The sequence below is a fragment of the Bacillus sp. A260 genome, from assembly GCF_009861435.1.
GTDB classification, from domain to species: domain Bacteria; phylum Bacillota; class Bacilli; order Bacillales; family Bacillaceae_G; genus Bacillus_A; species Bacillus_A cereus.
On sequence record NZ_CP046398.1, the window covers coordinates 3266324 to 3323994 of the forward strand.

Consider the following 57671-nt stretch of genomic DNA (forward strand, 5'->3'; position numbering starts at 1 on the left):
TCTACCGCAACAATTGATAACTCTGGAACAAACGCGTCACATTCTCTAATACGTTTTACAAGTTCATGTTCTGTTTTATCACTAAATTCTTCCTTTAAAAATGCTTCTTTTACGACTTCTTCTGTTTTTCTATAATCATTTTTTTGTTCTTGTCTAATCGTTACCATTTTAACTTATCCTCTATTCTTTCTTATTTCTTTTTGAATTTTACGCAGTGCTTTTTTCGATCCGCGCTCAATATCGTGTTGCATTTTTCTTTCTTTATAATCAACAAATAGTGTATTTAAATCGTATCCTTCTGGATATAACTCCTTCGCTGCTACTTCTAAAGTAATACGTTTTACATTTACTTCAACGAATTCACCGTTATAATATACAACAACGTTATAAAAATTATCTTTTTCCTTATAGATGATACCAAAATCATCATGATCCAATAAATTAACACGATCGCCGATTTTGTACTCATAATGAGATTCTCTTTTTTCTTGTACGAATTTCGGTTTTCTAATTTTACTTTCATTCACTTTTTCTAAAGCGTACTCTTTATTTCCCATGTACTCTTTCGCCCTTTTCAGTACATGTTCTTTTACGTTCATTTTATTCGCAATCCAAAGTGCATTACTTTCTCCTGATTTTCCGATAACTAATTTATAAAGCGGCTCTAACGTTTCACTATTAAACTGCATCGCTGCATTCATAAAGTCATCATGCATTTCTGAGAATCGTTTAATTTCTCCGTAATGCGTACTCGCAACGGTAATACATCCCGCAAAGTACAACTCTTCTAAAATAGAAATTGCAAGTGCTGCACCTTCATTTGGCTCTGTACCGCTCCCTATTTCATCAAATAAAAGTAACGTATTATTATTTGACATCCTCATAATCTCAGAAAGATTTTTCATATGAGATGAAAATGTACTTAGTGCGTTTTCGATACTTTGATTATCACCAATATCTACAAATACATTTTCAAAAATAGCGATTTCTGTCCCTTTATCTCCTGCAATATGAAGACCTGACATTGTAGCTAATGTTAACAATCCAATCGTTTTTAACACAATTGTCTTTCCGCCCGCATTCGGCCCTGTAATAATTAAACTACGATACTCTTGACCAATTTTAAAATTCAAGGGTACAACTTGCCCTGTTAAAAGCGGATGCTTACAATTCACTAAATGAATGTAGCCATGATCATTTAACTTCGGTTCTATTCCATCAATCGATTTACTAAACTTCGCTTTCGCAAATACCATATCATACTGACTAATTAGCTCCATGTTAATCTTTATACTATAAATATTTTCTAATACCATCCCTGATAAAGTCGCTAAAATTTGATATTCTTCAACCGCTTCTTCTGCTTTCAAACCTGCTAGTTCTGCATTCAATTTCGTAACCGTATGCGGTTCTATAAATACAGTAGAACCTTTTGCCGAGGCTTCAATAATACTTCCAGCAACTTGATTTTTATAGGAAGATTTAATTGGAATCGTATAACGGTCATCCTTTTTACTAATAAAGAATTCCTGAATGAATTTCTTATTTGCACTACTATTTAAAAACTTCGTTAAACGTTCTTTTATTTTCCCATCTACAGAATCGATATTATTTCGAATTCGTTTTAACTCTTTACTTGCAGCTGCATCAATACTATTTCCTTTAATTGAAAAGTTAATTTCCTCTTCAATACTTTTATATTCAGTCATTGAATTTGCATAAGAAGCTAATACTGGTGCAAAAAATTCTTTATCTAACATAAACTTTTTAATCTTTCTACATCCACGTAAAAAGTCTGAAACACTCACTAATTCTTCTGGATCTAAAATCATACCTTTTTCTAATTTTTGAATTGTACTAGCAATATTAGAAATGCCGAAGAAAGGAACATGCCCTTCTGCATCTAATATAGCTCGTGCTTCTGTCGTTTCATTCAACCGATTTCTCACTACTTTTATACTCGTACTCGGCTCTAATTTGTTTAATAATTCCTTACCTAATCCACTTACACAATAAGATTTCACTATATCCTTTAATTCGTTATATTGTAACTTTTCAAAAGTCATCGTATTCATTTTGTTTCTCCTCACTATGATTGATTTTTATCATAAATGAAGATACCTACTCATTAGATTCCAATGAATCATATATAAAATTCCATAATTATACAATAAAAACATATACAAAAAAGCTGCGGGGATACCGCAGCTTTTACATTTACAAGGCATGTGTAATAACGTATGAGGAAATAAGCCATAAAAAATAGATGGCAGTCCCTTATTACACGCTTTATAAAGTATTGTAGGTATCTTCATAGGTTTTGAAATAAATGCATGACAAAATTAGGGGTATGATGTACATAAAAATCCCCTGGTCTTATCCGATTTATTTCATTAAATTTTTCCTATTTAATACCTACCGCACTCACAAAAAGCACCTCTCATTAATTTATATTATAGTCATTGAAATCTAATTTATTGAAATCATCATACTATATGTTACGTGAGAAGTAAAGGTGTCATACTTTAGTAGTACGTAACTATAAATTTCAATATTGCTTAAATTAGGTCTATATTCGCTGAAGAGAAATTATAAGAAGCGCCTCCGCTATTGCGAATGTCATTTACTTCCCCAAATACATTTAATAATTATGACAAGCAATGATAGGAGGTTTACTATATGAATGAAGAGTATAGTATTTTACACGGACCTGCTCTGGAACCAAATTTAATCGGTCCCACACTACCATCAATTCCACCATTTACATTCCCCACCGGACCTACTGGAATCACAGGACCTACCGGCGCGACAGGTTTTACCGGAATTGGAATAACTGGTCCTACCGGGGTTACAGGTCCTACCGGGGTTACAGGTCCTACCGGAATCGGAATAACTGGTCCTACTGGGGCTACAGGTCCTACCGGAATCGGAATAACTGGTCCTACTGGGGTTACAGGTCCTACCGGAATCGGAATAACTGGTCCTACTGGGGTTACAGGTCCTACCGGAATCGGAATAACTGGTCCTACTGGCGCAACCGGTTTAGGGATTCTTCCCATATTTGGAACAATAACTTCTGAAGTAGGAATCGGTTTTTCAGCAGTAGTTAATACAAATATTAATTTTACCATTCCAGGACCTGCTAGTGGAACTACCCTAAATCCATTAAATAATTCTATTACAATTGATACCACTGGCGTGTACTCTGTATCCTTTTCAATTGTATTTGTAATACAAGCTATATCGTCTAGTATATTAAATCTTACAATAAACGATTCCATTCAATTCGCAATTGAAACGCGAGTTGGTGGTGCTTCTGGGGTGAGAGCTACATCCGCCAGAACTGATTTACTACCTTTAAATCAAGGGGATGTTCTTCGAGTACGAATAAGAGAAGCCACGGGTGACATTATATATTCCAATGCCTCTCTTGTTGTTATAAAGGTCGACTAGCTCTTTTATTACAATAAAGATTTATGAAAAATAAAGTGAAACTTTAATAAGCCCTCACCAATCGGGCTTCCCACAAATAGCGGGATAAATATGCACAATATAAAAAGAAGAGGAAAACTTATATTTCAGTCTACCTCTTCTTTTTCATCACCAAATTATTGTTGAACATATATGGAAACTGATCCTCCACTTACTTGGAACTGCCCCCATCCGTCCTTATTAATTGTTACAGTATTTGTTTGATTACCCGTAATATCGTACCATACTTCCCCTGCGTTATTCTTTCCAACATCCATCCACTTCGCCCCTCCTGGTCCATCAGAGATTAATGTTGCTAAACCAGAATTAGCATGTACACTATCACCTTCTCTTGTCCAGCCAATCACATCCGGATGATCAAAATAATCACGCTGCGTACCATATGCAAAGTTTTTTCGTGCCGTCAAAATCGGATCAATTTTGTCCTTTAACGCTGGAATTTCATAGTTACTATTTCCTTTTGTACCATAGTAATCACCATAGAAAACAGAAGGATACCCCTCTGCACGCGTTAAAATAAATGCATATGCCAGCGGTTTGAACCAAGGGCTCACTACAGATTCCAATGACTGACCAGGCTGTGAATCATGATTTTCAACTAGAGTAACCGCAAGTGTAGGATGATTCGCAACTACCGTTCCTTTTAAAATATTTCTCATATCATAATTTCCATTTCCTGTTGAAGCATAATGAAAATTATAATGAAGTGGTGCATCGAACACAGATTGATTATAATTAACCTTCGCTAAATAATTATTTAAAGTCTGGATATCATTTTGCCAATATTCAGCTACTGTAAACATTTCTTTCCCTGTTTGCTGTCTAACATGATTTACCCAATCGCGCAAATATTCATGATCAATATGTTTAACAGCATCTAAACGAAAACCATCTAAATTTAATTCATTCGCATACCACGTTCCCCATTTTTTCATTTCATTCGCAACATCTGGATGATCAAAATCAAGATCCGCATACATCAAATAATCATAATTCCCATTCTCGCTAGACACTTCCCAGTCCCATGCTTTACCTATGCCCCTAAATTTATAAATTCGGTTTAATTTCCTTCCTTCATCCCAATCCGTTCCGTCAAAATGATACCATTTCCATTTGAAATTAGAATAAGAATCTCCACGTCCTGGAAAGTTAAATCCCGTCCACGCACTAATTTCATAATCACCTGATACTTCAACATTTCGATTGCTCGGGTCTACCTCAACTGCTGTTACAGTTTCTGTATAATCAGCCCCACCTTTATGATTCATAACTACATCACCGTATACATCGATGTTTTTCTTATGTAAAGCGTCAATTGCAGATTTCAATTGTGCTTTCGTCCCATATTTCGTCCGCACTGTGCCCTTTTGATTGAATTCCCCCAGATCATATAAATCATATGCTCCATATCCTACGTCATTTTGCGTAGTTCCTTTATATGCAGGTGGTATCCAAACAGATGTAATTCCTTTTTCCGCTAAATTTTCAACATCAGTACGCAAACGATTCCAATGATTCCCATCATTCGGAGCATACCACTCAAAATATTGCATTAACGTTCCATTGTTAACTGTGTCTGCATATGCCTTACTCCCCTCATATATACTAGGTAAAAACATAACAACTGACAATCCGACTATTGTTATTCTTTTAAACATCTGTACACCATCCCCTTCCGAGAAAGCGTTTGCATAGTTTATCAGAATTATTATAATATTCGTCCCACCGTTAGTAAAGTAGCAATCTCTCACTCTCCCATATTATTTTTAATCTAATTTCAAATATTCAACGTAGTTTTAATTTCACATCCTATTCAAGATTGTTTACAATTTACCTATAAAAGCATAACGGAGGGATTTCTATGACAGACTTTCAAAAACAATTTTTCGCACGATTACATATAGAAGAAAAAGACACAGTTTCATTTGAAGATTTATCTAACATTATGTACGCAATGGCACAAACTGTTCCTTTTGAAAACTTAAATATTCTCGAAAAGAATTTTAAAGAAATATCAAAAGAAAATTTGAAAGAGAAAATTTTAGTAAATAACCGTGGCGGTCTTTGTTATGAACTCAATCCTACTATGTATTACTTCCTGAAAGATTCTGGATTCGATGTTCATCTCGTTTCAGGAACAGTTTATAACGCTGCAAACTCCATATGGGCTGTTGATTCTGGCCATATCGCAACCGTTTTAACACATCATAATGAACTTTATTTAATTGAAGTAGGATTCGGATCATACTTACCTCTTGCCCCTGTCCCTTTCTCAGGTGAAGTCATTCACTCTGCTACAGGAGATTATCGTATTCGTAAAGAAATGACCGAAAAGGGAAACTACATTTTAGAGATGCGGAAAAACAATGAGTTCTTGGATCAATCTGCTGCTGATGATTGGACGTTAGGCTATGCATTTTATATAGAAGAAGTGGATGAAGAAAAAGCAAATACAGCACAAAAAATTATCGTTGAACATGAAGGATCACCCTTTAATAAAGTACCTCTTATTGTAAAACTAACTGAAGATGGGCATGCCTCTTTAACGAAAGATAGCCTTACAGTAGCGAAAAATGGTAAAAAAACGAAAGAAACCGTTACAGACATGCAATATACAAACCTTTTACATTCAAAATTCGGAATTACACTATAAGTATGTAAGCCTTGTTATTTTAGCAAGGCTTTTCAATTTTCAGCAGGGATTTTTTGCAATTTGTTGTATTTCATAGTTATATAGAAATATAACTACATGTTTAGAAAGGAAATGATTATGACAGAACTTAAAGATCGATTACAAGTAGCTGATATAGAAAAATGGGATTTAACAGACATTTACCATACAATTGAAGATTGGGAAAGTGATTTTCATAAAATTGAAGTATTAACGAAGGAATTACACGAGTTTAATGGCAATATTCACGATGGCAATAGTTTATTAGCTTATTTAACGAAGATTGAAGAAATTTCTAGCATAATATCTTTAATGTTCGCTTATGCACGATTACAATCTGACCTTGATACACGCAATACTGACGCGCAATCTCTTGTCGATAAAGTATCACAATTACACGTGAAAGTAAGTGCAGCTAAATCTTTCTTTTCCCCCTTCTTACTTAGCATAGACGAAAGCACATTACATTCTTACATAGAAGAAACAGAAGGCTTACAATATTATAAAGAAGACTTGTTTGAATTATACCGTTATAAAAAACACGTATTGAATAAGGACCAAGAAGCAATTTTATCACAAATGGGTGAAGCTCTTTCTTCTCCACAGCACACATTTGGTATGTTAAACAATGCAGATATATTATTTGGTGAAGTGACGACTGACGATGGAGAAAAAGTGAACTTAACACGCGGAATGTATGCAAAGTTAATAGAAGATACGAATCGTGAAAAGCGTAAAGAAGCTTATAAAGCATATTACAAACCATATGTTCAGTTAAAGAATTCCATCGCATCTACTTTATCCGCTGCTATTAAAAATAATGTTACTGTTTCGAAGCTAAGAAACTATCCATCAGCGCTAGAGAAATCATTATTTGGCGATATGGTTCCGAAAGAAGTATATGAAAACCTAATTGATACAACGAAAAAAAACATTCAAACATTACATACATACAATGAAATTCGAAAAGAAAAATTAAACGTAGATGAACTAAGACAATACGACTTAGGCGTCGATTTAGTAGAAGGTGCAAAACAAGACATTCCATATAGTGAAGCATTTGACATTATGATTGCATCACTAGCTCCTTTAGGAGAAGAATATATTGAAACATTAAAAAGTTTTAAAGATAAAAGATATATAGACGTAAGGGAAACACCAGGAAAACGTTCTGGTGCTTATAACTTTGGTGTATATGGTGTTCACCCTTTCATTCTTTTAAATCATCACGATGATTTAAACAGCCTGTTCACTCTTACTCATGAATGCGGACACGGTATGCATACGCACTATTCACATGGATACCAACCAAGAATTTCTGCACATTATTCTATCTTTGTCGCAGAAGTCGCTTCAACAGTAAATGAAGTGTTATTAATTCACTATTTATTAAAAGAAGCAAAAGAAACGAACGTACGTAACCATTTAGTTAACCATTTTATTGAGAAATTTAAAGGTACTTTCTTTACACAAATTATGTTTGCAGAATTTGAAAAAATCACACATGAAATGGCTGAACAAGGTAAACCATTAAATGCACAAGTATTCAGTGAAATTTATGAAAAGCTATTTAAAGAATATAACGGTGATTCACTTGTATTTGATGAAGAAGTAAAATACGGATGGGCTAGAATCCCTCATTTCTATCGCCCGTTTTACGTATACAAATATGCAACTGGATTCGCATCTGCCATTCAAATCGCTGATAAACTATTAAGCGGTGATCCGAATGCTCAGAAAAATTATATTGAATTCCTTAAAGGTGGAAGTTCAGACTACCCATTAAACTTATTGAAAAAAGCTGGCGTCGATTTAACAACGCCAGAACCGATTGAAAGTGCATTGAAACAATTCACTCAACTTGTTGAGGAGTTTTCAACATTATAAAAAGCATGCAGAGTATATGCTCTGCATGCTTTTTATTTGAATTACTCTATTCTATATGCTGCTGCGTCACACAATGAATCATACCACCGTATGCATACAATTCGTTAACATATATACCGACAATTCTTCTCCCTGGAAATTGACCTTCAATGATTTGAAGCCCTAATTTATCATGTTCATCACCGTATATAGGTACCAATACAACTTCATTACCAATGTAAAAATTTAAGTACGATCCTTTACAATCTGCTTCTTTTACCAATTTTCTTGTTACTGGTACTGGAATGAGCTGAAATGGCTTGCCATCTATATTTCTTGCTTGTCGCAATTCTTGATAATGCTTTTCGTACGCCTCCAAAAGATATGACTCTCCTTCACCGAAAGGATCATATTCATACAATATCGTATTTTCATTTACAAACCGTGCCGCGCCATCAATATGATAATCCGTATCTTCATCATAATTATCTTCTCCGCGTATACCAGTTATCCATATAAAATTCGTTACTCCTAAATATTTCGTTAATTCCATTTCAATTTCTTTCTGACTTAGTGTGGGATTTCGATTTTCATTTATAATAGACGTTTTCGCCGCCATTAAGGTCGCGTTTCCGTTTATCTCAATTCCCCCGCCCTCTAGACAGACACTAGATTCAACTTTTGGAATGCGATACATTTCACTTATTTTATTCGGAATATTAGCGTCTTTTTCGTACGGATATTTATTTCCCCAACCATTAAATATCCAGTGCGTTAGGCAGCGATTCCCTTCCTTATCCGTTACAAAGATTGGTCCGTTATCTCTTATCCAAATATCATCAGTTTCTTGAATTAAGAAATCAATTTTATCCATATTTACATTAGCTTCCATTAACTTCGATTGGACATGTATTTTCTCTTCTTCATCACATACAACAATATGGACATTTTCTCCATAGTGAAGCTCCTTTGCCATCGATATCCAAATATCATCTAACTTAGCTCTATAACCTTCACCTCTATGTGCTTTATCATGTGGCCATTGGAGCCATGTACCTTCATGTTTCTCCCATTCCGCAGGCATATAAAACAAACTATTTTCTATATTTCTCATACGTGTTCACCCCTTATATGAATGTACGTACAGTCTATACTTTGACATCGTGTTAAGGTCAACAGGAATATCTTCATTTACTTGTAGCAACTTTATAAGGTGACTCTTTATTTCGCCTTTTTATTATGATAAATTGCTTTCGTACGTAGAATAAGGATTGACATAATGTTAATGTCAATCCTTATTCTCATTCTATTTTCGTAACTAAAAAACAAATTTGTGTCACATACTCTTCTGCTAAACAATCACATTCAGGTCCCTTTATATAAACCTCATATGGCGAATTAATTATCACATACCCATTTCTTTCAATCCATTCTTCTAACGCTATATAAGCGTAACCTATATAGTCGTAACTTCCATAATGCATAGTAGTAACGATATGATGTGGACTTAGTTGTTTCATTTCATACTCTTGTGCTACGTCTTCATCATTCCCCTGCATAACCGGGATTCTTAATTCAATATCACTGTTACTTGGAATATATTCTTCATCATAAAAGACTGCAGATGGTGAACCGACTATTTGAAAATTATTTTTTTGTACCTCTTCATATAAGTCATAAAAATAATCATCCATATCATCTATATCTATTTTTACTCTTTGAGTAATTATCGTTACTTCATTCCTCATTCCCATTAATATATCGTAATTTCTATGACGAGCAATATTTAGACTACTATTCACCTTTACCATTTCATTCATTTCTGAAATAACCTGTAAATTTTGCTTCACTTCATGAGACAACTCGATAATTTGTGATTGTATATGTTGAACAAACGAATCTTGATCTGATGACTGCAAAACAATTTTAATTTTTGGAAGAGGAAATTTATACTCCCTTAACTTTTTGATTTTCAACGCTACTTCCAGCTGCTCTTGTTCATAATATCTATACCCATTAACCGGATTCACATATGCCGGTTTTAATATCTCCTCTTTGTCATAATGTCTTAACATCCGCGTACTCATTTTACAAATCCGAGAAAACTCAGCGATGGTATACATATCAATACTCCTTGAATAGATTTTCTTTTCATTACTTATTTATTAAAACCAATCAAAAATCTTCTTCATTGAAAAATCTTCATTCTGATTTTTTAATCTTCTCATTTTTGAAGGTAACAAATGGCTTGGACAATACCACGTTAAACAATTCATTGCGCCTCCCATTGTTGATATTTCTCCTACATGAATTTGAATAACTTGCTTCTCCGTATACTGTTGAATATATCGTAAAACTTCCTCATCTTTAGCTAGTCCAAACTTAGGAACATAAAGAGCATCACATGATTCTAACATATTTATATACAACCCTTTTGCTGATGCTATCTCTTGATCATATTGTCCTTTCTCTGTATATGATGAAGGAACAACTATAAATTCAGCTTCTGGCATTTGTTCTTGAATAATCTCTTGAACACTATATCTAAATTCATGATCCCCTAAAAAATCACTAATAAACATTGTATGTTCATCAATAAATTTAACCATTCCGTCTGCGTGTGCTAGTACATCCCCTTCTTCAGCAGGAATAATAATAACTCGGCTCACATCTAAATCCCATTCTAACTGCTCAATAATTTCCTCTTCTGTCCAATCATCGTTATCATCAAATATACGTTCTGTTAATATTACGGTATCTTTTTTATTCCAAATAAGATTACCACCATCTAATATTAATGGGGATTTCACATATTCAAAGTCATTCTTTTTCAACCATTTATTAAACTGTTGATCTAAATATCGCCCTTGATCATCTGGCAAATAATTTGGTCGATATTTAAATTTAACTAGATGATTTGTGACAACCGGTGCAACATCTCTTAGCCAAATATCATCATACTCAAAACAGCTCGTATGAAAGTCTTGTTCTTCAACAGATAAAGATATAAGTTGATCCGCAATTGATTTCTTTTTATTTAAACATTCATTAAAGTAAATCAAGTCTTCATAAAATGGTTGATAATATTCATTCGATTCGTCTGGTATTGCAGTAAAAATAATCCCATTATGTTTTTGTTCCATATTATTTACCTCGCTTTTTAATAGTAGTTACATAACTGATTTCACAAAGCCAACTATTCCTCAATTCATTTCTCTTTTCATTACAACTCATGAACCGCGTATATTTCATGAATGGATTATAGCATGGAGAAATATTATATATTTATATAAAAAATATAAAGCTGACGTTAAGCCTTAAATTGACTCTTGACAAGTTTTTTAAATAACCTATTTTAAAACAACAATAAATGATTAAATGATTTTTGTATCAAGATTCAAACCCATTACTTCTAATAGATCGTTTTGATTATATAAATTCACTAAATGCGCTTCTACTCCTATACAAATTCCTTCTAGCGGAAGATCATTTGGATCCTGACCAAAGGGATCTTCAATTTCAACCCCTATTGCTTCAATACCTATGAATGCAAAACTTATAAACGTAGTCGCAAGTACTGTAAACCATCCGAGACTATCAACAAGACCAATCGGTAAAGTCGCACAAAATATAATCAATAAAATTTTTATATGAGCAAAATATGCAAAAGGAATAGGTGTTGTTTTGATACGATCACATCCACCCACAGATGTAAGTAACGTATTCAAATCCATTTCCATACTAATTATCGCATTTGGATGAATTTGCCCCGTTTTCAAACCTTTTGATAGTATAGTTTTCAACATAAAAACTATACTAATCGGTAAATGATTGGACTCAACCAAAAGTGCTTTTTCCTTCTCAGAACAGACAGCGAGCAATGATTTCACTTCAGATAGATTTTTTTCCTCTCTCAAGTGTCCTTTCGCTAACTTTGGAAATGCAATTAATAAATGTAAAAATTTTATTTTTTCCTGCTCCATACTCTTCCCTTTAGAATCCCAATGACATAAAAAACTAATTGCTAAATTTCTAGTACAAGCACCAATCGTGCCAAAGAGCTTTCTACCTTCCCAGTACCGATCATAGGCAGTATTCGTACGAAACACTAATAGTAATCCTAAAGCTCCTCCGACGATTACCCAAGGAGTCTGATTTATATTTATTTCTGTATAGTAATAATTAATCACAGCTACTATCGTTGAAATACACGTATATAATACGATTTGCGGGAAAATATCTCTTATAATTGTCCCTTTTAATGTAAATATTTGATGTAAACTATTTTGATTATTGTAATGAACCATATTTACAAAAACCTCTTTCTCTATTAACCTTTTATTCTTTTAAATCATGAAAGTATACAATTAAATAATAGAATCATAAACCCTATCATTATGAGGCTGGTTAAGATTATTTCTTTCAATACCGTTACTCCTTTTTTCAAAAAGATAAAATATCTTATTTAATTCAACAACAAATGTTCACTATTCTAAATCTCGACGCATCATTTTAGAATTCGCAATGAACAACGCACTAATTAATACAAAGATTGCACAGGCATATAACAATAAATCTAACGGACTATCGTGATCTATAATAATAAGACGAACAATAGCTGTTATACCTATATATATAAAATATCGTAATGGAAAATGAAAATTCATTTGAAAATACTTTATAATCATTACGATGAATTCGAAGTACAGAAAGAATACGACGATACTATCAATTAAATGATAACTAGATTCATTACCATCCAATTTCAGTTCTTGTATAAACTGAATGACTTCTTTCATAAGAAATACACTTAGAACAACCCCTAAGCAAATTAAAGCTACATTTAAAATGTACTGTAAAACGATAGGGAAATACGAAAACACTATTTTAAAATTCTTTAACACAAACATTTTTCTCCTTTACCATATAAAACGAAAAGCGAACATACACTACAATTCAATTATCATTATATTTAATTTTTATTTTTACAAATAATAAGGAACGACAAAATAGGTAAAGATAAGATTTCACCTATTTTGTCTATATAGCAGCACAACGAAATTACAATTAATTACTTCAATGCAATTGGTTGTTGTTGTGTCACACAATGTATCATACCGCCGTTTTTATACAACTCCCTCACATCAATACCGACTACTTTACGATCTGGGTATAACTTCTGAATCGTATCGTTTGCGATTTTATCATTCGGATCATTATAATTAGGCACTAATACAACTGTATTCCCAATATAATAATTGATATACGATCCCTTATAATCGAGAGTTTTTCCATTCTCTAAAGCAACCTTTTCTTTACTAAGCGGCAAGTATTCATACTTATATTTCTGTCCTGAAGCATTTTTGGCATCTAACAATGTATCCATATCTTTATTAGATAAACCCCATTCAGCTAGGTCATCTTCTTTCATCGTTACAATGGTAGATTTATTATGGAATTTAGCAAATCCATCAATATGAAAGTCCGTAATATCTAAATTAGGTACTCCGTCTAACCAAATAAAGTTTGATACCCCAAGGTCACTTATATATTTTTCAATTTCCTTTTCTGATAAATCAGGATTTCTATTTTTATTCGTTACCGCACTTCGAGTTAATAAAGCAGTCCCATTGCTGTCTAATTCAATTGCGCCGCCTTCAAGGACAAATTTCCCCCAATCAATTCTTTCAATTCCTGATTGTTTACTAACATTCTTACGTATTTGAGCATCATTTTTATAAGGTGTCTTCTTCCCCCAACCATTAAATACTGGATCTAATATTTTGAGATTTTTGTTGCTGTCATAAACAAAAATTGGTCCACTATCCCTTGCCCATACATCATCAGTAGGCGCGATAAAGAAATCAATCTTCTCCATATTTAACCCTTCATCTGTTAAAAGCTTATTGATTCTCTCCTTTTCTTCCTGGTCATATGCAACAATGTGAACTTTCTCACCCTCAGTTAAAGCACTTGCCATCTTAACCCAAATAGGTTCAACTTCCTGCTTATACTCTTCACCATATGTGTATTCATGTGGCCATTGCAGCCATGTACCTTCATGTTTATCTTTTTCATCTGGCATCGTATATTTCCCAGCATTTTTCTGTACCTCTACTTTTTCTCCTTCTTTCCCTTTAACATTTTCATTGTTACCCTCAAAAGAGCATCCACTAATAATCGTTGTAGATAATGTAGCTATTAAACAAAACTTTATTGCTTTTTTCATTTTTCCAACCTCCTGTTCTTGTCTCCAATACTGTAAAGCTTCACATAGTGTGAAGCTCAAGCTTTTTTATCAATGTAAAAATTACCAATTGTTCTTTGCATTACTTATCATTTAACTACCTATTTAGATTTATTCAAATGCCAATCACCTTTTTTACCTATTTATCCCGCCATTTGTGGGCAGTAAGACCCCCACCTCAAAATTCAGCGAAAGCAAAGAAGTTAGGTGGGGCCCTGCTGATTAAAGTTTCACTTTATTCAGTAAGTAAAACTTTACAAAATAAAAAAATCGGTATTGATAATTACATATCAATACCGATTTTTTTATAATTACTTTCCTTCTATTAAATCATTCGCCATTTTCCTAAATTCTTGATTAAATGCGTCATTCATACCATTTTGGACGTTAGAAAATAATATGACAAACGTTCGTTTATCCCAGTTAAAATTATTAAAAGTGTTCCAGCCAGCTAATACACCGTGGTTATGATAATAATCTGGGTAAATATAGAAACTAAATCCATATTTTCTTGCAGGTGATGCAGAAAACATATCTGATACACTTTGTTTAGAAAGTAGTTTACCATCCATAATAGCTTCATCTAATTTTTTCATATCTTCAACAGTCGTATACATTTCACCACAACCATACAGCCAGTTCATTTTTAAGCGCGGCGTGGCTATTAACTTATTATCTTTTTTCGTATACCCTTCTGCTAAGAAAATATCTTCTGGAAGTGTTGCGCCCATTCCAGATTCATTCATTTCAACGGGAGTCAAAATATTTTCTTTCACATATTCAGCAAGTGGTTTATTCGATATTTTTTCTACAATATATGCAAGCACCATATAATTATAATCTGTATATTTCCATCCTGTCCCTGCTGGAAATTGTAACGTTTGTGCCCCAATCCACGTTACTAATTTTAACCGTGATGCTGCGTCAACACTACCTTGTCCCTGTTCTGGTAATCCAGACGTATGTGTTAACAAGTTTCGTAACGTAATGTTTTTATCTGCCGGAAACGATGGGATATATTTATTTACATTGTCTTCAATGTTCAACTTCCCTTTTTCTTTTAGTTGCATAATAGATATTGCAACAACTGTTTTCGTAATAGAGCCAATGCGATATTTCGTTCTTGGCGTTGTTAATACTTGATCTTTCACATTCGCATAACCGTAGCCTTTTCGTAAAATTACATGACCTTTACTTGCTACAAGAACACTCCCATTAAACCCTTTATCTTTTAAGTACTGATCTAGTTTTCCAGCTGCAATTTCATAACGCTTTTTCTCATTCGCATCAATTTCCTGCTTAACATCTTTTTGCTTACTATTTACATTAGAAAATGCCTTTGCATCATATTTTTTTCCTTTATTTGCATGTATTAGTGTAACAATACTTCCACAAAAAACTGCAAAAATAAAGAAAACGATTAACCATTTCTTTAACATACTAGGAACCCTCTTTTATCTAGTTTCACTTAACGTACATCCATTCTATTTTATATCTTTTAATTATCAAGTATATTATAATATTATTTAATATTCACTCTGTTAAAACTAGATTCCTTTTTCTCATTTTCAATTTTGACTACTCTCTATTGTATTTCTTTCTTGCAAAATTTCCAACATACAATCGGATGCATTACACTATAATTTCAAATTCTTTTGTAACATTTGTTACATACTAAAAAGAATGGAGATGTACTATGAAAAACACCGATAAACGCAATCGTTTAGATGATAAGATGTTTCATTATCGGATAACAAAAAATAACATGGTATTAATTGAATATTACGGAAAACAGATTATGGTATTAAAAGGAAATGATGCTGAAAAATTTTTAAATAAAATAAATCATGCAAATAACGATAAAGAAAAACAGCTAATTATGGCTAAAATTACAGGTAATTTCAAAAGAGGTAATAAACGAAATTGAAAACGAATCTCATTTACATTTTGATTATACAACAAATAAAAAAAGAAATGTCGCTCATTCAACATTTCTTTAGACTTTCTTCATAAAAAATTTACATTGCTAACATTCCTTCATTTTCTATACTTCCTATATAAGCTAACCGCTGAAATAGTTAGTAATACAACTATGCATAACCACGCATACGTATATCCCTTCTTATCTACAATATAACCAAATAAAGCAGGCGCAGCAATAATGGCAATTTGATTTAATGTAAGTGCAAAACTCACTGTCATCCCTACCGATTCTTCACTTGCTGATTCCGCAACTTCAGTTATGAAAAGGCTAAACCATCCAATTGCAAAGAACCCTAACAATGCACTTACACCATACAATACATTCGTTATTGTATGTATGCTCATTACTAATATTAGAATGAAGAAAATAGAAATACAAACAGTTATAAATAAGAGGGTACGCCTATTCTCCTTATAAAATAAATCACTAGTAGCTGCTAATATAACCCTACCAACCATTCCAGAAAAGAACATAACGGAAAATACTTTTCCAGCTAAAATTGGCGTGATTGATTGTTCCAATACTAAAAATTTTATAAAGTGTGCAACTAACACCATTTGCAATGAAATCATACAAATGCCAGTTATATAAATTGCATACAACTCTTTTTTACACATCACTTCTTTTAACTGCATCCAAAAAGAAAGTTTACTACGTTCTTGTTTAACTTTCTCTTGAATATATGGTTCCTTATAAAATATAAAAAATAAAAACCCTCCAATTATACAAATGCATGCAATGCTATTTACCGCATAGGCCATATTATATTTTATTGTAAGAAACGGGATCAATACTCCCGCTAATGTACCACCAATCGGTATACCGGCTTGTCTAATCCCCATCGCTAACCCGCGATTTTCTTTTGAGAACCACTTCATTATCACCTTACTTCCTCCTGGCTGCGAAACACTATAAAACGTTCCTACTAATAAAAGCACAAAGAGTAACCCATTAAATCCATTGACCATATTAGTCAGTAAAAACGAACCTCCTAGTAAAAATGAACTTATCGAAATTAACAACTTTTCATTGTATTGATCAAGTAGCCGCCCGACAAAAAGCATACAAAATAGCGGTCCTATATTTACAACACTTACTAACAATCCAATCTCCGTATTCGTAAGTGCATATTCTTCTTTCCAAAATAAAGCAAACGCTCCAACACCATACGTTATAAGTGTCGCTGTTGTTTGAGCAACCGTCGCAAAAATTAACATAACCCACTTATAAGTACTATTCACCCTTTCTTCCATTAACACAATAATCCCTCCATCCCCTTCCATTGTATGAAAGTTCTGATATCATATAAAATAAAGATTTATCATGTAATTCATCAAAAAAAATGATACCTTTTCTGGAGGGATGATACTTGGATATAAAAGATTTAACTGTATTTTACGAAGTTGCGAAAGAAAAAAACATATCTCACGCAGCTAAAAATTTAAACTATGTACAGTCTGGCGTAACAATGCGTATGAAACAACTAGAAAACGAATTAGGTGTGCCTTTATTTTACCGAAACGGAAAAGGTGTAACTTTAACTTCTAACGGTGAGATTTTATTAACATACGCCAAACAAATTATCTACTTAATGGATCAATCTGTTAAAGCAGTTCAAAGTAATGGGATCGAACCAAGAAGCACTTTAAAAATTGGATGTACAGAATCTACAACCGCTGTAAGACTTCCATCTATATTAACGGCCTATTATGAGAAATACTCAAAAGTCGAATTGATTTTAGAATCAAATACGACGGAACAATTGATTAGGCTTGTACTAGAACGAAAACTGGACGGAGCGTTTATAGCTGGCTCTACTCAGCATGCTGAACTTCATACAAATATATTTCGTGAAGAAGAATTAGTTCTCATTAGCAAAAAGCCTTTATCTTCCTTTAAAGACATAGGAGACATGAATTTACTTGCATTTAGTCATGGGTGCTATTATAGAAATTTATTACAAGATTGGCTTCAAGAAGAAGGAATTTCACCTAAGCGAGTATTAGAGTTTGGAACAATTGAAGCGATTCTCGCATGTGTAAAATCAGGTATGGGCATAGCAATTATGATGAAGTCTATTTTAAGTGGTCATAAACATGACATATCATTCAATCCTTTACCAAATAGCTTCAAAAAAGTTCCTACTACTTTTATTACTAGAAAAGATATATATCACTCTGCTGCATTACAAAAATTTATGGAGATGACTCACAATGCGTGAAAAGAAAATACGTGGTATGAACCGAAAAACAAACACTATGATAAAGCGAATTGAGGAACATACAAAAACGTTCCCTTCTACTTTCTATAACAATGAATATTGGAATATGCTATTGCCAGTTTCGCAAGCTTTTATTGACTCTCGTAAAACACCTAGAAAAGTAAAACGGTTATGTATTCAAACCTTATTAAATCAAGCAAATCATTTAATAAATATGAAACCGAGCGATACACATACATATCGAGTTGTTGTTTTGATTTCTATAAATAATTTGTGGGATTCGCAAATCATTATATTTAAAAATGAGGACTACTTTCATAATTTCTTTAATAGAGATAGTGAATTTCAAAAATGGATTCTTCTTTCAAATGAAATTGATTTTTGGGAGACATGGGAAATGTCAGTTTGTCATTCCTTCAAAACGCTTCATTTTCAAGAAATTATTTATGATGCAGATGAATGCTATGAAAAAGAGATTACGTTTATCGGGGAGTTAGATTAAAAAGGGTATACCTAAAACACTGGTATACCCTTTTTCACTTATTTTCCCTTCAATACACTATGTAATCGATCCGGATAATTTGTAAACATTCCTGTAGCACCCCATTTGATTAACAGTCTCATATCTGGTTTCTCATTAATTGTATAAGGGTGAATTAACAGTCCATTTTTCCTAGCCATTTTCATATAGGACTCATCAATAATTAGTTCCCCGTTATCATTACGTAAGTTTGGTCCAATACCAGCTGCATACTTTTTAATTTCTTGAAAATCATCATTTGTTACACTTTTCGGTTCCTGTGTAATGCCAGACCATTCAACAATTTCATTGTTTTCATTTGGATAATACCAAAGCAATTGAACTAATGGAATATTTTCATTCATACTATGAATCTTTTTCAAACTATCTTTACTAAATGATTGAATCATAACACGGCTAGAAGACATGTTTTGACCTACTAAATTATATTTTTGTAACAACGCCAACAATTTCTCTTCCATTCCTGGATACACATCTGGTGATTTTGTTTCAATATAATACTTCATACTTCTTCCATACTTTTGGAAGATTTCTTCAAGAGTTGGAACCTTTTGCCCAACATACTCTTGCTTAGCCTTTTCTGGATACGCTTTATTAAACCATGATCCAGCATCTAAACTCTTTATTTCACTTAACGTTTTATCGCGTACTTCGCCTGTTCCATTTGTAGTGCGATCAACTGCTGTATCATGCATTGCAATTAATTGGCCATCCTTTGTTAATTGAATGTCTAACTCTAAATAATCCGCTTTCATTTTTTTCACTAAATCATAAGAAGCAAAAGTATGCTCAGGTGCATGTCCACTTGCTCCGCGATGTGCAATATTTAAAAACTTATTCGTATTCCATTCATGCTTTCCTTCTGCTTTCGCATGAACAGCTCCCCCAGCAAAGATGCTCCCCGTCATAAAGAAAATAACTAAAACGCTAATAATCTTTCTCATCCTTCTAACCCTTCCTACGTTGCAAATTTCAACAAGCTAATGAGATTTACACGAAATAGAAGACACACTTTCAATATTTTTATAAACCTATATTAAAATTCCAATCTTACAAATATACTTTCTCTATATTATTAATATAGAAAACTAGTATTATCCTATTTAATTCCTATAGCCCTCCTTTTCACATGTAACTCCCTATTTTGTACGGTTCATTCAATAAAAAAAGCCATAAATTATTTAGGCTACACTCCTGTGTCCCTAAATAAATTTATGGCTTTTCTCAAATATCTCCGGCCTCTATTAACTTGTCGAATTTAATCATATCAAACCTATTGAAATTTGTGAATATTTTTTTCAGTAGAGTGAAGCACATAAAACAATATTTCTGTAGTTACTTAAAAATCACATAATAAATTTCTCATTACCTCTTCCAATACTATATCTGGATTTACTACCGTTTTTTCCGAACGCCATCCGATAAAGCCATCTGGTCTAATTAATACAGCACCTCCATTCTCTATACCATATAATTTGCTAAAAATATCTTCTGGAACAACAAAGTCTCCACTTAAGCCAACACGATACCCTTTTATATTTATTCCTAATTTAGCTGAAACAGCATGTGCTGCCTCAGCCCAAGAACTATTTTCTACTCCTGTAAGTAATACAAAACTGTTACCGAATAAGTCTAATGTAGAAACTTTCTTCCCTTCATACGTTCCCCATAAATGTGGCGCGCGCGTTCCAGGTCTTCCGTTCAACTCTATGCTATCCATTCTATGCGGAGTGACTGAATCATCTATAATTGCCTCTGAACAATACTGATATCCAACTGTAACAGCTAAACCATCCATATTATTCAAACTGCCTTCCTCTCTATTCGCAGCACGAAACAGTAAACTACTTGCATAAGCTGTCGTTAATTTTGCAACAGAGTGTCTCTCTTCATGATATGTTTCTAACAATTTTGGTTTTGCCTTCCCTTTTATAACAGCCGCTAATTTCCAAGCTAAGTTATGCGCATCTTGTATTCCTGTATTTGAACCAAATCCGCCTGTTGGCGGCATAATATGTGCTGAATCTCCAACTAGAAAGACTCGATTTCCTTGAAATTTCATTGCTGTACTTTCGGCCGCTTCCCACGGTAAAACACTTAATATTTCTGACTCAACATTTGTACTTCCAATTGCTATTTCAATAATTTGTTTACAACGTTCCATCGTGAAATCCTCTGGTCCCTCTCCTTTTAATGGAGCGTAGGCTACATGGTAAATCCATTTTTTTACGTTATCTACTGGGATCAGTGCACCAAGAACCTCTGGATGAAGTACCATAGAAAAACCGAATGCGTCTCCTTGTATAAACTCACTTAAGTCTGCTTCAAAATAAATATTCATATAATAGCCACCAATGGTTCCACGCCCCTCAGTTTTAATCCCTAACTGCTCACGTATTTTACTTTTCGCTCCATCTGCTGCAATTACATAGTCACAATGTATGACACTTTCTTTTTCTGTTTCACGATTTCGAATCTTTGCTTTTACCCCGTTTTCATTTTGTTCAAATGAAACTAATTCATGATAAAAAGATAGTTGCCCGCCTAATGTTTTCGCTTCTTGTAACATCATCTCTTCTAAAATAATTTGATAAAATGCAGTTTGTTTTGATGGACTAATCTTTTCTATTTTTTGAAGTAACTCTTCATCGTTTCTGTATTGCGTCGCTCTCATTTGTTCCAATTCTTCTTTATTCGCCTCAGCTATTGTATGAACCGCTATTCTTCCTCGGCAGTTCTCTAATGCTTTACCTGCCAATTTAATTCTTTTTTCCAAGCCTAATTCTCGAAATAACTCCATTGTACGTAAAGTAAGACCGCCTGCTTTCGGATGAATGGCAGTAGACGGATGCCTTTCAATAAGTAAGTACTCAATGTTATGTTTTGCAAGAAATAACGCAGACGCTAACCCAGATAATCCCCCTCCAACAATTAAAACTGGTACATAATTCGATTTCATATATTTCCCCTCCAAATCATTGTTCTGAGCTCAGTGACATAAATATAATCAAAAAAAACATTAAAATATAGACTTATATTTCATTTTGAATTATCATGTAGATAGATTACGCCCCAAAATTCCTTTTACCTTTTCATACATCTATAATCCACCTGAATTGTGTCTGTATGAAAGTGTAAAACAAAAGAACGTACTTTACGTTGAACCATGTTCTATCGTAAAATTCAAAAATAATACAAACATTATAAGCGGTCGTAACCTTATGGATTATACAAGGTTACGACCGCTTATTTTATTGTTACATCATTTTTTGTTTTTAAAACCTCATCTATTGTGTTATGTAGTCCTTCCAATCCCTTTTCTATCTCCCTATAATTTTCAATAATAAAAAATTCATTCGTCTCGATTTTCTTTCTCAATATTGCACCTCATACAACAATCATGTAGCATTACCGTATCGAAGTAATGGTTCATCATCTTAAACCTTTCGACTAATTACCTGGAGGCAAAGTGATTGAAATGAATAAACAAGAACAATTAAATATTATAAAGAAAGATTTTATTGATTCTCAAAAAGTATTATTGGCAATTGGTGATGAAACGCGTCAAGCTATTTTATTAGTGCTAATGGAAACGGAATGTCAAACAGGATTACGTGTAGGAGAAATCACGAAGCAAACACACCTTTCCCGTCCAGCAGTATCACATCACCTTAAGATTTTACGAGAAGCTGGCATTATTTTAATGAGAAAAGAAGGTACAAAGAATTTTTATTATATTGATATACGTACAAAATTAGGTTTATTAAAAAATCTTGTATTAGATATTGAGAAGCTATTGCAAAACTTTTATTAAAACTTGGAGGTATAAGAAATGAAAGCAATGATAATTGATAGATATGGAAAAGTCCCAATGCGTATGGCAGAGGTACCTACTCCTGAAATTAATGAGTATGAAGTGCTCGCAGAAATTCATGCAGCTAGTATTAACCCAATTGATTTTAAAATACGCGACGGAAAAGTAAAAATGTTACTGAAATATGAAATGCCTCTAATCCTTGGGAATGACTTTTCCGGTGTCATCACGAAGGTTGGATCAAAAGTGACTCGTTTTAAAGTCGGTGATGAAATATATGCTCGTCCAAGAAAAAATAAGATTGGTACTTTCGCGGAGTATATAGCCATTCATGAAGATGATATTGCTTTAAAACCAAAAAATCTAAGTTTTGAGGAAGCGGCTTCGATTCCACTCGTTGGCTTAACTTCCTATCAAGCTTTACATGACATCATGCAATTACAAAAAGGACAAAAGATTTTAATTCACGCTGGATCCGGTGGTGTTGGTACTTTCGCTATTCAGCTAGCAAAAATAATGGGTGCTACTGTTACAACGACTGCTAGTGAAGCTGGTGCAAATTTAGTAACGTCTCTTGGCGCAGATGGAATTATTAATTACAAAACAGAAAAATTTGAAGATATACTAAAAAATTATGATGCGGTATTTGATACAATCGGCGGTGCAACACTTGAAAAATCATTCAATATTATAAAAAGCGGAGGAAACATTGTTTCCGTTTCAGGTATGCCGAATGCTCGCTTCGGTAAAGAATTTGGTTCAGGATTCTTTAAAACTCTCTTATTTTCATTAGCCAGTAAAAAACTTACTGCACTTGAAAAAAAGCATAATGCTCAATATTCATTTTTATTTATGAAGCCAAGCGGGGATCACTTACGTACTATTGCAAACTATATTGAAGCCGGAAAAATTAAACCGGTAATCGATCGAGTTTTCCCTTTTGAAGATGCGCAAAAAGCAATGGAATATTCAGAGTCTGGAAGAGCAAAAGGAAAAATAATTGTAAAAATTAAATAATAATAAAACCTCCATTTTCTTAAAATGGAGGTTTTAAATTTGCTGTTAAATAGACATAGTGCAATGAAGTCCTTACAATAGATTGCAAGGGGAAATATTATATTATACTTTTAGTTAACTTTACAAAGAATACATACGTACAAATACATAACTTAAAATACAAAAAGGAGGAGATACAATGACTAAAAATAATGAAACAGGTTGGAATTTAGATAATAGTTATACGACTTTACCACAATCATTTTATACAGAAATCCCCCCTACTCCCGTAAGCTCACCGGAGTTAGTTAAACTAAACCATTCATTAGCGATATCTCTTGGCTTGACCCCTGAAGAACTGAAAAAGGAAGCTGAAATTGCTATTTTCGCTGGTAATGCACTCCCAGAAGGAGCTCATCCATTAGCTCAAGCATATGCTGGCCATCAATTCGGACATTTTAATATGTTAGGCGACGGTCGTGCTCTTTTAATTGGCGAACAAATTACTCCTTCAGGTGAGCGTTTCGATATTCAACTGAAAGGTTCTGGCCCTACTCCCTATTCACGCCGAGGAGATGGCCGTGCTGCACTCGGTCCGATGCTACGTGAATATATTATTAGCGAAGCAATGTATGCACTCGATATTCCAACTACCCGCAGTTTAGCAGTTGTCACAACCGGTGAACCAACCTATCGTGAAACAAAGTTACCTGGAGCAATTTTAACTAGAGTAGCTAGTAGCCATATTCGCGTCGGTACATTTCAATATGCTGCAGCTCGTGGTTCAATAGAGGACCTGAAATCACTAGCTGACTATACGATAAAAAGGCATTACCCAGAAATTGAATCTCATGAAAACCAATATACTGCATTACTACAAGAAGTCATTAAAAGACAAGCCAGTCTTATCGCAAAATGGCAACTTGTTGGATTTATTCACGGCGTAATGAACACTGACAATATAACGATCAGTGGCGAAACAATTGATTACGGTCCTTGTGCATTTATGGACAATTACGACCAAGGAACTGTATTTAGCTCTATTGACACACAAGGTCGTTATGCATATGGAAATCAACCATATATGGCCGCATGGGATCTCGCACGACTAGCTGAATCTTTAATACCAATTCTGCACGAAGATGAAGAAGAAGCATTAAAAATCGCTCAAGACGAAATTTCGAAATTTAGCGTACAGTATGAAAAACAGTGGTTCCTTGGAATGAAAAAGAAATTAGGACTATTTAGCAACGAAGAACAAGATCACTCACTTATTGAGCAACTTTTAAAAATGATGGAGAAATATAAAGCGGATTACACAAATACATTCCGTTCATTAACTCTTGATGCTATCGAAAATACAGCTCTATTTGAAAGTCCTGAATTTAAAGAATGGTACAAACTGTGGCAATCTCGATTAGACAGACAAGAACAATCGAAAGAAAACGCCTACGAGATGATGAAAAATAATAACCCATCAATCATCCCGAGGAACCACCGTGTAGAAGAAGCATTAGAAGCAGCTGTTACAAATGACGACTATAGCGTAATGGAGAAACTTCTTGAAGCTTTATCAAACCCTTATGCGTATTCTACAGATCAAGAAGAATACTGCATTCCACCTGCACCGACGAATCGCCCTTATCGTACTTTTTGTGGCACTTGATTAAAAATTTGTTTTTATTTTAACCCAAAAATTTATTAAGTTAACTATTAATCACAAACTTAAAAGTTGCTTTCAATATTGAAAGCAACACATTTAGTATCCAACCTTAAACAAGTCACAAATTATAATTTGTGACTTGTTTAATTACCCACGTTCAATAGAAGATTTGTTTTGCAGGCATCGTTGTATCTTCAGAGACAGCATATGGATTTTCATTAGGTTTTATAATTATAAACGTTCCACCATATCCACTTTGAGCTAATTTATTACAAAGACCTTCTACCATAAAACCCCATAACTCCAGCTGCTATTCCCATTATAGATAATCCAAGTTTTTTCTTTATTTCAATGCTTCTTTTTCAAATATTCTCTTTTTTATTTCATAACTCATAAAAAAATACTTTTCTGCTTTTTCTATATTACCTACTTTATGAAACTCTAATGCCAGACTTTCAGTATATTCGTGAATATACTCCGATAAATTCTTTCTTTCAAAGTAAGAAAAACCTTCGAGAATAATTTTTTCTATTTTTTCTACCTCTAAATGCTGACAAAATCCCTTTAGAATTAAAAAGTGATATCTATATTCATCATTTTTTAATTCCTCACAAACCTTCAATCCACTTTCAATTAATTCCTTCGCTTTTTCTATTTCACCTAATTTATAATATTCTCTTGCCTCTAAAAAGATTGCCTTATAATGAGTAGGCATTTTTTTAGAAACCTCAGATAAGTGTCTAATTGCTAAAACTGAAAGATTTTGACTCGCATACAATAAACCTAAATTATGTCTGATTCTTAATACTAACATTTCAGCATCATTTTTTTGTAAAATGTTTATTGCTGACGCAATATATTCCTCACCTTTATCATGCTGCTTTAATTCCGAAAAAGATAATCCTAATATATTTTCGCACAGCGCTATGTTCACTTCATACCCTGCTTGTTTAACAAAGATATCTCTTGCTTTTGAAGCGTATTCAATAGCTGAATATGCGTAATGCAAGTGGTATTTTAATATAGCAACTCTATAATTAAACTCTGCATATTCAATTTCATCTGAAATATGCTCTAATAACCCTTCAGCTTTTTCAAAATAGTTGCTAGCTTCACTATAATTAGTAAGAATTGTATAATGAATGGCTTTGAATAAATAATAATAATAATTAGAATATTCATCATTTGGTTTAGGCAATGCATCTATTTTATCAAAAGCTTTTTTCAAATTACCTAAACCATCTATTAGCACTTTATATCGAAATTCTAACAGATAATAGTGAAATGAAACCTTTATATCTGATTCGATAATATAAAGCTTTTTATCGATCTCTTCTTTTAATTTTTTTGCTTCACTTATACGTTGAGCTCTAATATCTCGATACCAATCATTCAGCATCTTATTAATTAATTCATTGCCAGTGATTTGTATATTCATCAAATCCACTCTCCTTCTTTTAATTATCATAAAAATAACATAATTCGATTATTTATATCTATCTATATATATTTCTCAACAATTGAACGAAATTCATTCACTGAATTTTGTTCAATATTTTAATAGACCCGCTGTAAATATGAATACTTTTTCTTATAACCTCTGAATATGAGTATCCTTAAAATCCGTCTCATATTTCAATCCATATCCAAACATTCGATCCATTCCAATATGTGCCGTCCATATTAAGCCAATCATTATAACGGTATCTATCTTAAAATAGACACCTATTAGAACAATTAATATGGATATGATATATGTGTGACATACATTATATATTTTCGCACCAACGTGATTATTAATCCCATATGCTAACATTGATAGATCCGGTGCTAAAAGGAATACAAAAAATATAATCCAACTAAACTCATATATTGAATACATATAAATCGTGGCTAAAAATACAACCATTCCTTCAAAATGTACAATACGTTTTTGCATTATTTATCATTCCTATTTTTCTATATTTATTAATACATTTTCATCGCTGAAAGTATTCTTTGCATTTTTTGACCAGATGGTTGCTAATATTGGCCCTGCAATGTTATGCCATACTGCCGCTAATACACTTGGGAGTGCAGCAGCCGGTCCAAAACGCAAAATACTTTCCAGCTATATTACTTATCGCTTCTAGTACTTTCATCCAATCAGCCCCTATCTTTTAATTGAAACACCTTATTCGGATTCAAAATATTTTGCGGATCAAGAGCTTTCTTTATTTTCTCCATTACAAATAATGCCGCCCCATGTTCTTCTTCTTGATACTTTCGTTTTCCGATTCCAACGCCATGTTCTCCTGTACACGTTCCTCCTCGTTTAAGAGCATACAAAACGATACTTTCGTTTATTTCGTCTGCCTTCTTTACTTCCTCTTTATCATTTGTGTCAATCATTAAGAGTACATGGAAATTCCCATCTCCAACATGACCTAGAATACCGCCAATAAGCCCTACTTTATCTAATACCTCTTTCGCATGTTGAATCGCTCCAGCTAATTCCGAAATTGGCACACATACGTCTGTACTCATTAGCTTTTTACCAGGATAACTATGCACGTAAGAGTACGCTAAGTTATGTCTTGCATCCCACAGTTTATTTCTCTCTGCTGTTTCCGTCTCAAACGTAATTTCTATACATTTATGATCAAGAACGATTTCTTTCGTAAATTCAATATCTTGCTTTAACCCTGCTTCATTGCCGTGAAACTCTAAAAACAGTGTCGGTTCTTCTCTGTAACTTGTTTCATTGTAATAATTTACTTGTTTCATAGATAATTCATCAACGAGTTCAATTCTCGCGATTGGAATACCTGCTTGTAATATGTTAATTACAGCTTCTACTGCATCATTTATAGTTGGAAACGATGACCTCGCAGCCATAACATGTTCTGGTATACCGTATACTTTTAAAGTTAACTCTGTGAAACATCCAAGCGTTCCTTCTGATCCTACGAAAATACCATTTAAATGATAACCTGATGATGACTTCGCCGCTAAATTCCCGGTATGTATTACTTCTCCATCAGCAAGAACGACTTCTAAATCTCGAACTTGATCACGCATTACACCATACTTTACCGCTGTCGTTCCGCTCGCATTTGTAGCAGCCATTCCTCCTAACGTTGCATCAGCTCCTGGGTCTACACTAAAAAATAATCCATACTTTTTCAATTCTTTATTAAGCTGAGAGCGCGTCACCCCTGGCTGTACTCTCACAAGAAAATCCTTTTCTCTTATTTCAAGTATTTTGTTCATAAGAGAAAAGTCCATTGTAATTCCTTTTTCGTAAGGAATTACATGTCCCTCTAAACTGGACCCTACTCCAAATGGAACGACAGCTGTTCCGTGCTGACTCGCTATTTTCATTATCGCGCTAACTTCTTCGGTCGTTTTTGGAAAAACAACTACATCAGGTAAACTACTAACGTGGTAAGATTCATCTTTACTATGTAACTCTCGTACTGTCATATTTATTACTACTCGATCTTCAGGAAGTATGCCTTTTAATTCATTTACTACATGTTCAATTGTTATTTCCATAATCAACTCTCCTTTTTAATTTTAAAACAAGTATACCATCTTCAGACAAAATAATTAGAAAAATAAGATTATTTAACCTGAACATACAAAAAAGAACCTGCAGCACACGCTACAAGTTCTTTTTCGCTACATTTTAAACGATTTCTTTACTAACAACATAAACCAAATTAAAGTAACTGCCATCAACGAATGAGAAAATCCTACAATATAAGTTAACCCTTTAAAGTCAGCTCCATTTAACTGAAGAAGCCCTCTCGCTGCTAGCGAACCTAACATTAATGTTAATGCAATGTTATGTAAAACAAACCACTTATTAAACCCTTTCACTTCATGAAACGCGAATACTTTTGCTAATCCTAAAGCAATTAAAAAGAAGAAAAAGCCAAGTACAAGTGTATGTGTATGCAAAAGATTTAACAAAGTAGATCCTAAAATCCCTTTATACTTACCATACTCCCTAGCGAAAATCCCTGATAATAAACCGATAATCAAATACGTAAACGATGCATTATATAATTTCTTCATTATGTACCTCCTTGAGTAGAATGTGTAGTGTGTCATATTTAGTAATAATGATAGTTATATAGTAAAAACTCCTAGTCACCTAGGAGTCATTGTATAAGTATCTCACTCTTTACAATCAATCCTAATTATAAAATATCTCTCTATACAAAACAAACGAACTTTATGTGAACAAACACCCCCATTAAAATATGTTGCACTTTTGTTTTACACAATCCATACTAATTGTTATAACTTTTTAAAGGTGGTGTAATAATTGATAGTTCTTGAAACCGAACGTCTTAACCTTCGTTGGTTTGATATAAAAGACGCTCCTTTTATTCTTGAGTTAGTAAACGATCCTGCATGGATTCAGTTTATCGGTGACAAAGGAGTTAGAAACTTAGAAGATGCAAAAAATTATATTGTAAACGGTCCCATCGATATGTATAACAAACTCGGATTTGGCCTTTACTTAGTAGAACGAAAAGAAGATCTCACTCCACTTGGTATGTGTGGCCTTATTAAAAGAGATTCATTAGAAGATGTTGATATCGGATTTGCCTTTTTAGAGACATTCCGTTCACAAGGATACGGCTACGAGTCAGCTTCTGCGATAATCGAATACGGTGTACAAAAGCTCAACATGAAACGAATTGTAGCAATTACTTCTATAGATAACATCGCCTCAGGGAAGCTTTTAGAAAAAGTAGGATTACGATTTGAGAAAATCATTTCAGATTCAGGAGAAGATTTAAAATTATTTGGGTATAACGCATAGTAAAGAAGGTCGCCGTGAATGGTGACCTTCTTTACTATTTTACTGATCTCGTCATAATACTTTTAGTTCCATTATAGTTTTGCAGTAATTCTTGTGATTACTACTATGCCTTTCATATCACATTTTTCGGAAATTCATAGAAATAAAACTTTCACATTTAAATAAATTATATTAATATATCAAATAAAGGAAGTGAGAATAAATGGAACAACCTCTATTTTTATTAGTTCTTCAATTCATTGCATTCATATTAATCATTTGTATCGTATATGGAATGTTGTACAATACCGTATTAAATTTAAATATGCCTAAATGGACTGCACATATAGTAGCTACGGTCTTTTCCCTTGGTATTACCTATCAAGCTTTTATAAATTTTATTTGAAAAACTTTTGTAGCAATTACTTCTATTGTTGATGCAGTAAAGCTTTTAGAAAAAGCAGGATTGCAATTTGAGAGGGTTATTTCAAGATCAGAAAACGTAACCATTTTTTATAAAGTCTTTCCAGCGCAAAATAGTGAAGAAGTTAGTTCCGCTGAAAGTGTGTTTGCATAAAAAGAAATGAATTTAATTGATGCTACAAAAATTTTATTTTAATTCTGGTTCTATTGTTTGGAATCGTTCTAGGGTACCATTTGTGTGGACTTTAAAAATTTTCATTTGCGCACCAAAATGTTGCGTTAAGTAACATGTATCACCAGTTATTAAATTTCCAATCTTCCAATCAGGTTGATATGTACTTTCCATGGAACTTTCTAAATCCCCAATCATTATTAAATTGATATATAATGAAGATGAACTACTCAACATTTTCGTTAAAGATAGTCTATCAACCTCTAACTACCTAATGAACTCAAGTAAACACATCTTCAGTCATTTTAAGAGGTACAAAAGGCACCCTTTCGGGTGATTTTTGTATAAAAATTCTATTTTTTTATATTCGATACCAACCACGAACCTTTTTAAAATAATAATATCATTATGTCTCCTTTTTAGAGATTATTTTTAATTACCTTGAATTTTTTGCACCAGAACCGGAAAATCCCTGACTACTCGAAATATCAACTATCAGGTGCTAATATTCAATAACGCGTACTGAAAATGATTAAACATTTTTATAAACCAGTGGAACATTTAAGAAATCAATTTTTCTCTTATCGAAATTTAATTAGCTTACAGTAATACAGTGGTCATATATTTTTAAGAATAACGGAAGAATATATAGAAATTGCTACAGAAATGTGAAGTTTAATTAATTTAGGAGGAACAAACTTGTTTAATCAGCTTGTAAAAGTTATACCGAATTTATTTACGATTGGAAATTTATTGTGCGGTGTTTTCTCAATCACCTTGAATATGAGTGAATATTTAGGAGCAGCCTCCATTCTCATTTTCTTTTCAGCTGTTTTAGATTTTCTTGATGGAAGAATTGCAAGAAAATTAAAAGTGAACAGTGAGTTTGGCGTAGAATTGGATTCCTTAGCTGATATTGTTAGTTTCGGCGTCGCTCCTGCGCTTTTATTTCATACGATAGCAACACCTTCTATTTTAACTTCTTTGGCATTTATCCTATTCCCAACAATGGGTGCTTTAAGATTAGCTAAATTTAGTATTAAACCAACTATTGGATATTTTAAGGGATTACCTATTCCAGCTGCAGGATTATCATTGGCTGGTATGGCATTGTTTTCATATAGTAATGCATGGATTACTTTAATCCTCGCCCTCTTAATGGTAAGTCCCATTAGGTTTAAAAAATTTTAATGAAGATCACGCCCAACGCCATTAAGGAGCATTTTAAATGGATTTAACGCGTCAATAAGTATAAAAAAGCGGGACAATAATATTAAATTAGATGCCCTTCGAAAAATTAAAACCTTGTATTTATGGCTATTGGGTTAATCCATCGATATGTTATTCTGAAACGTCAGTCCACTTTTAACAGGAGCTCCCTTTATCAAGAGAGCTCTTGTTCTTATTTCTTCTTCTTTTCTGTCGGCTGGCTTTGTTTAGCAAAATTAGATGAATCATCAAAATTCGGTTGCTTTTTACCAGCATTATTACTTCTACCTTTTCCCATATGTAATGCACCTCCCCTCCCCCTTACTATTCCCAATAAAAAAATTCTCTTGCATCCAAGAGAATTTTAAATTGGGTTCTTATTGATAATACCTAAGTACTTCCAACACTGCCATTCCATAAAAGATGGATCCAATGTTAAATTATTTAATGCTAAAACAAATATTACATTTTCATATTTAACTGGATAATCAATTAATAATCCTAATGTATTTCCTGAATCTGCGACAATTATGATTCCCTTTTCTAACACGTCATCTATAACTTCTTTTAATTATTCTTACCTAGCATATAATATTTTCCTACACATTGAGATTGCATGTTGTATAAGGAAGCCCTTCTTCTTTCCATGCAAGAAATCCTCCCTTTAAATTCACTACTTCCTTTATACCAGCTCTTTGTAACATACTAGCTGCTATAGCGGAACGTAATCCGGTTCGACATTGCAAAACTATTGGAAAATTTTTCGGTATATAATCTAGTTGTTCAAATAGATTACCTAAAGTGATATGTATTGCATCATGAAGGTGTCCTTCCTCCCACTCTTTTTTACTACGCACATCGATAACCTTAACGCTTCCACCTTTTATATGCGGATATAATTCAATCGATGTTTTTTCTTTGTAACTTTCAAATCTATCAAGTCTTTGTATTACTTTTAAGGGTGCAAAAGCAATAATATTATCTAACCCAATAGATTCAAATTCTCTAATAACTGCCTCTACTTTAACCTTTTCCTCATCTAGAATTATTAAAGTTTCTTTTTTATAATCTAATAACCATCCACACCAAGTTGTGAAAGAATTGTTATAAGGTATGTTAATTGACTTCTCGATATGACCTGCAGCAAAACTCTCTACATCCCTTATATCAACTATTTGATAAACGCTCTTCAAAATTTCTTGAAGTTCTTCTACTGTATTAATAGCAGTACTTTTTCTCTTCTTACGAATTGGCGGACCATACTTATTTAAATTCTTCATTAATGAAAAATACTTTGGAGGCTCTGGCTGTGCCGTCAATAAAGTCGATATAAAATCACTTTCTTCATTACACCGAAATGCCCAATTGAACATCTTTTCATAACCTAATGTAGAAGTTGGAATTGCTCCTAATGCTTTTCCACATGCGCTTCCCGCACCATGTGATGGCCATATTTGCAAATAATCAGGAAGTATTTTTATTTTTTGTATAGAATCAAATAATTGTTTCGCTCCTATTTTTGCAGTATCTTTAATACCGACTGCAGTTTCTAATAAATCCGGTCTTCCTATATCTCCTACAAATATAAAATCACCTGTGAATATTCCTATCGGTTTATCATTCGTATAATTATTTTGACTTGTATCAGTTACTAAAAAAGAAATACTTTCAGGCGTATGCCCTGGGGTGTGAATTACATTAAATTTTATATGACCTACTTTAAACTCTGTGCCTTCTCTAACCAATTTGTATCGACCTTCGTTAAGATATTGATATTTCCAATCACAATCTCCTTCATCAGATACATATAAATTTGCAGGGTAAAGATTAGAAAGTTCTCTAGACCTAGAAAGAAAATCAGCATGAATATGAGTCTCAGCCGCAGCAATTACTTCCATCCCCTCTTTCTTAGCAAATTCTATATATTGTTCTATATAGCGACTAGGATCAATAACGATTGCTACGCCTTCTTTCTGACAACCGACTAAATAGGAAGCATGTGCTAATTTTTCATCATAAAAATATTTTAAAAGCATAGCTATTCCCTCCAATTAGTTATTTCAAATTAATTTTCAATTTTTGTAACCACTTTTTATCTTCTCCTATAGAATCCCTTTCAACATTAAATTCCAATACATATATGGCAACATATATCTTTTAAGTAAAAACATACTATACCGTTCTTTCGCTTGATTAAATGGAAACGTTTCTTGAGGCTCATGTTCATAGTTAAATTCAGCAAGTATAAGACTTTTATATCCTGTAACAATCGGACATGATGTATATCCATCATATTTAGCCTGTAAATCTCTTCCGCTAAGTACGTCCATAATATTTTGTTTTAAGACGGGTATCTGTTTTCGAATTGCTGCTCCAGTTTTAGAGGTAGGTAAATTGGTACAATCTCCAAGTCCAAAAATATTTTTATATTGCACATGCTGCAAAGTATAAGGGCTTATATCTACCCACCCCTGATGATCACTTATCTCACTCTCTTTAATAAAATTAGGTGGCCCCATTGGCGGAACAACATGTATCATACTATATGGTACGGTTTCTCTTTTTAGTGTTTGCGTATCTTCAAAAATTGCCTCTCTCTTTTCGGCGATAATTTCCACTAGATTTTTATTATAATTCGTTATAATTTGCTTTCTTTCTAGTACTTGTTCTAAAGTATTTGCATATCGTGGAACCTGAAATATGTTATTGTTTGCAGAATAAAATATTACTTTACTTCTGTTTCTTACACCACTATTACAAAAATACTCCTCTGCTAAGTACATAATTTTTTGTGGAGCACCACCGCATTTAATAGGAGTATTAGGGTGGGTAAAAAGCGCATTTCCTCCTTTAAATTTTTCGATTTCTCTCCAAGTAGAATCAACATATGTATAAGAATAATTGCTACATACCCCATTAGTGCCAATAGACTCTTTTAAGCCTTTAATACTGTCCCAATTTATTTGGATACCAGCTGCTACAATAAGAATTTCATACTCAAGTAGCAGTCCGTCATCTAAAAGTATCTTATTTTCAGATGGAAATAACTCAACAACACTTTTAGGGATCCACGTTGCCCCTTTTGGAATAAGCGATTCCTGATTACGCATCGTACTTTCCTTTGAAACAATTCCTCCCCCCACTAAACTCCATAGTGGCTGAAAGTAATGTTTTTTTGATGGATCAATAATTGCTATACTTTCTTTCAATAGGGGTACATTTCGTAATAAATGTGCAGTAGAAGATAGTCCTGCTGTCCCAGCACCAATTACAATAATTTTATAACTATCTCTGGTCTTCATTATCCTCTTCCTATCTAAAATTGATTTTTAAATTAACTAATTAGTAGCCATTTTTTCATCGTAGTAACATGATTATAAGTTAAAAACATCATAGTTTTATCTGATTTAAATGAAAATTTTGTTAATTTTACCATCAACATTACTATATGCGTAAATCCCCTATGTTACTTCCATATTTTAGTTTTAATATTAAAACTAAATATTATTATATAAAATAAAAATAATGCATTAAAATACTTTTCATGAATCCGGATAAGTAATGTTTAAAAAACAACATCTAACATCTTAGATGTTAAAATAAACAAATTCACATACTTCACAAATATGAAAAGTATTAAATATCGCTTAAGTTTCGTTACCTTTTTCTGTATATATTGATAAAAAATTGTGAAATTTTATCGCATTATGCAAGACATTTAATATTAAATATATTACTTTTACTATGAACTAAATGGTTTATAGGGCTTTTCTAAATAAACAAGGTGCTAAATTAATTCTTAAGAAGCCATTATCATTGCATTTATCTAAAAATTTTAAAAAATACACGCAGATGGATATCATCTTAAATACATATATAATTACCTTTAATTTTTTGACACGATTTCACATAATTCTTAAACTGATTTTTTTGCGTGCATTATGAAAAAAAATGCACCGTGTCAGTCTTTAAAAGATTATATATCATAACTTTAAGAGAGGCAGGAAAACTATGAAGATGAAAAGAAAAATCTACTGGTTAAATGCTAGCCAATAGATTTTTCTTTTTTATCTAAGGATTCTTTTAAAAGAACAACAATTTTACTACAGTAATCAAGAACAGGTTTCTAAATTAAGTTACTGGAGAATATATAACTCTGGCGCAATATCCCTACCAGCTTTCATTCCAATAATAACTCCATGATATAACGTCAAAGATGAAATCCCTCAACTTAGGTATTTGACTTTTTAAATTTATACAAATGTCTTAGCTCTATGTACTGTGATATATAGGTCCACATCAATATGTTATTGCATCATATACTGAACAGATAATTTAAATTACTTTTATAAAGGATGATGAGGATGAACCTAGAAGATATACAAAAATCCTATGGCGTAATTGTAAGTTTAGGAGGATTGTGTCAAGTCACCAACCAAATCAAAAGACACAATTTAAGAACATTTTCTGGACCTTTAGATTGGTTTTATTATCCATCACTTTCAGATGTAAACAGATTACTTCAAAATCGATTTAAAAAATTCATGAAGTTGGAAAATATGGTTATAGAAGGTTCAGAAAGTTACGGTCTTATTGAATCAGAATTTGATAATCAAATTAAATGGGCAGAACGAATTACCTACTGTATAAAGGACACTTATTATAATTGTTTTTCAATGCATGATTTTCCTATTAATTCCGAAAAGGATTTGAAATCAACCTATCCTTCTTTTAAAGCTAAATTAGACACTAGAATTAATCGATTCCTTGAAAAAATAAATAGTAGTGAATCCATTTTATTCATTAGAATTTGGGGAAATCGAGATGAAGCGGTTGAATTACAAAACGTATTATCTAAAATTACAAATAAGGATTTTAATATTCTTATTGTTAATTTCAAGGAGGGTATATCTAATATTGTTGAACAAAATTGGGGAATATCGAGGGTTTGTTCAATTGAACTCCCACGTTATCAGGATAGATGGGAAGGTGATGATTCCGATTGGGATGTTATTTTAAACAAAATAACATTAACTTAATAATTTTCTTCTTACTTTTAAAATGATTTGGCCCGTAAAATCAAATAGGTGTAGAAAAATAAAATTCCTGTCTAATTGATACACACTTAATTAACAAAACGTTCATATAATAATTCGTAAGTCCTTCTTTATTGAATAAATAGTTCTTTACAAAATTAGTTCCATCACTAGAGCACCTTTATGCGGTGCTCTTTTTTGAATTTATAAAATGTAAAAATAGTTGTTCCATTTTCCTTTAAATGGCTAATTTCCTTTGTTATTCTTCTATTGATTTCTGTATAATCATTTATGCGATCAGCATATTCTGCTTATGTAGTGCATTCACGACTACTTACTTCCATACTTTATCTTATATTTTGTCTTCTTGGATATTTCATTATAAGCTTCTTCAATTCCCTTGATTTCCTTCCCCTTCTTTTATCTTAAGAACAAGCAATTTCTTTCATTAATATTAAATAAACTAAAGCATAGATTTTAAAAGAACCTAATTTACATATAATTCATGATAAACTACAGTGTGTATTCTCCACGTTTAATCAGCATCTGAATTATAAATCTAACATATTTTTTTTAGTTGATTGTCATTATGGTACAACCGTGTATACATTTACCAAACAAACTACATAGTTTAAATTAGTAAAATATATAGAGAGGAAGGAAATAAATCTATGAAAGTCATAATTTTGTGTGGCGGAAAAGGGCTTCGGATGCAAGGAATTTTAGAGGACATTCCCAAACCATTAGTTCGAGTTCAAGGAAAGCCTCTCCTCTTGCATATAATGAATTGGTATAGAAAATATGGACATTCTGATTTCATTTTACCCTTAGGATATAAAGGTGAGAAAATTAAGGAATATTTTATGGACTTTAGCTGGAAAGAGAATGACTTTAGTTTGAATTTTAAAACCAGTCAATATACGCTACTTCAGAAATTAGAAAATTGGAATATACACTTTATAGATACAGGAATTGATACAATGACCGGGGCAAGACTAAAAAAACTTGAATCCTTTGTACAGGGTGAAACCTTTTTATTAACTTATGGTGACGGATTAGCCAATATAGATATTGATCAACTAATAGCATTCCATAAAGAAAAAGGAAAAATTGCTACATTAACTGGAATTAAAAAAAATAGTCAATACGGCCTATTGGCGGTCGAAGATGGAATTGCTATTGATTTTAAAGAAAAACCATTACTTGATGAAGTAATTAATGGCGGTTTTTTTGTATTTAACAAAGAAATATTCAATTATTTAAGTAATAATGATGATTGTGTTCTAGAAGAAGATCCTCTTCGAAATTTAATAAAAGACAATGAGCTCGCCGTCTATGAACACAATGACTTTTGGGCTAGTGTCGATACACCTAAAGATTTAAAAACTGTAAATGAAAGTTGGAATCCAAATAAATTTTAGTGGAGAGGACTGAATAAGCATTGAACTCTAATGATAAAAAAATAAGTTTACCCCGATTGTACATCCCCTCTAATGAGAAAATAGTTAACCCACTTTCAACAGGAATTAAAGCTTCAAATCTCTCCAAAAAAAATACTCAAAAAAGAATTAATCCCCAATTCTATAATCAACAACATGATCTAAATAATCATTTCTGCGTCATTGTAGGTAGTGAGTATGTCTTGAAAATTATTGCTTTACAGCAATCATTAATGCAGTACTCAGAAAAATTCACATTGTGGATTTGTTGTATAGATCCTTTTGCATATTCACTATTAAAAGAAATGAGTTTAATTAATGTAAACCTTTTACAAGTTGAAGAATTAGAAGATCGTGAACTAAAAGCAATTAAGAGAAAAAGAAAAGTAAATGAATATTGTTGGACTTTAAAATCTGTCTTGATAGAATATTTATTGGTCAATTATGATTTACCATCTATTCTATATTGTGATGGTGATTTATGCTTTTTCTCTGACCCTAATATTATTTTTGAGGAATGGGGTGACCATTCTATCTTCCTAACCCCCCAAAGAGATCGTGATTGGGTAGAAAAAATGTACGGAAAATATCAGGCTGGTCTAATTGGATTTAAGAATGATCTCTATGGACTAAAAAGTGTAAGATGGTGGAAAAATAAATGTATAGATTGGTGCAGTGCCGAGGCTGAAGAGGGGAAATTTGGAGACCAAAAGTATTTAGATTATATCCCTATATATTTTCCAAAAGTAAAAATTTCAAATAACTTAGGTATAAATGCTGCGCCTTGGAACTGTATATATAATAACGATTATAAAATTGACAAGACTAAAAATGATATATTTATTGAAAACGACAAACTAGTTGTTTACCATTTTGCATGTATTACTATCTTTACTGAAAATGATTTTGATCTTTGGTCTTTGGGAGAAATTTCAATACCCAATAATATATTAAACCATATTTACACTCCGTATTTAGAGAGAATTCAATTTGTTTTAAAGCAATTAAAGGATAAATTCAATAAAGATACTAAACAATTTTTAAGTAAAAAAGATATAAATAAAGCTCAAACTTTATATAAAGATTCACAATTAAGAAGAAAAATGAATCAATCCAATCATTTTATGAACTTTTCCATGATTATAAGTAAAGAACGATTAATTCAAGGATTGACCTCTTATTATTCCTTAGAAAATTTCAACGCTAAATTTACTGTATGGATCTGTTGTATGGATGATCTAACTTATCAAATATTAGAGAAATTAAAATTAAAGCACGCCATACTAATTCCGGTAAAAGAAATTGAAAATCATGAACTCCTCAGTATAAAAAATGATAGAAGTTTACAAGAGTATTGTTGGACATTAAAAGCGCCCCTATGTCTACATGTCCTTAGTCTTTATCCGGAAGTTGATCACATTATATATTGTGATGCTGATATGTATTTCTTTACAGCACCTAATATCATTCTTGATGAGTGGTGGAAATACTCTGTATTCCTTTGCCCTCAAAGAAGCTCTACTGAAATTGAAAGCATACACGGTATATACCAAGCTGGTTTAGTAGGCTTCAAAAACGATCAAAATAGTAAAGAAATTTTAACATGGTGGAAAGATAAATGCCTAGAATATTGTAATAATCATTATGATGTTGAAATGGATAGATGGGGTGATCAAAAATATTTAAATCACATTCCTAACATCTTTTCTAATATAAAAATCATGACTCATAGAGGTATTGATGCAGCACCTTGGAATGTCATTTTAAATAGCAGTTCTATATCCAAAACAGATAATAAAGTTTTTATTGATCAAGATGAATTAATAGCTTTTCATTTTGGAAGTATGCAAATTATTAATCCAAATGAGTTCGATTTATGGAAACACGAAACTTTAGAATTACCTCCAGCAGTTTTAGATTATATATACATTCCTTATATTGAACAATTGAATAAGACATGTCATACCCTTCATAATACTTTTCAAAAACCTTCCTCCTCTTTATTTGCTGATCAAATTGATACAACAACAATAAAAAATTATTTTAAATACCCCTCCCCTCATCACAATTAAGACTGATACTTTCCTTATTTAAAAATAAATCTATTTATTTCAGCAACTAAAAATACATCTTAATAAAGGATAGATTATCACTATGATTGCTTCATTTAAAAATAAAACTTTCCTTATTACTGGTGGATACGGTTTTATTGGTTCTCACTTGGCACGAAGACTTTTAAATTTACAAGCAAAAATTGTTCTTTTCATAAGAACACCATCAAACTCTTGGAGACTAAAGGATATTCTAAAATATATTGAAACCTATGAAATAGATATACGAGATAAAAAACAAGTACAAGATGCAATAAAGAAAATTAATCCCGATTATATCTTTCACCTGGCAGCCTATGGTGTAAATTCTGCCCATACAGATTACATCCATGCTATAGAAACAAATGTTATAGGGACTTGTAACATTATTCAAGCAGCAAAATTGGTGAATTGTAAAAAAATCATCAATTTTGGGAGTAGTTCTGAATACGGTAACAAGATGGAACCTATTCATGAAAATATGTTACTAACTCCTGTGGATATCTATGGAAGTACCAAAGCTGCTGCTACTATACTCGCCCATCAAATTGCTAGCGAAAACAATATTAATCTTATAACATTAAGACCTTTTGGCATATTCGGAGAAGGCGAAGAGCCGCATAAAATTTTTAGCTATATAATCTTGCGAGTATTACAAAACAAAGATGTAAATTTAACTTTATGTAATCAATTAAGAGATTATTGTTATATAGAAAATGTAATAGATGCCTGTATCCTAGCAGTAGAAAATACTACTGTACAAAATGAAATTTTTAATATTGGGAGCGGCACTATTCACCCCTTGAAACATTATGTAGAATTATTATTCAAACATTTGAAAACCAATTCCAGACCAAATTACGGTGCAATTTCCTCTAGAACAAATGAAAGATGGGTTCCTGAAGCGGATGTGCAAAAAATAAAAAACTCTCTTTCCTGGGAACCTAGAATTAATATTGAAGAAGGAATTATAAAAACTGTTAATTGGTATAAAAATAATAAACATTTATACCTAACCCCCTAAAAATAGGGTACTAAAGGAGGTGGACTAATTGTTAAACCAAAACTTTAATAATGCTTTTTACGGAAAAACAATTTTAATTACTGGACATACTGGTTTTAAAGGTTCTTGGTTATCCCTATGGTTGAATGAATTAGGTGCTACTGTAATCGGATATTCATTAGATCCTAAAAATAAGAATGATAACTTTAACATTACTAACCTTCAAAATAATATAATTGATATTCGTGGAGACATTAGAGATTTTAATAAATTAAATAAGGTTTTTACAGATTATAAACCTGAAATTGTATTCCATTTAGCTGCCCAACCTCTAGTTAATTATTCATATGAATATCCTAGAGAAACATACGAGGTAAACGTTGTAGGAACTATGAATGTACTAGAGGCAATTCGATTACATGAATCAGCTAAAATAGGAATTATGGTGACAAGTGACAAGTGCTATGAAAATAAAGAATGGCCTTGGGGTTATCGTGAAATTGACCCTATGGGCGGCCATGACATATATAGCTCAAGCAAAGGATGCTGTGAACTTTTAATTTCTTCCTATCGAAATTCTTACTTTTCAGAAGAAAACTTTTCTCAACACAAGAAAATAATTGCAAGCGTTCGAGCTGGTAATGTAATTGGTGGTGGTGATTGGTCAATAGATAGAATTATTCCTGATTGTATACGAGCATTAGAATCAAACAAAAACATTATTATTAGAAACCCTACTGCTATTAGACCCTGGCAACATGTACTAGAACCTTTAAGCGGGTATTTACTCCTTACAGAAAAAATTATAAATAATGGTATCCTTTATTCAGGAGCATGGAACTTCGGGCCATCCCTAAGCAATATTGTTCCAGTAGAAAAATTAGTGACCAGTTTACTAGATATTTGGGGCTGCGGGGATTGGACAGCAGAAAATATAGGTCCAATAAATTTTCATGAAGCAAATTTACTAAATCTTGACATTAGCAAAGCAAAATTCAATCTTAATTGGCAGCCAAAATGGTCCCTACAACAGACTTTAGAAAATACAATAGAATGGTATAAACATTATAATTCTTACACCAGTTCTGAGATGATAAATCTATGTATTAGCCAAATCAAACAATATTGTATGCTTTGAACTACTCCCACTTCCCCATACTTGCTGTGAGTTCCTTATGGAGGGAGTCTTCTTGGTTAAAATAATAAAAGATACATTAATTTTTATAGTCTAAATTATAAACCTACTATACCTAAAATTATGTGATTGTCCATTAACAAAGATTTTATTTCTTCGGTTATTTCAAATCAACTATTGACATTATACTTAAGCATAAAGGAATCACATATTTTTCTAGTGATTCCCTTGTTCTGAGAAAATAATGTCTTGCTTTAACGACAATACAGTATATGCGATTATTAATTTATTTGTTCTAGTTATGAAAAAATCTATTCCTGTCAAAAGAGCTTTCTTCAAAGAAAAACTTCCTATTTTCTTCTACTTATCCTACCCGAAAAGTAACTAAGATGAAAATTTTGATAATTATATCTACTATTATAGAATTATCCCCTTCTTGTAGCTATTCCACTAAAGTTCATGCTTATATATTGATTCTCTGATTTATTATCACCAATGTTGATGAATTCATGCATTGCTTATTCTATACACAAATTGATTTTTGAATTATCTTTTCAGAATAAGTAAAGAAGGCTTTCTCTTTTATGCACTTCCTCCCTACCAGTCTTTAATTTGCCTTTAATCAACAATAAGAACAAATCTTCAATATAGTACATCTTCTATAAAACAAAACCATAAGTAAGATAATTTCACTATTACAAATAATGAGATGTTCTGTTTCACCTTTTTACATTATCTAAAAAAGAACTTGTAGGAATTCTTACAAGTTCTTTTTTGTTTTCTTTATTGTCTTCTTATTTACATACGCAAGATTTATATATTTTATCGGATACATACTATATGTATCCGATAAAATAATTTAAAAATTAATATGTAATTGATCCGTTTTAAGAAAAGGAAATTTCATAAATCTTCAATCACAGTTTCTAAGTTCACCTGATAGAACGTATAAAGACTCATATCATCTTTTGATAATTTTTGGATGTTTTATTCTAAGTATATTCGACACAAATTGATTGTTTTTTATGAATTTTCTTGAAAAATATTGTAATATCACTCCATTTTTTCTTCTATTTTGTTATGATGTTTATAATTAAATTGGATTAGGATTTTTTTAGAAAATGGGGGCGTATATTATGAGTGTTTCAGTAAAGGGAAATGAGCAATTAACCTCTCTATTGAACGACTGGTATCGAGCTATGCTATCTCAACAAGTTATAAAAGCTACTAATCTAAAAAAGAAAATTGATGAAAAAATTAATAAGTTAAGCATTGAGCCGGATCAAGAACATCAGGATCAAAATTTGTTACTATACTATTCACTACTCGAATTTCGTTACAAGGTCTTAACAGATAGCCTTGGTATTCAACAAAATAGTTTTGATACTATTAGCGATTATGATATGCCTACAGATCAATTTCTACAATTCTATTATCATTTTTTCAAATCCATTCATTCCACTTTTATATCTAATTATACTGAGGCAGAGGAACATTATAAACTAGCAGAAAAAATATTGGTAGCTATACCAGATGAAATTGAACATGCTGAATTTTACTATAGAATTGCTACTTTCTATCACCATACCTATAACAATCTCGCTTCTATCGAGTACGCAAATAAATCGAGAGCAATCTTTTCAAAGTACGAAGGTTATGAAGTAAAAACAGCCTTTTGTAATAGTTTGCTAGGTGGTTGCTGCATCTATTTAAAACAGTACGAACAAGCAGAAGAATATCTACATTGCGCAATTGATTTACTACAAAAAAATAGGGAAGAAGATTCCTTGTTATACGTAAAAAATACTATGGGGTGGCTGTATTCTGATCAAAGTATGTCTACTTTAGCTATTCGTCACCTTTCAGAAGTAACAGAGAAAATCCCTACACACTTCAAGGCCATCTTCCTACAAGCTAAGGAACATTATAAGTTAGGAGAACAATCAACGGCCAGCCAACTCATTGATAAGGGACTACAGATTTGTAGAGAAATTCATAACGAAGAATACACACACCACTTCTCTATTTTAAAAAAATTAAACGAAAATATTCCATTGGAAGAATTAGAAAAAATCATTCAAGAAGGAATCTTATACTTTGAGGAAGAAGAATTATGGGAATATGTTGTCGAATACGCCGAATTATTTGCCACAAAATGTAGACAATTAGAGAACCACCAAAAAGTAAGTGACTATTTCCATATTTGTTATCAAGCAAGACAAAAATCAATCGCAAAAGGAGTGTTAAAATAATGAAAAAAATTAGCTTATTATTATCAGGCATTGCTTTTATTGGGGTATTAACGGTGGGAATTTTTCAGTTTTCTAAAGCAAATCAGCTTGCTACTCATGGGCATTATCCTGCTCCTTCATATAGTGTTGGCGATTATGGTGGTGCACCACCACAAATTTAATGTAAATGTATTTAAAAACCCTCCAAATGGAGGGTTTTTAAATGGCTTATCTGCCTGTTCAATACGCATAGAGAGTACATATTATACTTATTTACTATGTTATAAGATTTTTCATTTCCACTCTGTAACAAGATTCTAGCATTCTCTCCTAGAATCTCAACTTAAATCTTAAATCCACCAATTAACTCTTGAAGTTCTTCCGCCATCTGTGCTAATTGTATTGCTGAAGAATTTATCTCTTCCATAGAAGCATGTTGTTCCTCAGATGAACCAGCTATCGTTTGCATACTTGAAGAATTTTCTTTTACAGCCATAGCTATTTGATCAATCGATGTATCAACTTTCATTGCATCAGTTGTCATTTTATTTGATAGTTCTACCATACCATGCACTTTTGATACAATATCATTTGCAGATTTTGAAATCTCATAAAAACTTTGTTTTGTATCATTCGCAACCTTAATTCCCGACTGTACTTCTACGCCTACTTCATTCATAGCTTTTACAGTCTCATGTACGTCTGCTTGTATTTCCTTAATTAAACTTCCAATTTCCATTGAAGATTCGGATGATTGCTCCGCCAACTTTCTAACTTCATCAGCAACAATTGCAAACCCTCTCCCCTGTTCCCCAGCTCTAGCTGCTTCAATCGCTGCATTTAATGCTAATAAATTTGTTTGTTCCGCAATATTTTGAATCGCTTCTAATATACTGCCAATTTGCTGTGATTTCTTATCTAATAATTTTATGACATTATCGGATTGAGAAACAGAGTGATGGATAGACTGCATTTGTGTTACAGTTTGTTCTACTAATTGTTCACCTTCATTGGCTTTTTGTTTAGTGTATATGGATGAAGCCGATACTTCAGAAGCATTCTCAGCTACGTATTGAATATTTCGTGTTACCTCACCAATTAATTCAGCTCCAGACTCAACTTCATTATTTTGAACCTCTGCACTGTTCGAGATTTCTTCCATCTCTTTTGTAATTTGTTCTGTCGCAACACTTGCTTGCTCTACACTAGCAGTTAGTTCCTCAGAAGACGCAGCTACATGTCCTGCAGATGTGTTAATTTGAGAAATAATATTACGTAACGACTCTGCCATTGTATTGAAACTACCACCTAATTGACCAAGTTCATCCTTTGAACGAATATCTATTTTCTCGGTTAAATCTCCTTGACTAATTCTTTGAGCTGAAATGACTAATTGTCTTAGTGGAGTAATTATAGATTTGAGTATGAATAGAATTACAATTCCACCTAACAATAATGAAGCACCTATTATAGTGAGCGTTTTATAAAAAATAGGATTGGTAGCTTCTTCAATTTCTTTCGTAGGCATTACGCCAGCTATTTTCCAACCTGTTTTTTTATTTGTCTTAAAGCTTATGTTTCGATCTTCACCATTGAGGCTATAAGTAATTACTCCATCTTCTGTCTTGTACAATTCATCCACTAAAGTTTTATCTAATTTCTCTCCAGGTTTTAGTGATGGATGAACAACTATAGTTTTATCTTGACTAACTATAGATACAAATCCTTGCTTCCCAATTTTTATCATTTTGGATGTTTTTACGATATCTTTAATATTCAAATCTACGCCAATGACACCACTTTTATCTGCATTCTGCTTTGCAATTGCAATTACCATATTTCCTGTAGACTTTGATTTATATGGAGATGAAACAATAATCTCTCCATCTGCTTTTACTGCATCCTTATACCAACTACTTTCTAATGGATTAAACCCTTCTGGTATCTTGCCAACAGGTGCATGAATAAATTGATTGTTACTGGATGCCGTATAAATCGTTTCTATCTCTGGATGTAACTGTATATATTGATCAAATTTACTCTGTACATTTTGCGATTGTTCAGGATTATAATCACCTTGTGTAAGTACCTTTGCAAAATGGGTTACATCTGTATGCTTATTTTCTAATTCATCATCTACAATCTTATCTAAAATACTTACGTTATCTTTTGCTGATTGTAGGATTGTTTCATTAAGATCTGTTTTTGCCTTATTATAAGATGATACTCCTACGATAAGACTAGGTATAATTAATATGGCGATAAATGCCATAGACAACTTCGTTTTAAGCTTTATTTGTCCAATTCTTTCTTTTATATTTAACACTAGATACTTCTCCTTTTCATTTTTACTACTTATATAGTTTATTTAAATTTTTCTCCTTTACTTTTCCACATTCATTTATTGTACCATTCGAAATGAAACCACAATTAAATCCTATTATCCACACTTTATAATTTAGAGATTTATTTTTCACAGACAGAGTTTTATCTGTCCTCCTTTCAAATATGTTATTTTTCTAGATTCAGCAATTATTAGACTACGAATTATTCCAAATAAACTTGATGCAACATATACTTCATTTAAAAAATAATTATTGGATTCGTTTGGATAAAAATTTAATTTAGCGCTATTCCAATCAGATGAAATCCTTACCATAATAAATTCACAAAACATAACTAAGTAAATTTATTTCTTTAATAATTATATTTAACTGCCTTTTAACCATTCTAACTGTATTATTTCATCGTTTTATCTGTTTATTACATCACTTTTGTTTTATTGAATCACTAAACTATAAATTCTATATAGGAGAATAAAATAAATTAGAGAATTACATTGTAACATATATATATAAGTTGTTGATATTAAAATTTAAAACTTTACTATTTTTCATATGCAATATTACATGCGAAAAGCCATAATTTTTTTGTTATACTATGCATGTGGATTTTTCATCCAAAAATCCACCCAAACGCATATTTATGTATATGCCACCCTAATTGATGAAAGTGAGAAGAATGTTTATCATTTTTCTCACTTTTTTATTTAGGCTCTGTTAATATTGATTATTGATAAAAAGTATTAAATAAGGGAAGACACCTTAGAATTGGTGCTTCCCTTATTTGTTGATTATTCAAATCTAAAATAGGTATTTTCTAAACCTATTCTTTGCTTTAATGTTCTGCCCAAAGCATAATTATTTGGTAATTCTTTTTCAACGACACAAATAATATAACCTGCTTTTCCTGTTGTTAAATTAGTTAGTTGTAAGTAGTTAGTGTTGTCGTAGATATAAGAAATAATATATTCATAGAAATTATTTTCTTTATCTTCTCTATTCATATCAACATTGTACAACCTAACTCTTGCTCCTGCCCAAATTTCCTCATCATCATCAACATTACTTAAAGGCATCCATTTCGAGTTATCCAATATTTCACCCTTTTCTTAATTCATTCGTTTATACACGAATGTTGCTAGACACAAACTATCATAAGCATCCGTCATTTCATTGATTAGACGACCACCAACAAAGAAAAAAGACTCAACATAGCTTTTTCCCCATTGAAACACTTGCTCTTTTAGTTATTTTTACATTTTGAATCTACGAAAATGAATTCCCTTATAAAAACTCTAACAGAGAATGTTCCCTCCAAATTTCACCTAGGGAATTATTTGTTTTCCAAAAAACCTACCAACATCTTTATCAACTCATTTTAGAATATTTAAACAATAATTCCATATACATTACCTGCATAAATTATTCATTTTCTTTTATATAAGACCTACCTTTTTACTTTTGGTAGATTATTAGACATTGGATTATTATACATAAACCCCAAAAACATGCGGTATTTTGTAGAATTTTGTCTATCAATATGTATGTACACCCTTTTGTAGTGGATATAGACTGTGAGGTGTAAGGAGATACCTTACAAAATAATAAAAAGGAGATTATAGAATGAGTAGATTAACAAAATTCTCAAAGTTAGTATTTGCAACTTTAATCGCGGGAAGTAGTCTAAGCACCTTTGTTTCGTCACACAGTGTACAAGCTGACACCTTAGATCCTAATTACCAAGACAATGTAAAATTCATACCACCTTCTAGTGCTAGGCCAAAATTGGAACAAAAAAACACTATTGTTCCAGAAGCAAAAGTTGTTAAAAAGCATTATGTAAAGTACTCTAAAGCACATTTCCAAACTAAAGAAAGTATACCAAAAGAGATTTATTATTCTTCAGAAGGCTTTAAGGGCTATATACAGGCAAGTACCGTTTGGGATATGGGAGATCATTTCGCAACACTATATTCCGGAACCGTTATTCGATGTTAGACTTTTAATCCATTCTCCCCTAATGCTTAAAATGATTAATAACTCACTGCCAATACTTTAATATCTATTGTTCATAAAATAAACCACAAAATCTTTCGATTTCATGGTTTATCAAATATAAAGATAATGCTAAACGAATACTCTAACATTACCTTCCCCAAAGTTAATTATAGAGTATTTTCAAAAAAAAGACACTCTTGTAGTGTCTTTTTTATAGTATTTTAAAAAGAATTCCACCTACTAACACCTTTTTGTTGCGCCTATTCGTTTATTTCAATATGATACTTTTCCATCTCGTATATGCAATAGACAATGATAGCTAAACTCCAACTGACACTATAATAATTATGTGTGTAGAAGTCATAGCCCGCTTTAATACCTTTCTCTATTACAACTAATGTAAATCCTAAAGCCACCCATCTGTTAATTTTCATCTTTATAAACGTTAAAGAGATAATTGTTAAAAATAAAATATTTGTAAGATGATTTATCATTAGCTCATATTTTTGAATGTATACTGCCATTATACAAGCAACGATATTAGTCGCAATGCCAAAGGCAATCACCGCTCCCCAAACCCTGTCCGAAAGTCCCACTCCTGAGTCAGTCCCTTCCTAAACAAATATCCCTTTCTTTAATTCGTTCCTACACCCTATTCAAGATATGCTAAATTATCCTTGTCTGATGAATATCTATTTATCTTTTCATATAGAGCAAACAAAATTTCTACTCATAATTTTTTCTTTATTAGACAAACTATGTCTAAGCCGTTTGAACTAGCGGCTTCACTCTTCTGGTAATGGGATAGCACAATTTATTGAATTGACTAACTCATTCAACCCACTGGCACCGGCAGGCAACAAAATAGTTGTCTGCCATTTTCATGTATACTTTTTCTAATTTCATTTCAAACCAAGTGTGTGCTGTACTGATTTCAAAAGGACAGAATTTCATTTTTTAAAATGTAAAAAAGATAAGGTCCTGTCTACTTTTGGTATAGGACTTTTTCTTTTCACACATACTATTTTTGAACCTGTTTACCAATACGTGTCCTAATGGTGTCTTGAATTCCTCCTAAAAAGGGCTGCAGATACGACTGCATGCCCTTTTATTTACGTTGCTTCTCTATATTGAATAAAATAATTAAAAACTAAAAATGTAATATTACATATTTTTTCTGTTCAGATTATGTTAGGATTTACTTCGTAGTCGAATTATAGTTTCGTATCTAATTCAGCAATATGTGAACTGTTTACCTAAAGAAAAGACACCCAAAAGGTGTCTTTTCTTCTTTTAATCTAAAAAACATTTTTTCTTTTCAGTAAGATCCAATTATCCCTCTAACCTAAACCTCATAATTAAAGGCAATTTAATCATGGTACTCAAGAGTTTTCATCCATTTCAATATACCTATAGCTTAATTTAAAATCACATTTCCAGCACTATATTTGCTTTCCTACAGATTTTCTGTCTTGTTCTTAATTCTGTCAAAATCCTCATGTAGCTATACAAAGAATATATGCTACTATGATATTAAGAAACTATGCGTTCCCTTAACCCTGTATCCGGCCCTGTATTTATTACAGGGTCTTTGTTTATTTTATTTACTTTTATTGGCTTATAAGGGTTAATACACAACCAATTTCAATTAAAATCGTTTAAATGTTAGTTAGAATTTGAAATAATATATCTATTAACTTTTTTAACAAATGTAATCTAATATTAAATTTCTAAATCTATACTGTACTATACACCAGTTAACACTATATAAATAGTATTAACTATCTTAATTGAATATTAGTAATAGTAAGTATAAATATTATCAATTTACTACATCTTACATTTATGTAAAAATAAATACATGTTAAGCTTTTTCAAAATCTTTCCCCTAATAAAGATTTGAAGTAGCATTTCATGATTCTCCTTACTGTTAATATGCCTTGAAAAAGAACCCTATAGGGTTCTTTTTCTTCTCATTATAACCCTCAGTAAGTCCATGCAAAAAGGACTGCTAATTATTTGCAGCCCTTTTACACGTTAATATACACTTGTATTACATGCTTAAAACTTTATTGTATTAGGTATTTATACCAACTAAACATGCCATTATCATTTAGATATATAACACTTCAAAGTTTAGAAGTATACAATAACAAATCTTTCCCAACTTCCAGCTACATAACTAGTAGCTGTTAATTCTCTACCACCATTTGCTGATATATATCTACCATTATTTAGTGCTTGTAATACATATATCCTATTGTCTCCACCATTATATAAGATAAACTTTTCCCATGCACCAATTGATGTACGATCTGCTACTACTCTACCATTTGGCTCAAACAAAACATACTTCCCATTACTTTTAGTTTTTAAAGCGTACGTATATAATTCCCCAGTCGGAATTAATTCGAATTTCTCCCATTCATTAACTGCATTACGATTTGCTATTATATTTCCCGAAGGCTCAGCCGAAACATATTGTAAATTTGCAGCCTGTATAGCAACTGTCCAACTTCCATTTTACTTTAAAGGTTTAAACAATTGTGACCACATTTGTTTAAACCTCCACAATTTTTTCTAAGCTATTCTCTAAAAATCTTATTTTTCGTTGTAAATAAACCTGATTGGTACTCTTTATGCAAAAGAAAAGATGGAACCTTTAATTCAACTTCACCTTTTTTCGAAATAAAAAGCATCTAATTCTATTTGAATTAGATGCTTATATTTAGTCCTTAAACCTAATATTCTAAACTATTTACGCGTTTGTAAATCTTTTTTTATTACATCCCAGAGTGAATTATCTTGACGCATCGGTTTACCCTCTTCATCCCATTTTATTTTTTCTGTTCCCAATTCATAATTCATCCCTGTCCATGTGTCTTCACGGAATGCATAGAATGATTTATGCCATCCTTTTTGGTTAAAGATAGAAATAAGATCTTGCATGTATTGGGTAGCACCTGGAACAGTACGGTTAATTCCAAACTCCTCTGCAATAATTCGATTAGATGGTACATGATTTTTCTTAGACCATTGTTGAATTGGCTTCAAAAACTTCTCTAATCCCTGTCTATTCCACATTACAGGTTTCTCTAAATCCCCTACTTTTACTAATCCTGGATATTGATATTCCTTGTTTTGTTTTTCACCTTGGCTCGTTAATTCATATGGTTCATACATATGAAATGCGTATAGTGTTTTTTTATCCTCTACTGGTTTTAAATATTTAAAGGCCCATGGAGTAGCATATAAACCTGAATCTAAAATAATCGGTGTTTCTTTGTCCACTTCACGAATGGAGTTAATCACCTTTTCATAAAATCTGTTTAAATCAGCTGTCGTTCCTTTTACTTTTGCATACCATTTCTCGTAATCTTCCGTCCAAAAATCATTATATCTATTATTTTTAGCTGTTTCTGGATGTGGTTCATTTATAATATTATAACCAACCACCGCGGGGTGATCTTTTAGTTCCAGAGCGAGGTCCTTCCAAAATTGACTTGCTTGTTCTTGATACTTCTCTTCTTCCCATATTCTGTCGTCATTCTTATTATTATTAAATTGGCGCCATCGATCACCAGGTAAGGATAACATTGTAAGAACGACTTTCATTCCTTGTGATTGTGCGGCATCTAAATCCGCCTTTAATTTTTCTAGATCTTCCTTTACTAATCCCCGATAGTTATCTGCATTACCTATCAGAAAATCCTTTCCAGAAGTATCTGGTTTATCCTCAAATAGAAAATCTTTATCTTTTGCCCATTTATCAGGTGCTAAACGTACATATTCAATATTAGCTTCTTTTGCACTTTTATAGTTTTCAGGTAATGACGTACTATTCATGAAATTAGTACCCTTTCTTTTCGAATCCCAAAAACTAATTTTTGAATCGCCCTTGTGGTATGTATCAGCTCTTACATTCATTTCCTGTACTCCAAAACTCATCATGCCTAATAACGCAACAATTGGCAAAACTTTTTTCACAACTTTTCCTTCTTTCTCTTTATATTTAACACACATAACATACCTTTGTTTTGTTACAGGAATATGGCAATTTTCCAAAAATACCTTTTAAATTTATACATTGGTAGTTCATTCATAAAAAAAGAAAGAGATAATTAGAACGTTGCTTCATTTTAAAAGAAACAAAAAAGGAATCCTTTACGGATTCCTTTTTGCAATGCACTCTTTTTCAAATGGTACATTTTGCACCTACTTTTAGTATAACTTATAATTCCTATAAAATAAATAAGATTAACTGAAATTTACTTCAAATTGTAATAAAAAACATAATTAAGAAGCGCAGATAACTAAATATCATCCCTTTTATTAAATAAAAAAGATTAAATAATTCCCCCTCCAAACTAGGACCCCTTTACACTTTTTACAAATATTGTTATAATTAGATAAACTAAAGCATTATCCCATTAACAAAGGGACTCCATAATTGGAGTCCTTTTGTTAATTAGCTATTAAAAATGATAGCATGTGATTATTGTATAATTTCTTCCTTTTTTAGATCTGCATATTCTTCTACGAAATCCCATAAACCTTGCTTTTCGAAGTAAGAAATACTTTTTTCACTTCTTCTAAGAGTTTAATTGCTTCATCTTCATTAAGAGAACGTAAAATATTGAAATGATATACATACTCTTCATTTCCTAATTCCATACAAACTGCTAGTCCTTTTTCAATAAGTTCTTTTACAATATTTGTTTTTCTTAGCTTATGGTGTTCACGCGCTTGTAAGAACACTGCTTTAAAATGGGCAATATTCTTCTCTGTGACTTCTGATAAATGACGAATTGCTAATTTAGATAAATTTTAAGTTGCATATAATAGTCCTAGATTATGCCTTACTATTAAAATCAATTTTTCTTCATTATGTTTTTGCAAAAGGTCAATGGAACGATTGAAATGTTCTTCCGCTTTTTCAAATTGCTTTAAGAATATACGAGCTGTCCCTAATGCGGTTTCACAAGAAGCAACTTTCACCTCATATCCCATTAGCCCTAAATACAAGGAATATAGATACTTATTTTACTTTCAAAGGCTGAAACCTTGCTGCATAACTACTGAAAATAAAGTGAAAAGACGTTCAAATCCATATGGATAGATCGTCTTTTCACTTTATTTCATACATATACTGATTTTTCACTTATTCATTTTGTATTGTACTTAAAAAACCAATAAATTCATCTTCATTTACAGGTTTACTGTAGTAATAGCCCTGAATTAGATAACATACATTACGTTGTAACACTGTTAATTGTTCCTTCGTTTCTACCCCTTCTGCTATCACTTTCATGTTTAAAGTATGAGCAAGTGAAATAATGGTTTGTATAATTTCATCTCCATCAGTAGAAGTTCCAATCCTATTAACAAATTCTCTTGGAATTTTCAAAGTATCAATTGGATAAAGAGGCAGATACGCTAGTGAAGAATAACCTGTACCAAAATCGTCAATTGATAAATGTACACCAAATGATTTTAATGCTTTTAACTTTGATAAAGTTTCTCTTTCATCTACCATTGCAATTCGCTCTGTTAATTCCAAATCAATCGAATTAGCAGGTACTCCTATCTCTTCTATAGTAGATATCATTGTTTGAACAAAATCTTTCTGTTCAAACTCTATAGCTGATAAATTTATCCCCATCTTTAGATTTGAAAAACCCGCAGAATGCCATTCTTTCAGTTGTCGACACGCTTTCTGTAACGTCCACTTTCCAATTGAAATAATCTGCGCCGTTTCTTCTGCGATAGGTATAAACTCAAAAGGAGAAATCAGCCCAAGCTCTGGATGTTGCCAACGTATTAAAGCCTCTGCACCAATAACCTTACCTGCCTTACTATCAATTTGTGGTTGATACAATAAAAACAACTCATTATTTTCAATTGCATTTGGTAAATCCTGTTCTAATCGTAATCGACGAGTGACTTTTTGAGATAATGTCTCGTCATACATACAAACAGCATTGTTACCTTTTTCCTTTGCGCTATACATAGCGATATCAGCGTGTTGTAAAAGTGTAGTAGTATTTATTCCTCCAAATGGATACACCGCTATTCCTATACTAAGAGATAAGTAAAAACTATGCTGATTTACTACAAATGGTTCTTCAGTTATACGAAATAGAGTTTTACACAAATCCAATAGCTGTTGCTCTGTTTGGTTATGGACAATGATCGCAAACTCATCACCACCTATTCTTGCTAGAGGAATAGTCGGTGACAGACATGTCCTAAAACGTTTGGCAACTTCTTTTAAAACCTTGTCACCAATCGAATGACCCAATGTATCATTAATAGTCTTAAAGCGATTTAAATCAATATACAGGAGCCCAAACTTATCCTGCGTTTTTTGTGCACGCTTAATAGATCTATCTAATTCTTGTTGGAAGAATATACGATTTCCAATCTCCGTCACCGTATCATGGAATGCAAGGTAATTTATCTCTTCCTGTTGTTGTTTCATCCTTGTTATATCTTTTACCATTACATAGCTCCCAAAGGTTTGTCCTTCTATCATAATAGGAACTATAGTGACATACCAAAAGAGTATATCCTTCTCATTGTTATTTTTCACACGTAACTGTAGTGAAGATGAACTACATCGTTTCCCTTTCTTTATAGCTGCTTCCAATTCAGATTTATCTTCATCTAAAAAAATAGAGAAGCACTCTTTCCCTATTAATGCAGCACTTTCTTTTCCTAATAACATACTTCCAGCCTGGTTTATATTTAATACGATACCGTTTGAATCAATCGTTAAAATAGGATCCGGATGATACTCATATAATGACTTAAATCTCTCTTGATTTTTTACTAAATCATTAGATTTATTTATTAAATCCCTTGTTCTTTGAGATACTGTTTGTTCTAATTGATTATTAAACACTTTTAATGTTTTAGTTAACTCTTTGTTTTGCATTCGTACGATTGTATGACGAATCAGTACAAATACAAAAGCAATACAATTTCCCGTAATTAATGTAGCTGAAGAAGTTTGCTCTTTCAAAGTAAAACCAATTAAGACTGCAACTGCAAGATAAGGGAATATACCAAGAAGTTTCTCTCCAAATGTCGGATTAATAATAAAATAATTTCTTTTAGAAGAAGTATTCTTTGGGATTGTAGCAGCAATAGCGATAAATAATAGGAAAACTCTATACAAACACCTTAAAAATATAACTGAACGCTCTGACAAATCATCCTGTAAGTAGAAATACAAGTAGTCCGTAATAGCCAATCCAGTTAATACTAGGATAAAAATAAACAATTTACTTTTTGCATTGAAAATAGCAGGTCGAAAGATTAGTGTAACTCCAAGTAATAGAAGTAATAAATCTATAATTGGAAAAATAAATGAGAGAAAAACATCTCCAATTGATAAGAATAAGATATTTGCAGATGGTTTATTAAATAGGTACCACTCTAATGTAAAAATAGCAGTAACAACAATATATAAATCACAAAGTAAATATGCTTTCTCCCATTTGTTACATTCCATCATGATTTTATAAAAGAACGCAAAGAGAAAGAAAAATAAGAAAAACAGTAGAAATACATCAGAAATATTAAAATTTTGTATTGGTAATTCTACATTAAGTACTTGAAAAGCGGATATGAAATTCCCTATCAAAAAACACCCTATTGCAATAGTAATGCAAACCCAGAATACTCCTAACTTAATTTTTTGGGATAATATAGAATACAGTAATGAGATAAATACAGTAGTTTCAACGACTAAAGATGATAGTCGGATATTAAAATCTGATACGAAATAATGATTCGGAAAAACAAATAAAAATATAAAGCAAAAGCTTATATAAGTTATTAAAGCCAATATCAATACATAAAATTGCACATATACATGTTTACGCAATGGATTCACCTTCTTGATTTTTCTATACTTTTATTAAAAAATGACTTGATGGTGGCACAAGTCCTACTAATTAAAATGTGTGCTACCTATTATCCATATTATGACCTTTTTAAAAGATTTCTTTCTACACACAACAATCTTATTAACTTTTTGTAGATGTTTACAATTATCAATACTGAGGATTCTAAAAAGGATAAGCTGAAAAATGTAATTTTTTAAGTATTTGAGCATCGTAAATTTGGCGGGTACAACTTATCTACTCTTTACATATGAGATAGAATCTACTCCTCTATTGGATTATAGTTGCTATCTGTCACACTTAAAAAGGAATGAAAATATACTATCATTAAAATAGAAATTCAAATTAGTTTACGAAACCAACCGTAACTATTATAGTTACACAAAAAGT

47 protein-coding genes and 3 pseudogenes (1 of these 50 cut by a window edge) are annotated in these 57671 nt (G+C 32.1%); 20 read left to right on the forward strand and 30 right to left on the reverse strand.

Going from position 1 to position 57671, the window contains the following annotated elements; genetic code table 11:
* Both GD442_RS16460 and GD442_RS16465 read right to left on the reverse strand, forming a co-directional pair.
* On the reverse strand, window positions 1-167 hold the 5' portion of the coding sequence (locus GD442_RS16460) for a GNAT family N-acetyltransferase (RefSeq protein ID WP_000256470.1). It extends 358 nt beyond the left edge of the window; only the first 167 of its 525 coding nucleotides appear in the window; its start codon is at window positions 165-167; its stop codon lies off the left edge, out of view.
* Window positions 168-173: 6 nt separating this feature from the next.
* Window positions 174-2075: an endonuclease MutS2 gene (locus tag GD442_RS16465; protein ID WP_001095187.1), complete on the reverse strand. Its 1902-nt coding sequence runs from the start codon at window positions 2073-2075 to the stop codon at window positions 174-176.
* A 604-nt stretch (window positions 2076-2679) separates the two neighbouring features.
* Between GD442_RS16465 and GD442_RS16470 the strand changes: the two genes are divergently transcribed.
* Window positions 2680-3453 carry an exosporium leader peptide-containing protein gene (locus GD442_RS16470; RefSeq protein WP_159365132.1) on the forward strand — a complete coding sequence of 258 codons (774 nt, stop codon included), beginning with the start codon at window positions 2680-2682 and terminating at the stop codon, window positions 3451-3453.
* A 155-nt stretch (window positions 3454-3608) separates the two neighbouring features.
* On the opposite strand, the gene amyS is transcribed toward GD442_RS16470, so the two are convergent.
* Window positions 3609-5150 (reverse strand): alpha-amylase, encoded by a 1542-nt coding sequence (gene amyS, locus GD442_RS16475; protein WP_000476408.1) that lies wholly within the window; start codon window positions 5148-5150, stop codon window positions 3609-3611.
* 203 nt (window positions 5151-5353) lie between these two features.
* Here amyS and GD442_RS16480 point away from each other — a divergent pair, with 203 nt between their 5' ends.
* The gene (locus tag GD442_RS16480; RefSeq protein WP_000129192.1) at window positions 5354-6145 is read left to right on the forward strand and encodes an arylamine N-acetyltransferase family protein; all 792 of its coding nucleotides are present in this window, start codon (window positions 5354-5356) and stop codon (window positions 6143-6145) included.
* Window positions 6146-6262: 117 nt separating this feature from the next.
* Window positions 6263-8050, forward strand: a complete 1788-nt coding sequence (gene pepF / locus GD442_RS16485) for an oligoendopeptidase F (RefSeq protein WP_000137527.1) — start codon at window positions 6263-6265, stop codon at window positions 8048-8050.
* A 46-nt stretch (window positions 8051-8096) separates the two neighbouring features.
* On the opposite strand, the gene GD442_RS16490 is transcribed toward pepF, so the two are convergent.
* The 7 genes from GD442_RS16490 to GD442_RS16520 all read right to left on the reverse strand — a co-directional run bounded on the left by GD442_RS16490 (window position 8097) and on the right by GD442_RS16520 (window position 15715).
* Window positions 8097-9143, reverse strand: a complete 1047-nt coding sequence (locus GD442_RS16490) for an agmatine deiminase family protein (RefSeq protein ID WP_001244185.1) — start codon at window positions 9141-9143, stop codon at window positions 8097-8099.
* 187 nt (window positions 9144-9330) lie between these two features.
* Complete coding sequence (locus tag GD442_RS16495; protein WP_000287978.1) at window positions 9331-10152, reverse strand: MerR family transcriptional regulator; 822 nt, start codon at window positions 10150-10152, stop codon at window positions 9331-9333.
* Between the two features lie 42 nt (window positions 10153-10194).
* Entirely contained in the window at window positions 10195-11172 is a 978-nt protein-coding gene (locus GD442_RS16500; protein WP_000435526.1) for an agmatine deiminase family protein, read from the reverse strand.
* A gap of 231 nt (window positions 11173-11403) precedes the next feature.
* Window positions 11404-12336 carry a bestrophin family protein gene (locus tag GD442_RS16505; protein ID WP_000233823.1) on the reverse strand — a complete coding sequence of 311 codons (933 nt, stop codon included), beginning with the start codon at window positions 12334-12336 and terminating at the stop codon, window positions 11404-11406.
* Window positions 12337-12516: 180 nt separating this feature from the next.
* Window positions 12517-12933, reverse strand: a complete 417-nt coding sequence (psiE, locus tag GD442_RS16510; RefSeq protein ID WP_000916570.1) for a phosphate-starvation-inducible protein PsiE — start codon at window positions 12931-12933, stop codon at window positions 12517-12519.
* A 167-nt stretch (window positions 12934-13100) separates the two neighbouring features.
* Window positions 13101-14258 carry an agmatine deiminase family protein gene (locus GD442_RS16515; protein WP_000709186.1) on the reverse strand — a complete coding sequence of 386 codons (1158 nt, stop codon included), beginning with the start codon at window positions 14256-14258 and terminating at the stop codon, window positions 13101-13103.
* A 329-nt stretch (window positions 14259-14587) separates the two neighbouring features.
* The gene (locus GD442_RS16520) at window positions 14588-15715 is read right to left on the reverse strand and encodes a serine hydrolase domain-containing protein (protein WP_000915192.1); all 1128 of its coding nucleotides are present in this window, start codon (window positions 15713-15715) and stop codon (window positions 14588-14590) included.
* Window positions 15716-15972: 257 nt separating this feature from the next.
* Here GD442_RS16520 and GD442_RS16525 point away from each other — a divergent pair, with 257 nt between their 5' ends.
* Complete coding sequence (locus tag GD442_RS16525; RefSeq protein ID WP_000798795.1) at window positions 15973-16203, forward strand: hypothetical protein; 231 nt, start codon at window positions 15973-15975, stop codon at window positions 16201-16203.
* 110 nt (window positions 16204-16313) lie between these two features.
* On the opposite strand, the gene GD442_RS16530 is transcribed toward GD442_RS16525, so the two are convergent.
* Window positions 16314-17543: an MFS transporter gene (locus GD442_RS16530; protein ID WP_002041577.1), complete on the reverse strand. Its 1230-nt coding sequence runs from the start codon at window positions 17541-17543 to the stop codon at window positions 16314-16316.
* 86 nt (window positions 17544-17629) lie between these two features.
* Here GD442_RS16530 and GD442_RS16535 point away from each other — a divergent pair, with 86 nt between their 5' ends.
* Window positions 17630-18481, forward strand: a complete 852-nt coding sequence (locus GD442_RS16535) for a LysR family transcriptional regulator (RefSeq protein WP_000351697.1) — start codon at window positions 17630-17632, stop codon at window positions 18479-18481.
* Window positions 18474-18983, forward strand: a complete 510-nt coding sequence (locus tag GD442_RS16540; protein ID WP_001208351.1) for a DUF3916 domain-containing protein — start codon at window positions 18474-18476, stop codon at window positions 18981-18983. The genes GD442_RS16535 and GD442_RS16540 overlap by 8 nt, the downstream gene beginning before the upstream one ends.
* 38 nt (window positions 18984-19021) lie before the next feature.
* Here the strand turns inward: GD442_RS16540 and GD442_RS16545 are convergent, their stop codons facing one another.
* The 3 genes from GD442_RS16545 to GD442_RS28275 all read right to left on the reverse strand — a co-directional run bounded on the left by GD442_RS16545 (window position 19022) and on the right by GD442_RS28275 (window position 22400).
* The gene (locus GD442_RS16545) at window positions 19022-19966 is read right to left on the reverse strand and encodes a glycerophosphodiester phosphodiesterase (protein WP_001226343.1); all 945 of its coding nucleotides are present in this window, start codon (window positions 19964-19966) and stop codon (window positions 19022-19024) included.
* Window positions 19967-20361: 395 nt separating this feature from the next.
* Entirely contained in the window at window positions 20362-21981 is a 1620-nt protein-coding gene (locus GD442_RS16550) for an FAD-dependent oxidoreductase (protein WP_000841680.1), read from the reverse strand.
* 287 nt (window positions 21982-22268) lie between these two features.
* The gene (locus GD442_RS28275; protein ID WP_001227547.1) at window positions 22269-22400 is read right to left on the reverse strand and encodes a hypothetical protein; all 132 of its coding nucleotides are present in this window, start codon (window positions 22398-22400) and stop codon (window positions 22269-22271) included.
* A gap of 91 nt (window positions 22401-22491) precedes the next feature.
* On the opposite strand from GD442_RS28275, the gene GD442_RS16555 reads away from it, so the two are divergent.
* The 3 genes from GD442_RS16555 to GD442_RS16565 all read left to right on the forward strand — a co-directional run bounded on the left by GD442_RS16555 (window position 22492) and on the right by GD442_RS16565 (window position 25498).
* Entirely contained in the window at window positions 22492-22836 is a 345-nt protein-coding gene (locus GD442_RS16555; RefSeq protein ID WP_000571870.1) for an ArsR/SmtB family transcription factor, read from the forward strand.
* Window positions 22837-22854: 18 nt separating this feature from the next.
* Window positions 22855-23853, forward strand: coding sequence for an NADP-dependent oxidoreductase (locus tag GD442_RS16560; protein ID WP_000646445.1), 999 nt, complete (start codon window positions 22855-22857; stop codon window positions 23851-23853).
* A 178-nt stretch (window positions 23854-24031) separates the two neighbouring features.
* Complete coding sequence (locus GD442_RS16565) at window positions 24032-25498, forward strand: protein adenylyltransferase SelO (protein ID WP_000164915.1); 1467 nt, start codon at window positions 24032-24034, stop codon at window positions 25496-25498.
* A gap of 154 nt (window positions 25499-25652) precedes the next feature.
* Here the strand turns inward: GD442_RS16565 and GD442_RS28280 are convergent, their stop codons facing one another.
* The 6 genes and pseudogenes from GD442_RS28280 to GD442_RS16590 all read right to left on the reverse strand — a co-directional run bounded on the left by GD442_RS28280 (window position 25653) and on the right by GD442_RS16590 (window position 29557).
* On the reverse strand, window positions 25653-25784 hold the full coding sequence (locus GD442_RS28280) for a hypothetical protein (protein WP_000229167.1): 132 nt from the start codon (window positions 25782-25784) through the stop codon (window positions 25653-25655).
* 54 nt (window positions 25785-25838) lie between these two features.
* Complete coding sequence (locus GD442_RS16570; protein ID WP_001025499.1) at window positions 25839-26933, reverse strand: response regulator aspartate phosphatase; 1095 nt, start codon at window positions 26931-26933, stop codon at window positions 25839-25841.
* 153 nt (window positions 26934-27086) lie between these two features.
* A complete protein-coding gene (locus GD442_RS16575; protein WP_001172063.1) occupies window positions 27087-27434 on the reverse strand; it encodes a DUF4260 domain-containing protein in 348 nt (115 codons plus the stop codon).
* A 12-nt stretch (window positions 27435-27446) separates the two neighbouring features.
* A pseudogene (locus tag GD442_RS16580) lies at window positions 27447-27587 on the reverse strand (bile acid:sodium symporter family protein); the annotation flags it as partial.
* Window positions 27588-27640: 53 nt separating this feature from the next.
* Window positions 27641-29032, reverse strand: a complete 1392-nt coding sequence (locus tag GD442_RS16585) for an FAD-binding oxidoreductase (RefSeq protein ID WP_074554889.1) — start codon at window positions 29030-29032, stop codon at window positions 27641-27643.
* A 126-nt stretch (window positions 29033-29158) separates the two neighbouring features.
* Entirely contained in the window at window positions 29159-29557 is a 399-nt protein-coding gene (locus tag GD442_RS16590; protein ID WP_000737893.1) for a DUF2871 family protein, read from the reverse strand.
* Window positions 29558-29810: 253 nt separating this feature from the next.
* Between GD442_RS16590 and GD442_RS16595 the strand changes: the two genes are divergently transcribed.
* Together GD442_RS16595 and GD442_RS16600 are read left to right on the forward strand one after the other, a co-directional pair.
* Complete coding sequence (locus tag GD442_RS16595) at window positions 29811-30314, forward strand: GNAT family N-acetyltransferase (protein WP_000636203.1); 504 nt, start codon at window positions 29811-29813, stop codon at window positions 30312-30314.
* 202 nt (window positions 30315-30516) lie between these two features.
* Window positions 30517-30699 (forward strand): hypothetical protein, encoded by a 183-nt coding sequence (locus GD442_RS16600; RefSeq protein WP_000437513.1) that lies wholly within the window; start codon window positions 30517-30519, stop codon window positions 30697-30699.
* 204 nt (window positions 30700-30903) lie between these two features.
* Here the strand turns inward: GD442_RS16600 and GD442_RS16605 are convergent, their stop codons facing one another.
* On the reverse strand, window positions 30904-31086 hold the full coding sequence (locus GD442_RS16605) for a DUF5065 family protein (RefSeq protein ID WP_002041581.1): 183 nt from the start codon (window positions 31084-31086) through the stop codon (window positions 30904-30906).
* 501 nt (window positions 31087-31587) lie between these two features.
* Between GD442_RS16605 and pssA the strand changes: the two genes are divergently transcribed.
* Window positions 31588-32079, forward strand: coding sequence for a CDP-diacylglycerol--serine O-phosphatidyltransferase (gene pssA, locus GD442_RS16610; protein WP_000483080.1), 492 nt, complete (start codon window positions 31588-31590; stop codon window positions 32077-32079).
* Between the two features lie 617 nt (window positions 32080-32696).
* Here the strand turns inward: pssA and GD442_RS16615 are convergent.
* A complete protein-coding gene (locus GD442_RS16615) occupies window positions 32697-34133 on the reverse strand; it encodes an MBL fold metallo-hydrolase (protein WP_086407701.1) in 1437 nt (478 codons plus the stop codon).
* 66 nt (window positions 34134-34199) lie between these two features.
* Window positions 34200-35399, reverse strand: a complete 1200-nt coding sequence (locus tag GD442_RS16620) for an FAD/NAD(P)-binding oxidoreductase (protein WP_000857313.1) — start codon at window positions 35397-35399, stop codon at window positions 34200-34202.
* A gap of 1062 nt (window positions 35400-36461) precedes the next feature.
* On the opposite strand from GD442_RS16620, the gene GD442_RS16625 reads away from it, so the two are divergent.
* The 7 genes from GD442_RS16625 to GD442_RS27815 all read left to right on the forward strand — a co-directional run bounded on the left by GD442_RS16625 (window position 36462) and on the right by GD442_RS27815 (window position 45213).
* Complete coding sequence (locus GD442_RS16625) at window positions 36462-37136, forward strand: papain-like cysteine peptidase (protein ID WP_001047153.1); 675 nt, start codon at window positions 36462-36464, stop codon at window positions 37134-37136.
* 668 nt (window positions 37137-37804) lie between these two features.
* On the forward strand, window positions 37805-38554 hold the full coding sequence (locus GD442_RS16630) for a sugar phosphate nucleotidyltransferase (protein ID WP_000864434.1): 750 nt from the start codon (window positions 37805-37807) through the stop codon (window positions 38552-38554).
* A 20-nt stretch (window positions 38555-38574) separates the two neighbouring features.
* Window positions 38575-40644, forward strand: coding sequence for a glycosyl transferase (locus tag GD442_RS16635; protein WP_001087527.1), 2070 nt, complete (start codon window positions 38575-38577; stop codon window positions 40642-40644).
* An 82-nt stretch (window positions 40645-40726) separates the two neighbouring features.
* A complete protein-coding gene (locus GD442_RS16640) occupies window positions 40727-41686 on the forward strand; it encodes an NAD-dependent epimerase/dehydratase family protein (protein WP_000561952.1) in 960 nt (319 codons plus the stop codon).
* Between the two features lie 28 nt (window positions 41687-41714).
* On the forward strand, window positions 41715-42803 hold the full coding sequence (rfbG, locus tag GD442_RS16645; protein WP_000934347.1) for a CDP-glucose 4,6-dehydratase: 1089 nt from the start codon (window positions 41715-41717) through the stop codon (window positions 42801-42803).
* A gap of 1133 nt (window positions 42804-43936) precedes the next feature.
* Complete coding sequence (locus GD442_RS16650) at window positions 43937-45052, forward strand: Rap family tetratricopeptide repeat protein (RefSeq protein WP_000116953.1); 1116 nt, start codon at window positions 43937-43939, stop codon at window positions 45050-45052.
* Window positions 45052-45213, forward strand: a complete 162-nt coding sequence (locus GD442_RS27815) for a hypothetical protein (protein ID WP_086407700.1) — start codon at window positions 45052-45054, stop codon at window positions 45211-45213. The genes GD442_RS16650 and GD442_RS27815 overlap by 1 nt, the downstream gene beginning before the upstream one ends.
* A 161-nt stretch (window positions 45214-45374) precedes the next feature.
* Here GD442_RS27815 and GD442_RS16655 read toward each other — a convergent pair whose 3' ends face one another.
* Both GD442_RS16655 and GD442_RS16660 read right to left on the reverse strand, forming a co-directional pair.
* Window positions 45375-47357 (reverse strand): methyl-accepting chemotaxis protein, encoded by a 1983-nt coding sequence (locus GD442_RS16655; RefSeq protein WP_000932065.1) that lies wholly within the window; start codon window positions 47355-47357, stop codon window positions 45375-45377.
* Window positions 47358-48164: 807 nt separating this feature from the next.
* Complete coding sequence (locus GD442_RS16660) at window positions 48165-48449, reverse strand: hypothetical protein (protein WP_002041583.1); 285 nt, start codon at window positions 48447-48449, stop codon at window positions 48165-48167.
* Window positions 48450-48996: 547 nt separating this feature from the next.
* On the opposite strand from GD442_RS16660, the gene GD442_RS16665 reads away from it, so the two are divergent.
* A complete protein-coding gene (locus GD442_RS16665) occupies window positions 48997-49371 on the forward strand; it encodes a hypothetical protein (protein ID WP_000088959.1) in 375 nt (124 codons plus the stop codon).
* Between the two features lie 260 nt (window positions 49372-49631).
* Here GD442_RS16665 and GD442_RS16670 read toward each other — a convergent pair whose 3' ends face one another.
* The 5 genes and pseudogenes from GD442_RS16670 to GD442_RS16690 all read right to left on the reverse strand — a co-directional run bounded on the left by GD442_RS16670 (window position 49632) and on the right by GD442_RS16690 (window position 57262).
* A complete protein-coding gene (locus GD442_RS16670) occupies window positions 49632-49967 on the reverse strand; it encodes a hypothetical protein (RefSeq protein WP_000524434.1) in 336 nt (111 codons plus the stop codon).
* A gap of 1540 nt (window positions 49968-51507) precedes the next feature.
* Window positions 51508-51894, reverse strand: a pseudogene (locus GD442_RS16675) (fascin domain-containing protein); the annotation flags it as partial.
* A 231-nt stretch (window positions 51895-52125) separates the two neighbouring features.
* A complete protein-coding gene (locus GD442_RS16680; protein ID WP_002026152.1) occupies window positions 52126-53394 on the reverse strand; it encodes a glycoside hydrolase family 5 protein in 1269 nt (422 codons plus the stop codon).
* A gap of 496 nt (window positions 53395-53890) precedes the next feature.
* A pseudogene (locus GD442_RS28150) lies at window positions 53891-54378 on the reverse strand (tetratricopeptide repeat protein); the annotation flags it as partial.
* Between the two features lie 154 nt (window positions 54379-54532).
* Window positions 54533-57262 (reverse strand): sensor domain-containing protein, encoded by a 2730-nt coding sequence (locus GD442_RS16690; protein ID WP_033666299.1) that lies wholly within the window; start codon window positions 57260-57262, stop codon window positions 54533-54535.
* Window positions 57263-57671 lie beyond the last annotated feature (409 nt).

Excerpts from the sequence above, each read along its gene's own strand:
- GD442_RS16615 (WP_086407701.1), bottom strand. The coding sequence starts at position 34,133 with ATGCTTTTAAAATATTTTTATGATGAAAAATTAGCACATGCTTCCTAT.
- GD442_RS16500 (WP_000435526.1), bottom strand. The coding sequence starts at position 11,172 with ATGGAACAAAAACATAATGGGATTATTTTTACTGCAATACCAGACGAA.
- GD442_RS16505 (WP_000233823.1), bottom strand. The coding sequence starts at position 12,336 with ATGGTTCATTACAATAATCAAAATAGTTTACATCAAATATTTACATTA.
- GD442_RS16640 (WP_000561952.1), top strand. The coding sequence starts at position 40,727 with ATGATTGCTTCATTTAAAAATAAAACTTTCCTTATTACTGGTGGATAC.
- GD442_RS16545 (WP_001226343.1), bottom strand. The coding sequence starts at position 19,966 with ATGAGAAAGATTATTAGCGTTTTAGTTATTTTCTTTATGACGGGGAGC.
- GD442_RS16490 (WP_001244185.1), bottom strand. The coding sequence starts at position 9,143 with ATGAGAAATATAGAAAATAGTTTGTTTTATATGCCTGCGGAATGGGAG.
- GD442_RS16665 (WP_000088959.1), top strand. The coding sequence starts at position 48,997 with ATGAGTAGATTAACAAAATTCTCAAAGTTAGTATTTGCAACTTTAATC.
- GD442_RS16660 (WP_002041583.1), bottom strand. The coding sequence starts at position 48,449 with ATGCCTTTAAGTAATGTTGATGATGATGAGGAAATTTGGGCAGGAGCA.
- GD442_RS16570 (WP_001025499.1), bottom strand. The coding sequence starts at position 26,933 with ATGAATATACAAATCACTGGCAATGAATTAATTAATAAGATGCTGAAT.
- GD442_RS16630 (WP_000864434.1), top strand. The coding sequence starts at position 37,805 with ATGAAAGTCATAATTTTGTGTGGCGGAAAAGGGCTTCGGATGCAAGGA.
- amyS (WP_000476408.1), bottom strand. The coding sequence starts at position 5,150 with ATGTTTAAAAGAATAACAATAGTCGGATTGTCAGTTGTTATGTTTTTA.
- GD442_RS16540 (WP_001208351.1), top strand. The coding sequence starts at position 18,474 with ATGCGTGAAAAGAAAATACGTGGTATGAACCGAAAAACAAACACTATG.
- GD442_RS27815 (WP_086407700.1), top strand. The coding sequence starts at position 45,052 with ATGAAAAAAATTAGCTTATTATTATCAGGCATTGCTTTTATTGGGGTA.
- GD442_RS16470 (WP_159365132.1), top strand. The coding sequence starts at position 2,680 with ATGAATGAAGAGTATAGTATTTTACACGGACCTGCTCTGGAACCAAAT.
- GD442_RS16480 (WP_000129192.1), top strand. The coding sequence starts at position 5,354 with ATGACAGACTTTCAAAAACAATTTTTCGCACGATTACATATAGAAGAA.
- GD442_RS16650 (WP_000116953.1), top strand. The coding sequence starts at position 43,937 with ATGAGTGTTTCAGTAAAGGGAAATGAGCAATTAACCTCTCTATTGAAC.
- GD442_RS16525 (WP_000798795.1), top strand. The coding sequence starts at position 15,973 with ATGAAAAACACCGATAAACGCAATCGTTTAGATGATAAGATGTTTCAT.
- GD442_RS16465 (WP_001095187.1), bottom strand. The coding sequence starts at position 2,075 with ATGAATACGATGACTTTTGAAAAGTTACAATATAACGAATTAAAGGAT.
- GD442_RS16495 (WP_000287978.1), bottom strand. The coding sequence starts at position 10,152 with ATGTATACCATCGCTGAGTTTTCTCGGATTTGTAAAATGAGTACGCGG.
- GD442_RS16560 (WP_000646445.1), top strand. The coding sequence starts at position 22,855 with ATGAAAGCAATGATAATTGATAGATATGGAAAAGTCCCAATGCGTATG.
- GD442_RS16590 (WP_000737893.1), bottom strand. The coding sequence starts at position 29,557 with ATGAAGAAATTATATAATGCATCGTTTACGTATTTGATTATCGGTTTA.
- pepF (WP_000137527.1), top strand. The coding sequence starts at position 6,263 with ATGACAGAACTTAAAGATCGATTACAAGTAGCTGATATAGAAAAATGG.
- GD442_RS28280 (WP_000229167.1), bottom strand. The coding sequence starts at position 25,784 with ATGGTAGAAGGTCTTTGTAATAAATTAGCTCAAAGTGGATATGGTGGA.
- GD442_RS16550 (WP_000841680.1), bottom strand. The coding sequence starts at position 21,981 with ATGAAATCGAATTATGTACCAGTTTTAATTGTTGGAGGGGGATTATCT.
- GD442_RS16625 (WP_001047153.1), top strand. The coding sequence starts at position 36,462 with ATGAACCTAGAAGATATACAAAAATCCTATGGCGTAATTGTAAGTTTA.
- GD442_RS16620 (WP_000857313.1), bottom strand. The coding sequence starts at position 35,399 with ATGAAGACCAGAGATAGTTATAAAATTATTGTAATTGGTGCTGGGACA.
- GD442_RS16605 (WP_002041581.1), bottom strand. The coding sequence starts at position 31,086 with ATGATTGGGGATTTAGAAAGTTCCATGGAAAGTACATATCAACCTGAT.
- GD442_RS16585 (WP_074554889.1), bottom strand. The coding sequence starts at position 29,032 with ATGGAAATAACAATTGAACATGTAGTAAATGAATTAAAAGGCATACTT.
- GD442_RS16520 (WP_000915192.1), bottom strand. The coding sequence starts at position 15,715 with ATGTTAAAGAAATGGTTAATCGTTTTCTTTATTTTTGCAGTTTTTTGT.
- GD442_RS16565 (WP_000164915.1), top strand. The coding sequence starts at position 24,032 with ATGACTAAAAATAATGAAACAGGTTGGAATTTAGATAATAGTTATACG.
- GD442_RS16600 (WP_000437513.1), top strand. The coding sequence starts at position 30,517 with ATGGAACAACCTCTATTTTTATTAGTTCTTCAATTCATTGCATTCATA.
- GD442_RS16515 (WP_000709186.1), bottom strand. The coding sequence starts at position 14,258 with ATGAAAAAAGCAATAAAGTTTTGTTTAATAGCTACATTATCTACAACG.
- GD442_RS16575 (WP_001172063.1), bottom strand. The coding sequence starts at position 27,434 with ATGCAAAAACGTATTGTACATTTTGAAGGAATGGTTGTATTTTTAGCC.
- GD442_RS16530 (WP_002041577.1), bottom strand. The coding sequence starts at position 17,543 with ATGGAAGGGGATGGAGGGATTATTGTGTTAATGGAAGAAAGGGTGAAT.
- GD442_RS16680 (WP_002026152.1), bottom strand. The coding sequence starts at position 53,394 with ATGTGTGTTAAATATAAAGAGAAAGAAGGAAAAGTTGTGAAAAAAGTT.